Origin of the sequence: Pseudomonas syringae pv. cilantro, assembly GCF_001293775.1 — a bacterium.
GTDB classification, from domain to species: domain Bacteria; phylum Pseudomonadota; class Gammaproteobacteria; order Pseudomonadales; family Pseudomonadaceae; genus Aquipseudomonas; species Aquipseudomonas syringae_P.
In genome coordinates, this window is the sequence record NZ_LGLN01000074.1 from 1 (window position 1) to 57,671 (window position 57,671).

At 60.0% G+C, this 57,671-nt stretch carries 43 protein-coding genes and 3 pseudogenes (1 of these 46 running past the window's edge); 37 read left to right on the forward strand and 9 right to left on the reverse strand.

Going from position 1 to position 57,671, the window contains the following annotated elements:
* Positions 1-395 precede the first annotated feature (395 nt).
* From ABJ99_RS19780 to tadA, 3 genes are all read left to right on the forward strand, one after another.
* The gene (locus tag ABJ99_RS19780; RefSeq protein WP_054087251.1) at positions 396-881 is read left to right on the forward strand and encodes a hypothetical protein; all 486 of its coding nucleotides are present in this window, start codon (positions 396-398) and stop codon (positions 879-881) included.
* A 184-nt stretch (positions 882-1,065) separates the two neighbouring features.
* A complete protein-coding gene (locus tag ABJ99_RS19785; RefSeq protein WP_054087367.1) occupies positions 1,066-2,439 on the forward strand; it encodes a multicopper oxidase family protein in 1,374 nt (457 codons plus the stop codon).
* Positions 2,439-2,948, forward strand: coding sequence for a tRNA adenosine(34) deaminase TadA (gene tadA / locus ABJ99_RS19790; protein WP_054087252.1), 510 nt, complete (start codon positions 2,439-2,441; stop codon positions 2,946-2,948). The genes ABJ99_RS19785 and tadA overlap by 1 nt, the downstream gene beginning before the upstream one ends.
* Here the strand turns inward: tadA and mltF are convergent.
* Positions 2,945-4,435, reverse strand: coding sequence for a membrane-bound lytic murein transglycosylase MltF (mltF, locus tag ABJ99_RS19795; RefSeq protein WP_080378230.1), 1,491 nt, complete (start codon positions 4,433-4,435; stop codon positions 2,945-2,947). The two genes, tadA and mltF, sit on opposite strands and share 4 nt — an antisense overlap.
* A 212-nt stretch (positions 4,436-4,647) precedes the next feature.
* On the opposite strand from mltF, the gene purL reads away from it, so the two are divergent.
* A complete protein-coding gene (purL, locus tag ABJ99_RS19800; RefSeq protein ID WP_054087254.1) occupies positions 4,648-8,544 on the forward strand; it encodes a phosphoribosylformylglycinamidine synthase in 3,897 nt (1,298 codons plus the stop codon).
* 5 nt (positions 8,545-8,549) lie between these two features.
* Positions 8,550-8,861: a divalent cation tolerance protein CutA gene (gene cutA, locus ABJ99_RS19805; RefSeq protein WP_054087255.1), complete on the forward strand. Its 312-nt coding sequence runs from the start codon at positions 8,550-8,552 to the stop codon at positions 8,859-8,861.
* Between the two features lie 184 nt (positions 8,862-9,045).
* Here cutA and ABJ99_RS19810 read toward each other — a convergent pair.
* Together ABJ99_RS19810 and ABJ99_RS19815 are read right to left on the reverse strand one after the other, a co-directional pair.
* Positions 9,046-9,465: pseudogene (locus tag ABJ99_RS19810) on the reverse strand (L,D-transpeptidase family protein); the annotation flags it as partial.
* A 204-nt stretch (positions 9,466-9,669) separates the two neighbouring features.
* Complete coding sequence (locus ABJ99_RS19815) at positions 9,670-10,221, reverse strand: NUDIX hydrolase (protein ID WP_054087257.1); 552 nt, start codon at positions 10,219-10,221, stop codon at positions 9,670-9,672.
* Between the two features lie 152 nt (positions 10,222-10,373).
* On the opposite strand from ABJ99_RS19815, the gene ABJ99_RS19820 reads away from it, so the two are divergent.
* The 5 genes from ABJ99_RS19820 to purT all read left to right on the forward strand — a co-directional run bounded on the left by ABJ99_RS19820 (position 10,374) and on the right by purT (position 13,670).
* The gene (locus tag ABJ99_RS19820; protein WP_007250083.1) at positions 10,374-10,985 is read left to right on the forward strand and encodes a CoA pyrophosphatase; all 612 of its coding nucleotides are present in this window, start codon (positions 10,374-10,376) and stop codon (positions 10,983-10,985) included.
* A 40-nt stretch (positions 10,986-11,025) separates the two neighbouring features.
* A complete protein-coding gene (locus tag ABJ99_RS19825; RefSeq protein ID WP_054087258.1) occupies positions 11,026-11,550 on the forward strand; it encodes a gamma carbonic anhydrase family protein in 525 nt (174 codons plus the stop codon).
* The gene (locus tag ABJ99_RS19830) at positions 11,550-11,762 is read left to right on the forward strand and encodes a DUF1289 domain-containing protein (protein ID WP_054087259.1); all 213 of its coding nucleotides are present in this window, start codon (positions 11,550-11,552) and stop codon (positions 11,760-11,762) included. The genes ABJ99_RS19825 and ABJ99_RS19830 overlap by 1 nt, the downstream gene beginning before the upstream one ends.
* A gap of 156 nt (positions 11,763-11,918) precedes the next feature.
* Entirely contained in the window at positions 11,919-12,386 is a 468-nt protein-coding gene (locus ABJ99_RS19835) for a VUT family protein (RefSeq protein WP_054087260.1), read from the forward strand.
* Between the two features lie 102 nt (positions 12,387-12,488).
* Entirely contained in the window at positions 12,489-13,670 is a 1,182-nt protein-coding gene (purT, locus tag ABJ99_RS19840) for a formate-dependent phosphoribosylglycinamide formyltransferase (protein WP_054087261.1), read from the forward strand.
* Positions 13,671-13,758: 88 nt separating this feature from the next.
* Here purT and ABJ99_RS28400 read toward each other — a convergent pair.
* The 3 genes and pseudogenes from ABJ99_RS28400 to ABJ99_RS19850 form a co-directional block, all read right to left on the reverse strand.
* Positions 13,759-13,940: pseudogene (locus ABJ99_RS28400) on the reverse strand (MFS transporter); the annotation flags it as partial.
* Positions 13,941-14,106: 166 nt separating this feature from the next.
* Positions 14,107-15,354 (reverse strand): transporter associated domain-containing protein, encoded by a 1,248-nt coding sequence (locus ABJ99_RS19845; protein WP_054087262.1) that lies wholly within the window; start codon positions 15,352-15,354, stop codon positions 14,107-14,109.
* A 12-nt stretch (positions 15,355-15,366) separates the two neighbouring features.
* Positions 15,367-16,179, reverse strand: a complete 813-nt coding sequence (locus ABJ99_RS19850) for a cytochrome C assembly family protein (protein WP_054087263.1) — start codon at positions 16,177-16,179, stop codon at positions 15,367-15,369.
* A gap of 213 nt (positions 16,180-16,392) precedes the next feature.
* Between ABJ99_RS19850 and ffh the strand changes: the two genes are divergently transcribed.
* The 12 genes from ffh to ABJ99_RS19910 all read left to right on the forward strand — a co-directional run bounded on the left by ffh (position 16,393) and on the right by ABJ99_RS19910 (position 30,465).
* Complete coding sequence (ffh, locus tag ABJ99_RS19855; RefSeq protein WP_054087264.1) at positions 16,393-17,769, forward strand: signal recognition particle protein; 1,377 nt, start codon at positions 16,393-16,395, stop codon at positions 17,767-17,769.
* Between the two features lie 247 nt (positions 17,770-18,016).
* Positions 18,017-18,274 carry a 30S ribosomal protein S16 gene (rpsP, locus tag ABJ99_RS19860; protein ID WP_002552521.1) on the forward strand — a complete coding sequence of 86 codons (258 nt, stop codon included), beginning with the start codon at positions 18,017-18,019 and terminating at the stop codon, positions 18,272-18,274.
* A 5-nt stretch (positions 18,275-18,279) separates the two neighbouring features.
* Positions 18,280-18,819 carry a ribosome maturation factor RimM gene (gene rimM, locus ABJ99_RS19865; protein ID WP_054087265.1) on the forward strand — a complete coding sequence of 180 codons (540 nt, stop codon included), beginning with the start codon at positions 18,280-18,282 and terminating at the stop codon, positions 18,817-18,819.
* Between the two features lie 5 nt (positions 18,820-18,824).
* Positions 18,825-19,577, forward strand: a complete 753-nt coding sequence (gene trmD, locus ABJ99_RS19870; protein WP_002552523.1) for a tRNA (guanosine(37)-N1)-methyltransferase TrmD — start codon at positions 18,825-18,827, stop codon at positions 19,575-19,577.
* A gap of 44 nt (positions 19,578-19,621) precedes the next feature.
* Positions 19,622-19,972: a 50S ribosomal protein L19 gene (rplS, locus tag ABJ99_RS19875; protein ID WP_002552524.1), complete on the forward strand. Its 351-nt coding sequence runs from the start codon at positions 19,622-19,624 to the stop codon at positions 19,970-19,972.
* 103 nt (positions 19,973-20,075) lie between these two features.
* Entirely contained in the window at positions 20,076-20,972 is an 897-nt protein-coding gene (xerD, locus tag ABJ99_RS19880) for a site-specific tyrosine recombinase XerD (RefSeq protein ID WP_054087266.1), read from the forward strand.
* Positions 20,973-21,116: 144 nt separating this feature from the next.
* Complete coding sequence (dsbC, locus tag ABJ99_RS19885) at positions 21,117-21,857, forward strand: bifunctional protein-disulfide isomerase/oxidoreductase DsbC (protein ID WP_054087368.1); 741 nt, start codon at positions 21,117-21,119, stop codon at positions 21,855-21,857.
* Positions 21,858-21,993: 136 nt separating this feature from the next.
* Positions 21,994-23,298: a homoserine dehydrogenase gene (locus ABJ99_RS19890; RefSeq protein ID WP_054087267.1), complete on the forward strand. Its 1,305-nt coding sequence runs from the start codon at positions 21,994-21,996 to the stop codon at positions 23,296-23,298.
* Between the two features lie 116 nt (positions 23,299-23,414).
* The gene (gene thrC, locus ABJ99_RS19895; protein ID WP_054087268.1) at positions 23,415-24,824 is read left to right on the forward strand and encodes a threonine synthase; all 1,410 of its coding nucleotides are present in this window, start codon (positions 23,415-23,417) and stop codon (positions 24,822-24,824) included.
* 174 nt (positions 24,825-24,998) lie between these two features.
* Positions 24,999-28,574: an ATP-binding protein gene (locus ABJ99_RS19900; protein WP_054087269.1), complete on the forward strand. Its 3,576-nt coding sequence runs from the start codon at positions 24,999-25,001 to the stop codon at positions 28,572-28,574.
* Between the two features lie 124 nt (positions 28,575-28,698).
* Positions 28,699-29,982 carry an EAL domain-containing response regulator gene (locus ABJ99_RS19905; protein ID WP_080378238.1) on the forward strand — a complete coding sequence of 428 codons (1,284 nt, stop codon included), beginning with the start codon at positions 28,699-28,701 and terminating at the stop codon, positions 29,980-29,982.
* A gap of 186 nt (positions 29,983-30,168) precedes the next feature.
* The gene (locus ABJ99_RS19910) at positions 30,169-30,465 is read left to right on the forward strand and encodes a DUF3509 domain-containing protein (protein WP_054087271.1); all 297 of its coding nucleotides are present in this window, start codon (positions 30,169-30,171) and stop codon (positions 30,463-30,465) included.
* 125 nt (positions 30,466-30,590) lie between these two features.
* On the opposite strand, the pseudogene ABJ99_RS19915 reads toward ABJ99_RS19910, so the two are convergent.
* A pseudogene (locus ABJ99_RS19915) lies at positions 30,591-31,431 on the reverse strand (TIGR02285 family protein).
* A 349-nt stretch (positions 31,432-31,780) separates the two neighbouring features.
* Here ABJ99_RS19915 and ABJ99_RS19920 point away from each other — a divergent pair.
* The 3 genes from ABJ99_RS19920 to ABJ99_RS19930 all read left to right on the forward strand — a co-directional run bounded on the left by ABJ99_RS19920 (position 31,781) and on the right by ABJ99_RS19930 (position 35,318).
* Positions 31,781-32,323 carry a YaeQ family protein gene (locus tag ABJ99_RS19920; RefSeq protein WP_054087272.1) on the forward strand — a complete coding sequence of 181 codons (543 nt, stop codon included), beginning with the start codon at positions 31,781-31,783 and terminating at the stop codon, positions 32,321-32,323.
* Between the two features lie 58 nt (positions 32,324-32,381).
* Positions 32,382-34,097, forward strand: coding sequence for a single-stranded-DNA-specific exonuclease RecJ (recJ, locus tag ABJ99_RS19925; protein WP_054087273.1), 1,716 nt, complete (start codon positions 32,382-32,384; stop codon positions 34,095-34,097).
* Between the two features lie 114 nt (positions 34,098-34,211).
* Positions 34,212-35,318, forward strand: a complete 1,107-nt coding sequence (locus ABJ99_RS19930; protein WP_054087274.1) for an NADH:flavin oxidoreductase/NADH oxidase — start codon at positions 34,212-34,214, stop codon at positions 35,316-35,318.
* Between the two features lie 60 nt (positions 35,319-35,378).
* On the opposite strand, the gene ABJ99_RS19935 is transcribed toward ABJ99_RS19930, so the two are convergent.
* On the reverse strand, positions 35,379-37,466 hold the full coding sequence (locus tag ABJ99_RS19935; protein WP_054087275.1) for a hybrid sensor histidine kinase/response regulator: 2,088 nt from the start codon (positions 37,464-37,466) through the stop codon (positions 35,379-35,381).
* Positions 37,467-37,763: 297 nt separating this feature from the next.
* Between ABJ99_RS19935 and ABJ99_RS19940 the strand changes: the two genes are divergently transcribed.
* On the forward strand, positions 37,764-38,504 hold the full coding sequence (locus tag ABJ99_RS19940) for a tellurite resistance TerB family protein (RefSeq protein WP_054087276.1): 741 nt from the start codon (positions 37,764-37,766) through the stop codon (positions 38,502-38,504).
* A gap of 53 nt (positions 38,505-38,557) precedes the next feature.
* On the opposite strand, the gene ABJ99_RS19945 is transcribed toward ABJ99_RS19940, so the two are convergent.
* The gene (locus ABJ99_RS19945; RefSeq protein WP_054087277.1) at positions 38,558-44,527 is read right to left on the reverse strand and encodes an NEL-type E3 ubiquitin ligase domain-containing protein; all 5,970 of its coding nucleotides are present in this window, start codon (positions 44,525-44,527) and stop codon (positions 38,558-38,560) included.
* Between the two features lie 285 nt (positions 44,528-44,812).
* Here ABJ99_RS19945 and ABJ99_RS19950 point away from each other — a divergent pair, with 285 nt between their 5' ends.
* The 11 genes from ABJ99_RS19950 to ABJ99_RS20000 form a co-directional block, all read left to right on the forward strand.
* A complete protein-coding gene (locus ABJ99_RS19950) occupies positions 44,813-46,435 on the forward strand; it encodes a methyl-accepting chemotaxis protein (RefSeq protein ID WP_054087369.1) in 1,623 nt (540 codons plus the stop codon).
* Between the two features lie 9 nt (positions 46,436-46,444).
* Positions 46,445-46,981 carry a chemotaxis protein CheW gene (locus ABJ99_RS19955; protein ID WP_054087278.1) on the forward strand — a complete coding sequence of 179 codons (537 nt, stop codon included), beginning with the start codon at positions 46,445-46,447 and terminating at the stop codon, positions 46,979-46,981.
* Entirely contained in the window at positions 46,978-48,249 is a 1,272-nt protein-coding gene (locus tag ABJ99_RS19960) for a CheR family methyltransferase (protein ID WP_054087279.1), read from the forward strand. Before ABJ99_RS19955 ends, ABJ99_RS19960 begins: the two co-directional genes overlap by 4 nt.
* Positions 48,249-48,938 carry a chemotaxis protein CheW gene (locus ABJ99_RS19965; protein WP_054087280.1) on the forward strand — a complete coding sequence of 230 codons (690 nt, stop codon included), beginning with the start codon at positions 48,249-48,251 and terminating at the stop codon, positions 48,936-48,938. Before ABJ99_RS19960 ends, ABJ99_RS19965 begins: the two co-directional genes overlap by 1 nt.
* A complete protein-coding gene (locus tag ABJ99_RS19970) occupies positions 48,935-51,283 on the forward strand; it encodes a hybrid sensor histidine kinase/response regulator (RefSeq protein WP_054087281.1) in 2,349 nt (782 codons plus the stop codon). Before ABJ99_RS19965 ends, ABJ99_RS19970 begins: the two co-directional genes overlap by 4 nt.
* The gene (cheB, locus tag ABJ99_RS19975) at positions 51,280-52,290 is read left to right on the forward strand and encodes a chemotaxis response regulator protein-glutamate methylesterase (protein WP_054087282.1); all 1,011 of its coding nucleotides are present in this window, start codon (positions 51,280-51,282) and stop codon (positions 52,288-52,290) included. The genes ABJ99_RS19970 and cheB overlap by 4 nt, the downstream gene beginning before the upstream one ends.
* Before the next feature lie 45 nt (positions 52,291-52,335).
* Positions 52,336-53,340: a response regulator gene (locus ABJ99_RS19980; RefSeq protein ID WP_054087283.1), complete on the forward strand. Its 1,005-nt coding sequence runs from the start codon at positions 52,336-52,338 to the stop codon at positions 53,338-53,340.
* A gap of 117 nt (positions 53,341-53,457) precedes the next feature.
* Positions 53,458-54,553, forward strand: a protein-coding gene (gene prfB, locus ABJ99_RS19985; RefSeq protein ID WP_096059895.1) for a peptide chain release factor 2 whose coding sequence is annotated in 2 segments (ribosomal slippage) — positions 53,458-53,529 and positions 53,531-54,553 — 1,095 coding nt in all. Because the reading frame shifts where the segments join, the coding sequence is not laid out codon by codon here.
* 69 nt (positions 54,554-54,622) lie between these two features.
* Positions 54,623-56,125 (forward strand): lysine--tRNA ligase, encoded by a 1,503-nt coding sequence (lysS, locus tag ABJ99_RS19990; protein ID WP_054087284.1) that lies wholly within the window; start codon positions 54,623-54,625, stop codon positions 56,123-56,125.
* A 76-nt stretch (positions 56,126-56,201) separates the two neighbouring features.
* On the forward strand, positions 56,202-56,927 hold the full coding sequence (locus ABJ99_RS19995) for a TetR/AcrR family transcriptional regulator (RefSeq protein ID WP_054087285.1): 726 nt from the start codon (positions 56,202-56,204) through the stop codon (positions 56,925-56,927).
* A 189-nt stretch (positions 56,928-57,116) separates the two neighbouring features.
* Positions 57,117-57,671, forward strand: the beginning of a protein-coding gene (locus tag ABJ99_RS20000) for a flavohemoglobin expression-modulating QEGLA motif protein (RefSeq protein ID WP_054087286.1). It continues 723 nt past the right edge of the window; 555 of the gene's 1,278 nt are visible here — the first part of the coding sequence; its start codon is at positions 57,117-57,119; its stop codon lies off the right edge, out of view.

The window sequence follows — 57,671 nt, forward strand, 5'->3', positions numbered from 1 at the left end:
TGCGTCCTGCGCCTGGCCTGGCGAGATTTGGCCCGGCAACGCGGTTCGCGATGAAACGGGAACAGACCCTAGCGTAAAAGGGGTACACGAGTCTCGGAGTTGTGCGATGAATCCAACTACTGCATAAACGGACATCGTCAATTACAGCCGGAATCGCTGGGGCAGGTCGCAGCAGTATTGAGTGGGCTTGGCTATGATGCCGCGCAGATCGACGGCATTTTTGGCGACAATTTTCTGCGGGTCGCCCAGGCCACGTGGCCAAAGCGTGCATGCGATCCTTTGCAAACCTGTTAATAAGTTGTCACTTAAATGAACCACGGGCGCCGATTTCGACGCAGGAATAGCCCAGCAAAAGAGTCAATACTCGCATCCGCTAAAACCAAGGACCCCCGTTCATGAAATCCCGATTTTCTCTCAGTTCATCTTTCCTGATTATGTTGTCGCTGACAGGATGCGCAGCGACTATGAATACTCAAAAGCACGATCAGCCTGGAGAAAGCGTGTTTTACGGCAGTTGGCATGTTGCAGGTGTAGCGGTATCAGACTCTGGCGTGCAGGCACTGGGGGATGATGATCCGAGCTTTATGGATCGACGTCTCAGTTTCAATCACGACCAACTTGCATGGAAAGCGTCAGCAGGCTCGACGGAAGATATGTGCAAGGGGCCGGTCTTTCACAAGCTTCCGGCGATGAGTGGGGCTGAACTGGAGCCACAGCTCCGCAAGCTTGGCATGGAAAAAGCCGTACGCTATGGCGTTGAATGCAAATCTGGAAGCTGGGGTCCTCTTAATAAAGAACGCCCGACATTTTTTCTAGCACAGGATGGGTCTTTAGCTCTTTCCTGGTATGACGGCGGACTGCTGAAGCTCGTGCGAGACTGATCACGTAAAGGCTTTTGGCACAGCGCTGTGAGGGGCCTCACCACCGCCTCGCCCGGCTTTTTTACGCCTCGACTTCAGTTCGTTGTATCCACTCTTATCTTTACGCAAATGCAGGTGTATCGTATTCGCCCCTCGCATTTGCTCGCAGATGCGCCCAGTCGTCGTTTTCGAGGTCCCGCCGTTCATGTCCTTTACCCGTCGTCAAATCCTTACAGGCATCGCCGGTCTGGCTGTAGTAGGCCTTGGCGCGGGTGGTGCTTCGCGTTACTGGATGGGGCGTCGCGAGTCGGAGGCCGGTTCGGACTTCGTGCTGATTGCCGCGCCGCTGGACGTCGAACTGGTACCTGGCCACAAGACGCCTGCCTGGGCCTTCGGCGGTTCTGCGCCGGGCACGGAGTTGCGGGTGCGGCAGGGTGAGTGGCTGCGGCTGCGCTTCATCAATCAGTTGCCGGTCGAGACGACCATTCACTGGCATGGCATCCGCTTGCCGCTGGAGATGGACGGCGTGCCTTACGTGTCGCAGTTGCCGGTCAAGCCGGGCGAGTATTTCGACTACAAATTCCGTGTGCCGGATGCCGGTAGCTACTGGTATCACCCGCACGTCAGCAGCAGCGAGGAGCTGGGGCGCGGGCTGGTCGGGCCGTTGATTGTCGAAGAGCGCGAGCCGACCGGGTTTGCCCATGAGCGCACGGTCAGTCTGAAAAGCTGGCATGTGGACGAAGTGGGTGCGTTCACCGAGTTCAGTGTGCTGCGTGAAGCGGCGCGCGAGGGCACGGCGGGGCGGCTGTCGACGTTGAACGGCATTCCGCAGGCGGTGATTGAGTTGCCAGCCGGGCAGATTACCCGGGTGCGCTTGCTCAATCTCGACAATACCGTGACCTATCGACTCAACCTGCCGGACGCTGAGGCGCAGATTTATGCGCTGGATGGCAACCCGGTCAAACCGCGTCCCTTCGGCGACGAATACTGGCTGGGGCCGGGCATGCGCATCTGTCTGGCGATCAAGGCCCCGCCGGCGGGTGAGGAAATTTCGTTGCGTAACGGCCCGGTACGTCTGGGGACCTTCCGTTCGGTCGCCAATAACGATGCGCCGGGGCAGTGGCCGCCCGAGTTGCCTGCCAATCCGGTCGCCGAGCCGGACCTGGATAACGCCGAGAAGATCAATTTCAACGTCGAGTGGGTTGGCTCGGTATCGACCAATACCGACAACGGCAAGCCGCCGAGTCTGTGGCAGATCAATGGTGTGGCTTGGGACATTACCGACAAGACGTGTGCGGATCGCCCGATCGCCAGGCTGACGCTGGGCAAGAGCTATATCTTCGAATTGAAGAACATGACCCAGTATCAGCACCCGATTCATTTGCACGGCATGAGTTTCAAGGTGATCGCCTCCAATCGGCGCAAGATCATCCCGTACTTTACCGACACCTTTTTGCTGGGGCGCAATGAGCGCGCTCGTGTGGCACTGGTTGCGGATAATCCGGGTGTGTGGATGTTTCACTGCCACGTGATCGATCACATGGAAACCGGCCTCATGGCGGCCATCGAGGTGTCGTGATGAGGCAGCCGCAGATCATCGACCGCAGCAAGGATCAGCATTTCATGCGTGAAGCGCTGGCGCTCGCGGCTCAAGGCGCGTTGCTGGGTGAAGTTCCGGTCGGCGCGGTGGTGGTGCAGAACGGCAAGATCGTCGGTCGTGGCTACAATTGCCCGATCAGCGGCAGCGACCCCAGCGCGCATGCCGAGATGGTGGCGATTCGCGATGCCGCCAAGGCGCTGGATAATTACCGGCTGCCGGGCAGTACGCTGTATGTGACGCTGGAACCGTGCAGCATGTGCGCCGGTTTGATCGTGCATTCGCGGGTCGCTCGCGTAGTGTACGGCGCACCGGAGCCCAAGGCCGGGATTGTTGAAAGCCAGGGGCAGTTTTTCAGCCAGGGCTTTCTCAATCATCGCGTGTTGTTTGAGGGCGGGGTATTGGGCGAGGAGTGCGGGGCGATGCTGAGTGAGTTTTTCAGAATGCGCCGGGCGGCCAAAGACGCAAACAAAGCCAAAGCCGACGACTAGAGCGCTGGTTTTTCCGGGCTGCTGGCAGGTTCGGGAGTCGGCGCGGGCGTGGGCTGCGTTTTATCGACGCCCGGCACGTGCAGATTGCCATCGGCGACCTGGCTGCCTTCAAGCTGCGGCTGTGTAACCCAGGTCAGAATGTCGTAGTAGCGGCGAATGTTGGCGACGAAATGCACCGGTTCGCCGCCTCGGGCATAGCCGTAGCGTGTTTTGCTGTACCACTTCTTCTGCGCCAGACGCGGCAGCATTTTTTTCACGTCGAGCCATTTATTGGGGTTCAGCCCCTCGTTTTCAGCCAGTTTGCGTGCATCTTCAAGATGACCGCCACCAATGTTGTAGGACGCGAGAGCGAGCCATGTACGATCCGGCTCTTGAATCTTGTCGTCTAGCTGATCCTTTACGTAGGCAAAATACTTGGCCCCACCCTGAATGCTCTGTCGGGCATCCAGCCGGTTAGTGACGCCCATTGCCTGAGCGGTGTTCTGGGTCAGCATCATCAGGCCGCGTACACCGGTTTTCGACGTCACGGCCGGTTGCCACATCGATTCCTGATAACCGATAGCGGCCAGCAGTCTCCAGTCGACCTTTTCGGTCTTGGCCGATGTCTGGAAATGCTTCTCGTATTTGGGCAGGCGTTCCTGCAAATGCTGGGCGAAGGTGTAGGCGCCGACGTAGCCGAGCACGTCGACATGGCCGTAGTAGCGGTCTTTCAGGCGTTGCAGCGTGCCGTTTTTCTCGACCTTGTCGAGATAGGCGTTGATTTCGTTAAGCAGGCTGTTGTCTTCGCCCGGTGCGACCGCCCAGCGCTGCTCGCGCGCTTCACCCAGGTCGAAGGCCACGCGCACATTGGGGAAGTACACCTGGTTCATCGCCAGCTCGTTGGAGTCGACCAGGGTCAGATCGATCTGGCCTTCATCGACCATGCGCAGGAGATCGACGACCTCGACCGCGTCAGACTCTTCGTACTCGATACGCGGGTTCTGCAGTTTGAGCGCTGCCAGCTGTTCGGCATGGCTGCTGCCCTTGAGCACCACGATGCGCTTGCCCACCAGATCGCCCGGGTCGGTGGGGCGCGACTGGCCGTTGCGGTACACGACCTGCGGCGTAACTTGCAGATAAGAATGCGAAAAACGCGCCTGTTGCCTGCGGTTTGGCGTGTCGATCAAGCCTGCGGCGCCGAGTACCGGGCCTCCCGGCTTGTTCATTTGATCGAAAAGGTCGTCCAGGTTGTCGGCGGTTTCGATCTTCAGTTCGATGCCCAGGTCATCGGCGAAACGCTTGACCAGTTCGTATTCGAAGCCGGTTTCACCGTTGCGATCCTGAAAATACGTCGCCGGGCTGTTACGGGTGATCACGCGCAGAACGCCGTCCTCCTTGACTCGCTCCAGTGTGTTGGGTTTCTCAACACAGGCACCGAGCATCAGGAAGAGTCCGGTTGCGATGAGCCACTTGGCGCAACGTGGGCGGAAGTCTGGTCTGAAGAACATCGGTGCAGTATACGCAAAGCGCACCGGGCGCCATATCTCGACAGTGACGCTTGCGTCTGATAGGCGAAGGCTTTTTGGTGACATTTGTCGCATTTTTTGACGTGGAGCGACATTCGGGCGCACGAGAGGCTGCCGTTTTGGGTGATCCAGGTCACGCTTTAGGCTAGAATACGCGGCCTCAAAGCACACCCCTTCTCGAGGCTGTCCCGAAGATGTTGATCCTGCGCGGTGCTCCTGCCCTTTCTGCCTTCCGCCACAGCAAATTACTAGAACAACTGAAACAAAAAGTTTCAGCTGTCAGTGGCTTGTACGCCGAATTCGCCCACTTTGCGGACGTTACCGACGTTCTGACCCGCGAAGAACAGCAGGTTCTCGACCGCCTCCTGAAATACGGCCCGAGTGTGCCGGTTCAAGAGCCGAGCGGCCGACTGTTTCTGGTGTTGCCGCGGTTTGGCACCATTTCGCCATGGTCGAGCAAAGCCAGCGATATCGCTCGCAACTGCGGTCTGAGCAAAGTCCAGCGCATCGAACGCGGGATTGCCTTCTATGTAGAAGGGCAGTTCAGCGACGTCGAAGCGCAGGCCATTGCCGACAGCCTGCATGACCGGATGACCCAGCTGGTATTGGGTGATCACGATCAGGCCGCTGGTCTGTTCAGCCACGCTCAGCCCAAGCCGCTGACGGCGGTGGACATTCTGGGCGGCGGTCGCGCAGCGCTGGAAAAAGCCAACGTCGAGCTGGGCCTGGCGCTCGCTGAAGACGAAATCGATTACCTGATCACCAGTTTCAATGGTCTGGGGCGCAACCCGCATGACATCGAGCTGATGATGTTTGCCCAGGCGAACTCCGAGCACTGCCGTCACAAGATCTTCAACGCCAGTTGGGACATCGACGGCCAGAGCCAGGAAAAAAGCCTGTTCGGCATGATCAAGAACACGTATCAGATGCACAGTGAAGGCGTGCTGTCCGCTTACAAGGACAACGCTTCGGTGATCGTCGGCAGCGTTGCCGGCCGCTTCTTCCCGGACCCTGAAACCCGCCAGTATGGTGCGGTGCAGGAGCCGGTGCACATTCTGATGAAGGTCGAGACCCACAACCACCCGACCGCCATTGCGCCGTTTCCTGGTGCGGCGACCGGTTCCGGTGGCGAGATTCGCGACGAAGGTGCGACCGGTCGCGGCGCCAAACCGAAAGCGGGCCTGACCGGTTTCACCGTGTCCAACCTGCAGATTCCCGGTTTTGTGCAACCCTGGGAAGTGCCGTACGGCAAGCCCGAGCGCATCGTGACTGCGCTGGACATCATGATCGAAGGCCCGCTGGGTGGCGCGGCGTTCAACAACGAGTTCGGCCGCCCGGCGCTGACTGGCTACTTCCGTACCTTCGAGCAGTCCATCACTACCAGGCACGGCGATGAGGTACGTGGTTACCACAAGCCGATCATGCTGGCGGGCGGTATGGGCAACATTCGCGAAGATCACGTCCAGAAGGGCGAAGTCACTGTAGGTTCCAAGCTGATCGTGCTGGGTGGCCCGGCCATGCTGATCGGTCTGGGCGGCGGCGCGGCGTCTTCGATGGCGACCGGCACCAGCTCGGCAGACCTTGATTTCGCTTCGGTTCAGCGTGAAAACCCTGAGATGGAGCGTCGTTGTCAGGAAGTGATCGACCGCTGCTGGCAGCTGGGCGACCGCAACCCGATCAGCTTCATCCATGACGTCGGCGCCGGTGGTCTGTCCAACGCCTTCCCCGAGCTGGTCAACGATGGCAATCGGGGTGGTCGTTTCGAACTGCGTAACGTGCCGAATGACGAGCCGGGCATGGCCCCGCTGGAAATCTGGAGCAACGAATCCCAAGAGCGTTACGTTCTGGCCGTTGGCGTCGAGGACTATGAGCGCTTCAAGGCCATCTGCGAGCGCGAGCGCTGCCCGTTTGCGGTCGTCGGTGAAGCCACTGCCGAACCGCAACTGACCGTGACCGACAGCCACTTCGGCAACAGCCCTGTGGACATGCCGCTGGAAGTCCTGCTCGGCAAGGCGCCGCGCATGCACCGTTCGGTCGAGCGCGAAGAAGAAATCGGTGATGATTTCGATCCGGGCACGCTGGATATCGAAGAAAGCGTACAGCGTGTACTGCGTCACCCGGCGGTCGCCAGCAAGAGCTTCCTGATCACCATTGGTGACCGCAGCATTACCGGCCTGGTCGCCCGCGATCAGATGGTCGGTCCGTGGCAGGTGCCGGTTGCAGACTGCGCCGTGACCGCGACCAGCTTCGATGTCAATACCGGTGAAGCCATGGCGATGGGCGAGCGCACCCCGCTGGCGTTGCTGGATGCTCCGGCGTCGGGCCGCATGGCAATCGGCGAGACCCTGACCAACATCGCGGCCTCGCGCATCGGCAAGCTGTCTGATATCAAACTGTCGGCCAACTGGATGTCGGCGGCTGGTCATCCCGGCGAAGATGCACGCTTGTATGACACCGTGAAAGCGGTGGGCATGGAGCTGTGTCCAGAGCTGGGCATCACGATTCCGGTGGGCAAGGACTCGATGTCCATGAAGACCCGCTGGAGCGATGAAGGCATCGAAAAAAGCGTGACTTCGCCACTGTCGCTGATCGTCACCGGCTTCGCACCCGTGCTCGACATTCGTCAGACCCTGACTCCAGAGCTGCGCATGGACAAGGGCATCACTGACCTGATCCTGATCGATCTGGGTCGTGGTCAGAACCGCATGGGCGCCTCCATCCTGGCCCAGACCCACGGCAAGCTGGGCCGCGTGGCGCCGGATGTCGACGACGCTGAAGACCTCAAGGCCTTCTTCGCCGTGATTCAGGGCCTCAACGCCGATGGTCATATTCTGTCCTATCACGACCGTTCCGACGGTGGTTTGCTGGTCAGCGCGCTGGAAATGGCCTTCGCCGGTCATTGCGGGCTGAACCTGCACCTCGACGGTCTGGCTGATAACGCCTCCGAGCTGAGCGCGATTCTGTTCAACGAAGAGCTGGGTGCCGTTATCCAGGTTCGTCAGGACGCCACGCCGCTGGTGCTGTCGCAGTTCAGCGCTGCCGGCCTGGCAGATTGCGTCGCTGTCATCGGTCAGCCGATCAACAACGATGAAGTCTCGATCAGCTTCCTGGGCGAGCCCGTATTCAGCGGTCAGCGCCGTCTGCTGCAGCGTCAATGGGCCGAGACCAGCTACCAGATCCAGCGCTTGCGTGATAACGCCGAGTGCGCGGATCAGGAATTCGATGCCTTGCTGGAGGAAGACAATCCAGGTCTGACCGTCAAGCTGGGCTTTGACGTCAACGACGATATTGCTGCGCCGTACATCAAGACCGGCGTTCGTCCTCAGGTGGCTGTGCTGCGCGAGCAGGGCGTCAATGGTCAGGTCGAGATGGCTGCTGCCTTTGACCGCGCCGGTTTCAACGCGATTGACGTGCATATGAGCGACATCCTGGCCGGTCGTGTCGACCTGAACGACTTCAAGGGCATGGTTGCCTGTGGCGGCTTCTCTTATGGCGACGTGCTGGGTGCCGGTGAGGGCTGGGCCAAGTCGGCCTTGTTCAACAGTCGCGCTCGCGATGCGTTCCAGGGCTTCTTCGAGCGTTCCGACAGCTTCACGCTGGGTGTGTGCAACGGATGCCAGATGTTGTCCAACCTGCACGAGCTGATTCCGGGCAGCGAGTTCTGGCCGCACTTCGTGCGTAACCGTTCCGAGCAGTTCGAAGCCCGCGTGGCGATGGTTCAGGTTCAGGAGTCGGCATCGATCTTCCTGCAAGGCATGGCCGGTTCGCGCATGCCGATCGCTATCGCGCACGGCGAAGGCCATGCAGAGTTCCGCAACGACGACGCGCTGCTTGAGGCGGACGTGTCCGGGACTGTGGCTCTGCGTTTCGTCGACAACCACGGCAAGGTCACTGAAAGCTACCCGGCCAACCCGAACGGCTCGCCGCGCGGTATCGGCGGCATGACCACCCTTGACGGTCGCGTGACCATCATGATGCCGCACCCGGAGCGCGTATTCCGCGCCGTGCAGAACTCGTGGCGTCCTGAGGACTGGAACGAAGACGGTGCCTGGATGCGCATGTTCCGCAACGCGCGGGCCTGGGTTAACTAAGGCACATGTACAAGCTCGCGTTCTTTGTTCCGCCGAGCCATGTGGACGGGGTCAAGAGCGCTTTATTCGCCGCTGGGGCAGGGCGAATCGGTGCTTATGATCAGTGCGCATGGCAAGTGCTCGGCCATGGCCAGTTCCGCCCGCTGGATGGCAGTCAGCCATTTATCGGGCAGAGTGGCGAGGTCGAGCGGGTAGAAGAATGGAAGGTCGAGCTGGTCGTGGCCGATGATCTGATCCAGCAGGTGGTGGCGGCTCTCAAACAGAGCCATCCTTACGAAATGCCCGCTTATGAAGTGTGGCGGCTGGAAGATTTCTGAGGCCTGCCCCTGCGCAACACCGCAACTCAGGGCGGACGCAGAGCGTTCAGAACTGCATGTCGACGCAGAGCGTCGCACGACAGTTGATACTATCGTTCCCTACGCTCCAGCGTGGAAATGCAGTTCTGGACGCTCCGCATCCGATCTTGACCTTGCGCCGCCGCGCGCCAATTCCCTGCCATGCTCAAGGTCGAATCTCGATCATCGTCCCGTCTTTCACCAGATCCCAAACCTCGCGCATGTCGTTGTTCTTCAGGGCGATGCAGCCGTTCGTCCAGTCCAGCGTATGGAAATACCATTCCGGGTATTCCTCGTCCACCGGGGTGCCGTGGATCATGATCATGCTGCCAGGTTTGACGCCTTCGCTGCGCGCACGCGCCGCGTCGGTGATGTTCGGGTAGGAAATGTGCATCGACAAGTTGTAGTTGTTACTGGGCTTGCGCCAGTCAAGCCAGTAAAAACCTTCCGGTGTGCGCTGGTCGCCTTCCTGCAGTTTGGTGCCTTTAGGGTTTTTGCCCAGCGAGATGCGATAAGTCTTCAGCGCTTCGCCGCCACTGATCAATTGCAACTGACGGGCTGACTTGAGCACCAGCACCTTGTCGACCTTCTTGCTGGCAATGCTCTCGGTATTGATGACTTTGTTATTGATGATTTTCTGTTCGCTGCCTTTGGGCACGATGGTCTGCGTGAACGCAGCCTGCGACAGCGGTACACATGACAGGCAGAAGAGGGCGAGCAACCAGCGCATTACGATTTTCCTGACGGCCCTTGTTGTAAAAAGCGCCGATGTTGTGTGCGTCTCTGAAATTCAGGTGTCCAGCAGCGGCCTTGACGGGGGCAGGGCGCTGGTGCGAACCGGGTAGTTCTGCCGACGCCGGTCGGCAAAAAAGCACTCCAGCGTATGCCTGACCGTCATGAAGGCCAGGTCGGACCACGGAATGTCAGCTTCGTCGAACAGTTGCACTTCCAGACTCTCGACACCTGCGGCGAACTCGCCTGAGGCCATTTCCGCCCTGTAGAACACATGCACCTGGTTGATGTGCGGCACGTCGATCATTGTATACAAGTGCAGGTCGCTGAGCATCGCGCAGGCCTCTTCAATGGTCTCGCGGCGTGCGGCCTGTTCGATGGTCTCGCCGTTCTCCATGAAACCGGCCGGCAGTGTCCAGAAACCCAGGCGCGGCTCGATGGCCCGCCGACACAGCAGAATTTTGTCGCCAAGTGTCACCAGGCAGCCCGCAACAATGTTCGGGTTCTGGTAATGAATGGTGTGGCAATGCTCGCAGACGTACCGCAGGCGACTGTCGCCTTCGGGAATGCGCTGGATAACCGGGTTGCCGCACTGGCTGCAAAATTTCATGGTTTCAGTCAATAGTGAACGCAGGCGCTATCTTGGCCTGTCGCGCGGCGGCTCGGCAACCCTTCGGATGGTATGAGTTGTCCTCGCAAGGGGTTGGGCGCGACGTTGCTTTTGGTGCATGATGCCAGGCACGCAACAGATCGAGATTTCCCATGCTGGATGAGCTACTTCGCCGTGTAGTCAGTCATACGCCAGAGCCCTTCGACTCGGATCGACAATTCCCCGAGGCTGCCGTGCTGGTGCCTGTCACGCGCAGCGAGCAACCCGAGCTGATCCTCACCCTGCGTGCCAGCGGGTTGTCCACGCATGGCGGTGAAGTGGCGTTCCCTGGTGGTCGCCGCGACCCTGGCGACCCTGATCTGATTTTCACCGCCCTGCGCGAAGCCGAAGAGGAAATCGGCCTGCCGCCGGGGCTGGTCGAAATTATTGGTCCGCTGAGCCCGTTGATTTCCAAGCACGGTATCAAGGTCACGCCTTATGTGGGGGTTATTCCGGATTTCGTCGAATATCGGCCCAATGATGGCGAGATTGCAGCCGTGTTCAGCGTTCCGCTGGAGTTCTTTCGCCAGGACACTCGTGAACACACCCACCGCATCGATTACGAAGGGCGCAGTTGGTACGTGCCCAGCTACCGTTATGGCGAATACAAAATCTGGGGATTGACTGCGATCATGATCGTCGAGCTGGTCAACGTGCTGTACGACACCCGCATCAGCTTGCATCATCCGCCGGAGCGTTCGACGATCCGAGCGGTCCGTCCATGACTTTTCGCACCAACGAGCACGGCCAGCCTGAGGAATCTGCATGAAATACCGCCTGGGGGATTCCCGCGTCCACACCGACCCGCAGAGCTGGGTCGCGCCCAACGCGTTGCTGATCGGCAAGGTCAGGCTGGAGGCGGGTGCCAGTGTCTGGTTCAACGCCGTGTTGCGTGGCGATAACGAACTGATCCATATCGGTGAAAACAGCAACGTGCAGGACGGCACGGTGATGCATACCGACATGGGCTCACCGCTGGAAATCGGTCGGGGCGTAACCATTGGGCACAACGCCATGTTGCACGGTTGCAGCGTCGATGATTACAGCCTGATCGGTATCAATGCGGTCATTCTCAATGGTGCGAAGATCGGGAAATACTGCATCATTGGCGCCAATTCGCTGATCGGCGAGGGCAAGGTCATTCCCGACGGCTCGCTGGTGATGGGCTCGCCTGGCAAGGTGGTTCGCGAACTGACTGACGCGCAGAAGAAAATGCTCGAAGCCAGCGCTGCCCATTACGTACACAACGCCCAGCGTTACGCCCGCGAGCTGGCCGTACAGGAAGATTGATGAGCACTGATTCCGTAGTTGAAAAGCCGGTCCGTTCGCCATGCGTCAGTATCTGCGCGCTGGATGAGCAGGACGTCTGCACCGGGTGCCAGCGCACCGTGAGCGAAATCACCCGGTGGGGCCGGATGAGCAACGACGAGCGCCGTGCTGTGCTGGTGCTGTGCGACGAGCGCGCGAGGGACAGTGGTCTGATGTGGACGATGGGCGGTTGACGCAGATAGTTGAGGCTTGAGTTATCGTTCCTCACGCTCCAGCGTGGGAGAACATTTCTCGACGCTCTGCGTCGCAAAAAGGGCGCGAAGCGTCGCACGATAGTTGAGACGCGTTGAGCTATCATTGCCACCCTTTTCCCAAGCGCGTAACCCGTCATGCTTTTTCTGATCGCCTACATCGGCAGCGTCGTGCTGATCAATTTCGCGTTTTCCAGTGCGCCGCATCTGGACGTCATCTGGTCGGCGTGGGGCGGGTTGGTGTTCGTGTTGCGCGATATGGTGCAGACCCGTTTCGGGCATGGCGCAATTCTCGCCATGCTGATGGCGCTGGTCCTGTCCTATGTCACCAGCGACCCCACCATTGCATTGGCCAGCGCCACGGCGTTCGCGGTGTCCGAGTGCATAGACTGGCTGGTCTTCAGCATCACCAGGCGGCCGCTGCGCGACCGCTTGTGGATCAGCTCGGCGCTGAGCATTCCGCTGGACACCTTTATCTTTTTCGGCGTGATCGACGCCCTGACGGCACCGGTCGTGCTGACCGCGCTGGCCTCCAAGTTCGCCGGGGTCACCATGGTCTGGATGATCATGGCCTGGCGTGCCCGCAACAGTGCCTGCCCCGGCTGAGCCCCGTTTGCCCGGTCTTCGTGGTAAATTGCGCGCCTTTCTCCACAGTGGTTGCTCGCACGACGCGAGCGGCGCTTGATATCTGCCTCACGAGGACCTGAGATGACTCAAATCGGAACTCCACTGTCGCCTACCGCGACGCGCGTACTGTTCTGCGGCAGCGGCGAATTGGGCAAGGAAGTCGTGATAGAGCTGCAGCGCCTTGGTGTTGAAGTGATTGCTGTTGACCGTTATGAAAACGCACCCGCCATGCAGGTCGCGCATCGTAGCCATGTCATCAACATGCTCGACGGTGCCGCACTGCGCGCCGTGATCGAGGCCGAAAAGCCGCACTTCATCGTTCCGGAAATCGAAGCCATCGCCACCGCGACGCTGGTGGAACTCGAGGCCGAGGGTTTTACGGTGATCCCGACTGCGCGCGCTGCGCAGTTGACCATGAACCGCGAAGGGATCCGCCGTCTGGCGGCTGAAGAGCTGAAGCTACCGACTTCGCCGTACCACTTTGCCGACACCTTCGAGGCCTACAGCAAAGCGGTCGAAGACCTCGGTTTTCCGTGCGTGGTGAAACCGGTCATGAGCTCTTCGGGTAAAGGCCAGAGCCTGCTCAAGAGCAGCGACGACGTCCAGAAAGCCTGGGATTACGCTCAGGAAGGCGGGCGTGCCGGCAAGGGCCGTGTGATCGTCGAGGGTTTCATCGACTTCGATTACGAGATTACCCTGCTGACCGTGCGACATATCGGCGGCACTACCTTTTGCGCGCCGGTCGGTCATCGTCAGGAGAAGGGCGATTATCAGGAATCCTGGCAGCCACAGGCCATGAGTCCGGCCGCCCTGGCCGAGTCCGAGCGTGTCGCCAAGGCGGTAACCGAGGCGCTGGGTGGTCGCGGAATGTTTGGCGTCGAGCTGTTCATCAAGGGCGATCAAGTGTGGTTCAGCGAAGTTTCACCACGCCCGCACGACACTGGTCTGGTCACCCTGATTTCTCAGGACCTGTCGCAGTTCGCCCTGCATGCGCGTGCGATTCTGGGCCTGCCGATCCCGTTGATTCGCCAGTTCGGCCCGTCTGCATCGGCTGTGATTCTGGTCGAAGGCCAGTCTAAACAGACCGCGTTTGCCAACCTCGGCGCTGCATTGGCCGAGCCTGACACCGCACTGCGCCTGTTCGGCAAGCCTGAAGTCAACGGCCAGCGCCGCATGGGCGTTGCGCTGGCTCGCGACGAATCCATCGAAGCTGCGCGGGCCAAGGCGACTCGGGCATCGCGGGCAGTTAACGTCGAACTGTAGGCTCAAGTTACAAGCCTCAAGCTGCGGGCTTCAAGAAAGAGCGTCATGCTTCTTCTTGCAGCTTGCAGCTTGCAGCTTGCAGCTCAGTTCATAGCTCCTTGCCTTTCGTCTCCTTCAGGCTCAACACCGCCAGCACGTTGATCAGCGCCGCTACTGATACATACCCGCCTGCCCAGCTCAGTCCGCCCATCGCCACCAGTTTCTGCGCGAAGAAGGGTGCCACCGAAGCGCCGGTATAGCGTACCTGCATGGGAGCAGCTCTGGCAGCAGCATCTACAGCAGAGAGGGGGGCTGGTCATGCGGATTCCCTGACAGTCATTTCGCCGGTCAGCCCTATGCGCGCCCCGGCGAGCGATCACAATTGTGATTGTGGGTGCTGCGCCGAGAAGAGTAACCCGAATGGGCGGACAGGCAATTGAAACGAAGGGGATTGGATTTATTTGAATGTCTGGACCAGTGTGTGATGCCACATGGCTACACGGGTGACGCGGTTTTCTTCGGTCTCCAGAATCTCCAGCCGATAGGGTCCGATCTTCAGGCAAACCGCAGCTTCCGGGATGGTTTCCAGAGCTTCGGTGACCAGGCCATTGAGGGTCTTCGGCCCGTCGCAGGGCAAGTGCCAGCCCAGGCTCTTGTTCAGTTCGCGGATAGAGGCAGCCCCTTCCACTTCAAGGCGGCCGTCTTCCTGGCGTTTGATGTGAGGATTATCCAGTTTCTGCTCGTGTTCGAACTCACCGACGATTTCTTCGAGGATGTCTTCCAGGGTCACGATACCCAGCACTTCGCCATATTCATCGACCACCACGCCCAAGCGCCGCTGCTGCTTGTGAAAATTCAGCAGTTGCAACTGCAACGGAGTGCTTTCCGGGACGAAATAAGGCTCATAGCAAACCGCCAGTAACTGCTCCTTGGTCAGGGTTGCCTTAGGCAGCAGGTGGCTGATATCGCGGGTGTTGATGATGCCTTGCACCTGATTGATATCGTTGTGATAGACCGGCAGGCGCGTGTGACGGGAAATGATCAGACGCTCGATGATCAGCTCGATGGAGTCGTCGAGGTTGACGCCATCCACTTCATTGCGCGGGATCAGGATGTCATTGACGGTGATGCTGTCCAGCGCACGTATGCCCGACAGCACATTGGTGCGCGGGTTGTGTTCCTGAACGATTTCATTTCTGGCAGGCTTCTGCGTGTCGTCTTCGAAGTTCTGATCCTGCTGCGGCACGTGGTGCGACAGGAAAGGTCGCAGCAGGGCCTTGGCGATCAGGTTGAAGATATAGGCCAATGGCCAGACGAGCTTCATTGGAATGCGCAACACCCCGTTACCCAGCATCAGCGTCGAGACAGGATGGCGGTTTGCCAGGCGACGCGGGACGTATTCGGCGAACACCAGCATGACGCTGACAGTGCCCAGCCAGGCCACGGTCGGGCCGTCATAGAGCCAGTAACTGGCGGCGATCAGGGTGGTGATGACTGTGATCAGCACCCTGATCAGCGTATTGACGAGGATCAGGCTGTTCAGGTTGAACGCCAGATCAGGCAGCGCTGCGGTATTTTCGGGGCGGCTGGCGGCGCGCATCGTTTTGAGCTGGTGGTGCGCGGCCTCGACGGCGGTCAGCAGGCTGGCCCAGAGAATCAGCAGGGTCAGGACACCAAGCAGCGGGCCAATGGGCAGATTATCCATGATCAGAGCCCGTCAGATGTGCAGAATGAATTCACGGACCAGCTTGCTGCCGAAGTAGGCCAGCATCAGCAGGCAGAAACCGCCCAGCGTCCAGCGAATGGCCTTGTGCCCGCGCCAGCCGAGACGATTGCGTCCCCACAGCAACACGCTGAACACCACCCACGCCAGACAGGCCAGCAAGGTCTTGTGCGCCAGATGTTGAGCGAACAGGTTTTCAACGAACAACCAGCCGGAAATCAGTGACAGCGACAGCAGTATCCAGCCCGCCCAGAGGAAGCCGAACAGCAGGCTCTCCATGGTTTGCAGTGGCGGAAAGTTCTTGATCAGCCCGGAAGGGTGCTTGTGCTTGAGCCGGTAGTCCTGCAACAGCAGCAGCAAGGCCTGAAACGCGGCGATGGTGAACATGCCGTAAGCCAGCAGCGACAGCAGAATGTGGCTGAGGATGCCCGGCTCTTCCTGAATCGGCTGCACCGTGCCACTGGGCGCGAACTGCGCCAGCAGCACGGTGACCATGCCGAGCGGGAACAGCAGCACCAGCAGGTTTTCTACCGGAATACGCGAGATAGCGATCAGGGTCACGGCAATCACCGACGCGGCGATCAGGCTGGCCGAGTTGAAAAAGTCCAGGCCAAGGCCGGCAGGGCGCGCCAGCTGGGAGTAAAGACCGATGGCGTGCGCGATTACGGCCAGCGCGCCGAGCAGGCAAAGCAGCCGTTTGTCGGGCCTGGCGGTCTGGCTCAGGCGCAAGCCCTGATAGACGGTCGCAGCGGCGTAAATGATGGCGGCGGCGAGGCTGGGAAGCAGGCTGGGTGGCAAAGGGGACATAGATCCTGATGGACGGGCCTGAAAAGACGCTGAGTTTCGCATAGAACCGGCGAATCACGAAAGACCATAGAAGCAGTATGCGTGGTGTCCGTGCGGCAGAGTCTTCGCTATAATCCGCGACCTGCTCACGCCGCAGGCTCGCCGAGCACTATTTCTGCATTACGGGCCGGGCCGCATCAACCGGGGTTCGACGAGAGCCTGAAAGGATCGCGCATGTTTGAAAATCTGACTGACCGCCTCTCGCAGACGCTGCGCCATGTTACCGGCAAGGCCAAGCTGAACGAGGACAACATCAAGGATACCCTGCGCGAAGTGCGTATGGCGCTGCTTGAAGCCGACGTCGCTTTGCCGGTGGTGAAGGACTTCGTCAACAGCGTCAAGGAACGTGCGGTCGGCACCGAGGTGTCGCGCAGTCTGACGCCGGGCCAGGCGTTCGTGAAGATCGTCCAGGCCGAACTCGAAAGCCTGATGGGCGCCGCCAACGAAGATCTGGTGCTCAACGTCACGCCGCCGGCCGTCATCCTCATGGCAGGTCTGCAGGGTGCGGGCAAGACCACCACGGCAGGCAAGCTGGCGCGCTTCCTCAAAGAGCGCAAAAAGAAAACCGTGATGGTGGTGTCGGTCGACGTATACCGTCCCGCCGCTATCAAGCAGCTCGAAACGCTGGCCAACGACATCGGTGTCACCTTCTTTGCCTCCGATATCAGCCAGAAGCCGGTCGAGATCGCTCAGGCTGCTATTAAAGAAGCGAAACTCAAGTTCATTGACGTCGTCATCGTCGATACCGCCGGTCGTCTGCACATCGATGTCGAGATGATGGGCGAGATCCAGGCGCTGCACGCTGCGGTCAAGCCGGCTGAAACGTTGTTCGTGGTCGATGCCATGACCGGCCAGGATGCCGCCAACACCGCCAAGGCCTTTGGTGACGCGTTGCCACTGACCGGCGTGATTCTCACCAAGGTCGACGGTGATGCGCGAGGGGGTGCGGCCCTGTCGGTGCGCGCAATCACCGGCAAGCCGATCAAGTTCATCGGTATGGGCGAGAAGAGCGAGGCGCTGGAGCCGTTCCACCCGGACCGTATCGCCTCGCGAATTCTAGGCATGGGCGACGTGCTCAGCCTGATCGAGCAGGCCGAACAGACCCTCGACAAGGACAAGGCCGACAAACTCGCGAAAAAGCTCAAGAAGGGCAAGGGCTTCGACCTCGAAGACTTCCGCGATCAACTGCAGCAGATGAAGAATATGGGCGGCCTTGGCGGCCTGATGGACAAACTGCCGAGCATCGGTGGCGTCAATCTGTCGCAAATGGGCAATGCTCAGGGCGCTGCCGAGAAACAGTTCAAGCAGATGGAAGCCATCATCAACTCGATGACGCCGGCCGAGCGTCGCGATCCGGATCTGGTCAGTGGCTCGCGCAAGCGCCGTATCGCCATGGGCTCGGGTACGCAGGTTCAGGATATCGGGCGTCTGATCAAGCAGCACAAACAGATGCAGAAGATGATGAAGAAGTTCTCCGCCAAGGGCGGAATGGCGAAAATGATGCGTGGCATGGGTGGAATGTTCCCCGGCGGCGGCATGCCGAAAATGTAATTGAGTCGCGTGCAAAGCACTTTGCACGCGTTCATATCGGGGGGTGACCCCCGGCCAGCCCGCGTTATGCGGGCTTTTACCTGCTGTCACACCGACAGCTTCTTGGCAAATCTGGATGGCATGTCGATAGGCGCCGGAAAAAGACATTTGCAAAAGTCGGGATATTCCTTAGAATATGCGGCCTTTCGGGCACCTATGCCCGCTGTGCATCTTAGATTTGCAGCACCGACTACAGGAACGATGTTCAATGCTAACCATCCGTCTTGCCCTTGGCGGCTCCAAAAAGCGCCCGTTTTACCACCTGACCGTAACCGACAGCCGCAATGCTCGTGACGGTTCCCACAAGGAACAGGTTGGTTTCTTCAACCCGGTTGCCCGTGGTCAGGAAATCCGTTTGTCCGTTAACGAAGAACGCGTCAACTACTGGTTGAGCGTTGGTGCACAAACTTCCGAGCGCGTTGCCCAGCTGCTCAAAGAGCACAACAAGACCAAGGCCGCGGCCTGAGTCTTATGAACGCGACGCCTGCATCTGCCGACGATCTGATCGTCATTGGCAAGATTTACTCGGTTCATGGCGTTCGCGGCGAAGTGAAGGTTTATTCCTTTACTGATCCGATTGGAAACCTGTTGGACTACAAAACCTGGACGCTTCGGCGCGAAGGCAGCGTTGAGAAACAGGTGGAGCTGGTCAGTGGACGCTTGCAGAGCAAGTTCCTGGTCACAAAGCTCAAAGGTCTCGATGATCGTGAGGAAGCCCGTCTTCTATCCGGCTACGAAATCTGTGTGCCGCGTAACCTGTTCCCTGATCTGGACGATGGCGAGTACTACTGGTACCAGCTTGAAGGCCTCAAGGTCATTGATCAACTCGGGCAACTGCTCGGGAAAATCGATCACCTGCTCGAAACCGGTTCGAACGATGTAATGGTTGTAAAGCCCTGCGCGGGCAGCCTTGATGATCGCGAACGCCTGTTGCCCTATACGGAGCAATGCGTGTTGGCAGTCGACATGGGTGCTGGCGAGATGAAGGTGGATTGGGACGCGGACTTCTGAATGCCATGGCCAGCCTGCGCATAGAAGTCATCAGTCTGTTTCCCGAGATGTTTTCCGCCATCAGCGAATACGGCATAACCAGCCGTGCGGTGAAACAAGGGCTGTTACAGCTGACTTGTTGGAATCCGCGGGATTACACCACTGATCGCCATCACACTGTGGATGATCGCCCATTTGGCGGTGGTCCGGGCATGGTGATGAAGATCAAGCCTCTCGAAGATGCTCTGGTTCAGGCCAGGCAAGCGGCAGGGGATGCGGCGAAGGTGATTTACCTGTCGCCACAAGGCCGCCAGCTGAATCAGTCTGCGGTACGCGAACTGGCGCAGGAGGAAGCGATTATCCTCATCGCCGGTCGTTATGAAGGCATTGACGAGCGTTTTATTGATGCTCATGTCGATGAAGAGTGGTCGATTGGTGACTATGTTCTTTCCGGTGGCGAGCTGCCGGCGATGGTCCTGATTGACGCGGTTACGCGGCTGCTGCCTGGAGCTTTAGGGCATGTGGACTCCGCGGAGGAAGATTCCTTCACGGACGGTCTGCTGGATTGCCCGCATTACACCCGACCTGAGGTGTATGCGGATCAGCGTGTTCCCGACGTGTTGCTTAGTGGCAATCACGCGCACATCCGGCGTTGGCGTTTACAGCAGTCCCTTGGGCGGACCTATGAACGACGCGCTGATCTTCTGGAAAGCCGCTCGCTTTCTGGAGAAGAGAAGAAGCTGCTGGCGGAATACATCCGCGAGCGGGACGATAGTTAACGTATCGATGGTCGATCCAGACGGATTACCTTAGGAGCACCAGCATGACTAACAAAATCATTCTTGCCCTCGAAGCAGAGCAGATGACCAAAGAGATCCCTACCTTTGCACCGGGCGACACCATTGTCGTTCAGGTAAAAGTGAAGGAAGGCGACCGCGCTCGTCTGCAAGCATTCGAAGGCGTTGTCATTGCCAAGCGTAACCGTGGCGTGAACAGTGCTTTCACTGTTCGTAAAATCTCCAACGGTGTTGGCGTTGAGCGTACTTTCCAGACTTACAGCCCGCAAATCGACAGCATGGCTGTGAAACGTCGCGGTGACGTTCGCAAGGCCAAACTGTACTACCTGCGTGACCTGTCCGGTAAAGCAGCTCGCATCAAGGAAAAACTGTCCTGATACAGTTTTTCGATGCATAAAAAAGGCAGCCTCAGGGCTGCCTTTTTGCTGTCTGCTGTTTGATGATTCGCTCCTGCCGTATCTCCACACGTAAAGAGTAAAAATGGCTGCCATCGACCACCCGCTGATTGACCAGTTTCTCGACGCGCTCTGGCTCGAAAAGGGCCTGTCCGATAACACCCGTGATTCATATCGCAGCGATCTGGCGCTGTTCAACGGCTGGTTGCAGGAGCGCAACGTTGATCTGCCCAGCGCCGGGCGCGAGGTGATCCTCGATCATCTTGCGTGGCGCGTGGACAACGCCTACAAGCCGCGTTCCACCGCGCGCTTTCTGTCCGGTGCGCGTGGCTTCTACCGCTACCTGCTGCGCGAAAAGCTGATTGCTGTCGACCCTACCTTGCAGATCGACATGCCCCAGTTGGGCAAGCCGCTGCCCAAATCCTTGTCCGAAGCCGATGTCGAAGCGCTGTTGGCTGCTCCCGACCTGAGCGAACCCATCGGCCAGCGCGACCGTGCGATGCTGGAAGTGCTGTACGCCTGCGGATTGCGCGTGACCGAACTGATCAGCCTGACACTGGAACAGGTCAACCTGCGCCAGGGCGTACTGCGAGTGATGGGCAAGGGCAGCAAAGAACGGCTGGTGCCCATGGGTGAAGAGGCCATCGTCTGGGTCGAACGCTACCTGCGCGGGGCCCGCGACGAGTTGCTGGGCGCAAAGCCCAGCGACGTGCTGTTCCCCAGCACCCGCGGCGATCAGATGACCCGGCAGACCTTCTGGCATCGTATCAAGCACCAGGCGACGGTTGCCGGTATCGGCAAGTCCCTGTCACCGCATACCTTACGTCATGCTTTCGCCACCCATTTGCTCAATCATGGCGCCGATTTACGTGTGGTGCAGATGCTGCTGGGGCACAGCGACCTGTCGACGACCCAGATCTACACCCATGTGGCGCGCGCACGGTTGCAGGAAATCCATGCGAAGCACCACCCGCGCGGCTGATTTCGCGCTTGACTGGCGAAAAGTCTTACGTCTGTGCAGGACGGTCTTTAAGCCCTTATGTGATAGGCTTTGCCGGTTTCGCAGATCAAGGCTGGCACCCTGTTTTTCGCAGTCGTCCGTCTGTCCGCCGTCATAGGAGTTTTCATGCGTTTGTCTCAGATTTTTGCCGCCGCCGCTGTCATGCTGGCCGGCACCTTCAGTATGTTTGCCGCGGCGGATGCCGCTCCCGATCAGGCCATTCGCAAGACGCTGGAATCGCTCGAGCTGGAACTGCCGGTCGAAAGCATTTCGCCGAGCCCGATGAATGGCCTTTACGAGGTCAAGCTCAAGGGCGGCCGCGTGCTGTACGCCAGCGCTGATGGCCAGTTCGTGGTGCAGGGTTACCTGTTTCAGGTGCAGAACGGCAAGCCGGTCAACCTGACCGAGAAGACCGAGCGTCTGGCCATTTCCAAGACCATCAATGCCATCCCGTTGACCGATATGGTGGTGTATCCGGCGGTCGGTGAAACCAAGTCGCACATCACAGTGTTCACCGATACCACCTGCCCGTACTGCCATAAGCTGCATGAAGAAGTCGCTCAGCTGAACAAAATGGGGGTCGAGGTTCGTTACATGGCCTTCCCGCGTCAGGGGCTCGGTTCTCCGGGTGACGAGCAGTTGCAGGCCGTCTGGTGTTCCAAAGACCGCAAAAGTGCCATGGATCGCATGGTCGATGGCAAGGACATCAAGGCTGCCAAATGCGACAATCCGGTCAGCAAGCAATATGAAATCGGCCAGTCGATCGGCGTGAACGGTACGCCGGCGATCGTTCTGGCCGATGGTCAGGTGATTCCGGGCTACCAGCCTGCTGCTCAGGTTGCCAAACTGGCAATGGGCGCCAAATAACCCTGCGTCGTCAAGGCCGCCTCATGAGCATGAGGCGCACGCTTTTCGGCGCTTCGTCAGATTTGTAGTCGTATGGCGACATGCGGCGGTTTTTCACAGTCGACTCAGGTTCGGCTGTTTTTCGGGGAGTTCATCAGTGAAACCGGTCAAAGTAGGCATATGTGGGCTGGGTACTGTCGGTGGCGGTACTTTCAACGTACTTCAACGTAACGCCGAGGAGATTGCCCGCCGCGCCGGGCGTGGAATCGAAGTTGCGCAAATTGCAGTTCGTACACCAAACCCCAACTGCCAGATTGCCGGTACGCCTACGACCAGCGATGTGTTCGCCGTTGCGAGCAACCCTGAAATCGATATCGTGGTCGAACTGATCGGCGGCTACACCCTTGCCCGTGAACTGGTCCTCAAGGCCATCGAAAACGGCAAGCACGTGGTCACCGCCAACAAGGCGCTGATCGCGGTGCACGGCAACGAAATTTTCGCCAAAGCGCGTGAGAAGGGCGTGATCGTGGCGTTCGAAGCTGCGGTTGCGGGCGGTATTCCGGTCATCAAGGCCATCCGTGAAGGCCTGTCGGCAAACCGCATCAACTGGGTTGCCGGCATCATCAACGGCACTGGCAACTTCATCCTCACCGAAATGCGCGAGAAGGGCCGCACGTTCCCGGATGTGCTGGCTGAAGCCCAGGCGCTGGGTTATGCCGAGGCCGATCCGACGTTCGACGTCGAAGGTATCGACGCGGCGCACAAGCTGACCATTCTGGCCTCCATCGCCTTCGGCATTCCGTTGCAGTTCGACAAGGCCTACACCGAAGGCATCACCAAACTGACCACCGCAGACGTGAACTACGCCGAAGCGCTGGGTTACCGCATCAAGCATCTGGGTGTGGCGCGCAGCACGGCTCAAGGTATTGAACTGCGTGTGCACCCGACGCTGATCCCGGCCGACCGCCTGATCGCCAACGTCAACGGCGTGATGAACGCGGTCATGGTCAACGGTGATGCCTCCGGTTCGACATTGTTCTACGGGGCTGGCGCAGGTATGGAGCCGACTGCGTCGTCGGTCGTGGCCGATCTGGTGGATGTGGTGCGTGCGATGACCTCCGACCCGGAAAATCGCGTGCCTCATCTGGCCTTCCAGCCCGATTCTCTGTCTGCGCATCCGATCCTGCCGATCGAGGCGTGCGAAAGCGCCTATTACCTGCGGATTCAGGCCAAGGATCATCCGGGCGTGCTGGCTCAGGTGGCGAGCATCCTGTCCGAGCGCGGCATAAACATCGAATCGATCATGCAAAAGGAAGTCGAAGAACACGACGGCCTGGTGCCGATGATTCTGCTGACGCACCGTGTCGTGGAACAACGCATCAACGATGCCATCCAGGCGCTGGAAGCGTTGCAGGATGTGGTTGGCCCGGTAGTCCGTATTCGCGTCGAACATCTTAATTAAGGCAGCGGCAAGCGGTCAGCTACAAGTTACAAGCTACAAGCTACACGCCAGTCGTGCAGCTTTCATCTTGCAGCTTGCAGCTTGTACCTTGCAGCTCAAACCGAAGGTTTGATCCCATGCGCTATATCAGTACTCGCGGGCAAGCGCCTGCATTGAATTTCGAAGACGTGCTGTTGACTGGTCTGGCCAGCGATGGTGGCCTCTACGTGCCGGAAAACCTGCCGCGTTTCACTCAGGAAGAAATTGCCTCCTGGGCCGGCTTGCCTTACCACGAACTGGCGTTCCGGGTGATGCGCCCGTTCGTGACCGGCAGCATCCCGGATGCCGATTTCAAGAAGATTCTCGAAGAAACCTACGGCGTGTTTGCCCACAGCGCTGTTGCGCCACTGCGTCAGCTCAACGGCAACGAGTGGGTGCTTGAACTGTTCCACGGCCCGACCCTGGCATTCAAGGATTTCGCACTGCAATTGCTCGGTCGCCTGCTGGACTACGTGCTGGCCAAGCGTGGCGAGCGCGTGGTGATCATCGGCGCCACCTCGGGTGACACCGGTTCTGCGGCTATCGAAGGCTGCCGCCGTTGCGACAACGTCGACATCTTCATCCTGCACCCGAACAATCGCGTGTCGGATGTTCAGCGTCGGCAGATGACCACCATCTTCGGCGATAACATTCACAACATCGCAGTAGAAGGCAACTTCGACGATTGCCAGGAGATGGTCAAGGCCAGCTTCGCCGACCAGAGCTTTCTCAAGGGTACGCGTCTGGTCGCTGTCAACTCGATCAACTGGGCGCGAATCATGGCCCAGATCGTCTACTACTTCCATGCATCGCTGCAGCTGGGCGGTCCGGCGCGTTCGGTGTCGTTCTCGGTGCCCACCGGTAACTTTGGCGATATCTTCGCCGGTTACCTGGCGCGCAACATGGGCTTGCCGATCAATCAGTTGATCGTCGCCACCAACCGCAACGATATCCTGCACCGCTTCATGAGCGGCAATCAGTACGTCAAGGAAACCCTGCACGCCACGCTGTCGCCGTCCATGGACATCATGGTGTCGTCTAATTTCGAGCGACTGTTGTTCGATATGCACGGGCGCAATGGCGCGGCGATTGCCGAGCTGATGAGCAACTTCAGGCAGGGTGGCGGTTTCAGTGTCGAGGAAGAGCGCTGGACCGAAGTCCGCAAGCTGTTCGACTCGCTGGCGGTCAGCGATGAGCAGACCTGCGAAACCATCATTGACGTGTTCACCAGGACCGGCGAGTTGCTGGACCCGCACACCGCGATCGGCGTCAAGGCTGCGCGTGAGTGCCGTCGTAGCCTGGATACGCCCATGGTGATTCTGGGAACGGCACACCCGGTCAAGTTTCCCGAGGCAGTCGAGAAAGCTGGTGTAGGAAAAGCGCTAGAGCTACCTGCACATCTGTCTGATTTGTTCGAGCGCGACGAACGCTGCACCGTACTGCCAAATGACCTGAAAGCCATACAGGCCTTTGTCAGCCAGCATGGAAACCGCGGCAAACCGCTCTGATAGAAGCGTTGTGTAACAACTTAAGGCCCGCCATATGGCGGGTCTTTCTGTTTCTACGTGCCAAACTTCTCGGGTTTTTCGGCCCACAGAGAAGAGTCAGTCGTTGTGAAGCAAGCACGTATACAAAGCGTTGTCAGGAAGACAGGCAAAACAGCAAGGGACCGCGCCTGTCGCATGGTATGGGTGCTGCTGGCCCTGTTTTTCGCTCACACCGTCAATGCCGCGCAAAGTTTACCGTTTACCCTGGCCGCGCCTTTTGTGGCGTCTGACGATCTCGTCATCGAGTCGCAGGACCGGCAATGGCTCGATCAGCGCAAGGTCATTCGGGTCGGTATTGCCATCGCTGATTACGAACCGATCGACATCACCAGTGACCGCAACCGTTATCAAGGCATCAGCGCCGATTATCTGGGGCTGGTCAGTGACCAGTTGAATATCCCGATGCAGGTCACCGGTTTTGCCAAGCGTGAAGAGGCCATTGAGGCGTTGCGCACCGGCAAGCTCGATCTGCTGACCAGTGCCAACGGCTTTGAGCGAGGCGTGAAGGGGCTGGCGTTCTCTTCCGAGTACATGCCTGACCGTTCGGTGGTGGTCGGGCGTGGCAACGATCTCAGTCCGTCGGCAAGCCTGGCCGGCAAGAAAGTGGTCCTGCTGGACGGTTATGCCGATTCGGAGGTTGCTCACCGCACGTACCCGGACAGCGAGATCATCATTGCGCCGAACCTTTACAGCGCACTGGAGGCCTTGAGTCAGGGCGAAGTGGACGTCTTTATCGGTAACGAAGTGATTGTGCGGTCGTACATGGCCCTGCGGCCGTATCTGGGTTTGCAGATCAAGTTCGAAAGCCGCTTGCCGCCCGCAGGATTCGCGTTTGCTGTACGTCAGGACGAGCAGCGCCTGCTTGCGTTGATCGACCGTGCGCTGGGCAGCATCGCGCCATCGGTCGGCCGTGAAGTGCTGGGCCGCTGGACGCTGGGGCTGGGTGCGGATGTCGAGGGGCAACGGATTCGCTTGACCGGCGCGGAGCGGCTCTGGTTGCTCAAACATCCCAGCGTGATCGTTTCCACCACGCAGCATCCGCCGTACATCTACAAGGACAAGAACGGTCATTGGGTGGGCCTCAACGTTGATGTGCTGGCGCGTATCTCGCGCATGACCGGCTTGCAGTTCATCCATCGGGAAGTGCCTTCCACGCAGCAGAGCATCGAGGTGCTTCGCGCGGGGCAGGCGGACATGAATACCACGCTGGCGGAGAATGCAGAGCGCCGACGGTTTCTGGACTTTACCTATTCGTTCGGCGGCAACAGTTGGGTGTTCGTGGTGCGCTCTGACGACTCGTCGCAGATATCTCTCGACAGCCTGGCCGGTAAGGTCCTGGCGCTGCCTGCCCGGCATGCGCTCGAAGACCTGATCAAGTTTGAGCACCCATTGATTCAACTGCGCTCGGTGGACACCTATGATCAGGGGCGTGCATTGGTCGAAAGCGGCGTTGCCGATGCGACCATTCAGAATGAGGCAGGCGCCTACCTGTACCCGTCGGGGCAGCTGAAAGTGGCGCGCAGTGTCGATGGCAAGTGGTCACCGGACCGCTTTTCGGTGACCAAGACCCAGCCCGAGCTGCTGGGTATTCTCAACAAGGCGCTGGAAGAGTTTCCGGTCGCCGAATTGCGCTCGATCCGTTTGAAATGGCTGGGTTCGTCGCTGCCTCAACCTTCACTCTGGGGACGGATTCCGCAGTGGGTGTTCTGGGTCGTGGCGCTGGCGTTGCTGACCGGGCTGGTATCGCTGGCCTGGAGCAGCCGCCTCAAGGTGCAGATTCTTCAGCGGCGCAAGGCAGAACGGCTGCTCAACGATCAACTGGCTTTCAAGCGCGCGCTGCTCGATGGCATCCCCAACCCCATCTACGTGCGCGATCTCAAGGGCCGAATGATTTCCTGCAACAGTGCTTACGAGCAGAGCCTGGGCATCAGTTTCGAGCAGATGAACGGCCGACGCCTGACGGATGTTGATCTCATTCCGCGTCAACTGGCCGAGCAGATGCATGCCGACTACCTCAAGTTGCTGGAAAGCCACCAACCGGCCTTTAGCGATCGCTCGATTCAACTGTCCGGCAAGCGCATGGAGGTCTGGCAGTGGACGGTTCCGTTCTTCGGTGCCGATGGGCAATTGCAGGGCTTGCTGGGCGGCTGGATAGACATCACCGAGCGCAAGCTGCTGGAACGGCAACTCGAGGCCGCCCGGCATCAGGCCGACCAGGCCAGTCAGGCAAAAAGCGCTTTTCTGGCCAGCATGAGCCACGAAATCCGCACGCCGATGGGGGCGATCATCGGGCTGCTGGAGCTGGAATGCGCGCAGGCGGCGCGCCAGGGCCATACGCCTTCCGAAGGCTTGCAGGTGGCGCACCGCTCGGCCCGCGAGCTGGTTGCGCTGATCGGTGAAAGCCTCGATCTGGCCAGAATCGAAGCGGGCGGCTTGCAATTGTCACTGGCTGCGACGTCACTTCGCGAGCTTGCCGAGGAGGTTATTGAGCTGTTCTCGGCTCAGGCGCAGGAGAAGGGCCTGGAACTGCGTCTTGAAGTTACCGAACAGGTGGAAGGTCACTACTGGCTGGACCCGCTGAGGTTGCGCCAGGTCCTGCATAACCTGCTCGGCAACGCTTTGAAGTTCACCCGCCAGGGAGGGGTTGTCCTCAGAGTGGAGGTGGCTGATGAGCCCGTCGATGCATCGCGCGTGCGGATCAGTGTCGAAGACAGCGGGGCTGGCATCAAGCCGGAGCGGCAGCAACAGATATTTCAACCTTTCACCCAGGCCAGCGACGACACGGCCGCGCGCTATGGCGGCAGTGGGCTCGGGCTCAGTATCACGCGGCAACTGGTCGAACTGATGCAGGGAGACATCAGCCTGCACAGCGAGCCGGGCAAGGGCACGCGGATCACCCTCGATTTGTCGCTGACCAGGGTCAGCGAGCCGCTGCTGCCCGTCGATGAAACCCCGCCGCCTGCACTCGACACACGCAGCCTGCACCTGCTGGTGGTCGATGACATGTCGGCCAATCGGTTGGTGTTGAGTCGGCAACTCGGGTTTCTGGGCCATCGGGTCGAGTCTGTGGACGGTGGTGAGGAAGCACTGGCGATCTGGCACGAGGCGAAGTTTGATGCGGTCATTACCGATTGCAATATGCCTGGCATCAGCGGCTATGCGTTGACCGAGGCGATACGCCAGATCGAGGCGAAAGAGCTGCGTCAGCGGTGCCCGGTGATTGGCTGTACCGCCAACGCGATGACTGACGAAGCTGCGCGCTGCGAGCAGTCAGGCATGGACGGACTGCTGATCAAGCCGCTGTCGCTGGCGCGTCTGGCACAGGAACTGGCGGACGTGGTGCGCGAGCAGACGTTCGACATGGGCGCACTGCACCGTATGACCCGCGCCAGCCCCGAGCAGATGCAGCGATTGCTGAGCGAGCTGTGGAAAAACCTGTTGCATGAGCATTCGCTGCTTGAGCCTGCGGTGGCGGCGCTGGACTGGACCACCCTGAGCGCGTCGCTGCATCGTCTCAAGGGCGCGGGCAGTCTGGTTGACGCAGTGCCGCTGGCCAGCGCCTGTGCCGCGCTTGACCGGCATGTCAGGCAAAAAAGCGAGGCCGGCGTGCCGGAGTGCTGGTCAGCGCTTGAAAAAGCGATCACCTGTCTGCGCGCTGACATCGAGGCGCAGTTGCTTGAAGTGCCCGATGTCGCGGTAACAAAGAGTTGAGCGGTAGGCCACAAGTCCTGCAATCGCCGTCGTGTTCACCACGTGTCCTGCGGGGCGCTGCCGCTGGATTGACTAGACTAAGGGTTCCTCCGGGCAAGACGGCCGGATTTCGGCAGGCATGACAGTGCATTCACTCAAGGTTCTGATTCTCGAAGACCATCCCTTTCAGTTGATGGCGCTGCACCAGATGCTCAATGCCAATCAGGTGTTCGACGTGCTGGCGGCCGAAAGCGTGGCGGTGGCGAAACAGTCGTTGGAGAGCCGGGGACCGGTCGATATCGCGATCTGCGATTTGCAGATGGACGGCCCGGATGGCCTCGAAATGATTCGCTTCCTGGCCGAAAACGCGCAGGCGAAAGCGCTGATCATCCTCAGCAGTTCCGCCACCTGTGTGCTGGAGGGCGTCGCGCAATTGGCGCTCGCTCGGGGGCTGCAAGTGCTGGGGTATTTGCAGAAACCTGCTTCGGCCGCGGCGTTGTGCGAGCTGCTTGAGACTTACATCCCCGGTGAATCCGATCCGGCGCAGCAGTCCTCGGGTCCTCATCTGTTCAGCGCGCTGTCGGCCTCGGAGCTTTTTCACCCGACAGGCAGCAGACCTGCCGATATCGCGTCAGTGGCCGAGCAGTGGGTGGCGCACTTTCAGCCCAAGGTCAGCCTGCGTGGCAAGGTGCTGGGAGTCGAGGCGCTGGTTCGCTGGCAACACCCGTTGCATGGTCTGCTGGCCCCCGGGCGCTTCATCGCGACCATTGAAGCGCAAGGCTTGACGGTCCCGCTGACCTGGCGTGTGCTTGACCAGGCATTACAGCTGTCTGCGCAGGTCCTGCGCGAGCAGGGCGAGGCGCTTTCGGTCGCGGTCAATATCGACCCGCAGGTGCTGCAACAGGCAGATTTTTTCGAACAGATCACGCAGGCGCTGGCGCGACATGGCGTACCGGCACATGCACTGACGCTGGAAGTGCTCGAGCAGGATGCCGCCCGGCCTGAAACCTGGCAACTGGAGGGACTTCTGAGGTTGTGCATGCTGGGCTGCAAGTTGTCGATCGATGACTTCGGCATGGGCGCATCGAATGTCGACCGACTGCTGCAGCTCCCTTTCAGCGAACTGAAAATACCCACCGAGTTTGTGCGTGGCATGGCCGAGGATGCGCGCAAGTCAGCAGTGGTGGCCGGTGCGATGCTGATGGCACAGCGGTTGTCCATGTCGGTGGTGGTTGAAGGTGTGGAAACCGCCGACGATTTTCGTTGCCTGCTGGCGTTGGGCGATCCTGCCATTCAGGGCTATTTCATTGCCCGGCCAATGGCTGCAGCAGACCTGTTGCACTGGATTGCAGAGCGGGACGACAGCTACCTGCAAGATGTACTGGCCGAGGCCAGGGCTCAGGGCCGCTCGTTTCCTGAAAATCAATAAACCACGCAGCGTCGTCTGCCGGCGACTGACCTCGACAGGCTGTGGTTTTTTCCCTGTCACATTCAGCAGGCATGCTCGAATTCACAGACCGGTGTTGCTTCCCGGCGGGAATAGAAAGAACTTTCTGCTCGTGCCGATGGTCACTGGTAAGCACCTTTGCATTCAAACTGTTGAGTGGTGATCCGGATGGAAAATGTCAGCTTACTGCTAAGCGAAGCGCTGGCTCCTTATCAGGCCAGTATTGGCCCGGCGGGGTCCCGAGGCGAGCGTCTGGTTACCCTTAAAGACACTACCGGTGCCCGTGTGATCGAGCGTACGTTTTGCGCCGATCAATTGAACGACAAGCGTCAGCTCACGGACGTTGTTGATGGCCTGCGACGTGATTTGATGGTGGCAGAAGGGCGAATAGAGCCTTGTGTCATTGCTGCGATGCGTAATGCCGCGAGCAGTCGCGCGTTCGTGAGTGCCCCTGCTTTTTCCTGATGTCGCCTGGCGGCTGCGCCACGCTCGATCATTGCGTGTCGGTGATCATGGGCTGGCGTAGCGATCACAACGGTCATGCCGTACCCCGAGCAGGCACCTCTGCACGGGGTTTCCATTGCGTATTATCAGTCCTTCTGGAACAGCGCCCTGACTTCTTCCAGATAGCCCGCTCGTTGTGACGGATCAAGCCATTGCGCGTAAAAGCCCATCAGGCTGTCGACCCGCAGCACGCGCATTTCCTGATCGATCTTCGTAATGGCCTGCTCGCCTGCCGGGGATTTGCTGCAACTGATGTAGATGAATTGGTACGTAGGGTTGCCCTTGATGGGCAGAAAGCTCAATTCTTCGGGGGCAATACCTTGCTGCATCGCCTGGTAACGAGCTTCTGGCCAGAAGCCGATGAAGGCTTGCAAGCGTCCCAGACGCTCCATCTGCAGCAGGCTGCCAACGGCGTCGTTACCGTAATGCTCTACGAGCGAACCTTCATCCACACTTTTCAGAATCTCATCGATCAGCACGCCGTAGCTGCGTTCGGCAACCACACCTAGCTTGATGGTGTGGCTGGCCATCAGCGCCGCGAAGTCTATTTTTTCCGTCCTCGATAAAGGTGGAAAACCTGGCCAGATCTTCCTTGCGCACGACCAGACCGCTGCTCAGGATGGCAACGATAGGGATGGAGAACAGGATGGTTTTGGCACGTTCGGCAGTCCACAACATAGTCGGGTCACAACTGAGTTCCGTGCTGTCGTTGAGCATTTGCAGCCCTCTGGCACGATTCACCCGCACCAGCACGTGATTGTATTCAGGCATGCGCGCCGTCAGCAGAGGCATCAACTGATCGATCGCGCCTTGCCCGCGCAGGTTTCCCGAGAAAATCGTCGAAGGCGGTATGTCGCGCAGCAGCCAGGTCAGCGTCTCTCTGGCTTCGCTGAAACAGGACATGGCGACCAGCGACGAGGCGAGCAGCAGCCGAATCGTCACGCAGTACGAGGCAGGAAAGGACATTCGCTGGTGTCATCCTCGAAAAGGGGTTGCACAATCAGGAGTGATGGGTCGCAGGTCTTGGAGTGAGGCAGCATCTGCCGCGTCACATACAGACTGCCCACGGCGATCGTAAACCGACATCCTGTGGCGCTGCGTAGCAGTCTTGAAAAAATAATCTGTATCAGGGTTTTGTTTCAGACTATCGATTTTTTCGTCTCCCGCAAATCACCGCAAGCCTGTGCCGGGCAGATCACATTCGCGAGCAAGTTAGTTCGCAGCCTCGGCATCGGTTAGACTTGCCGTCTTCCCTTCAGACTCTAGAAGCCCGTTCATGGCCCAGCCGTCCACGACCTACAAATTCGAACTCAACCTCACCGACCTCGATCGCGGGGTTTACGAGAGCGTCAAGCAGACCATCGCCCGGCATCCGTCCGAAACCGAAGAGCGCATGACCGTGCGTCTGCTGGCCTATGCCTTCTGGTACAACGAGCAGCTGGCGTTCGGCCGAGGCCTGTCTGATGTGGACGAGCCGGCGCTATGGGAAAAAAGTCTGGATGATCGTGTGCTGCACTGGATCGAAGTCGGTCAGCCGGACGCGGATCGTCTGACCTGGTGCTCGCGGCGTACCGAGCGCACCAGTCTGCTCGCCTACGGCAGCTTGCGCGTCTGGGAAGGCAAAGTCATCCCGGCGATCAAGAATCTGAAAAACGTCAACATTGCTGCGGTGCCGCAGGAAATACTGGAAGTGCTGGCTAAAGACATGCCGCGCGTCATCAAATGGGACGTGATGATCAGCGAAGGCACAATCTTCGTTACCGACGACCGCGGCCAGCACGAAGTGCAGTTGCATTGGCTGGCGGGTGAACGCGGCTGACATCGGCCTGCATTGAGTATTCTTCTGAAAAACACGCCAAAGAGATCAGCTGACCCGCATGCGCATTGAACCCCGTCCGTTGCCTGACACCCTGCCTTTCCTCGGCGACCTGCCGCCCTTGCTCACTCGCCTGTACGCAGCCAGGGGCGTGGCCAGTGAGGTGGAACTGGACAAGAGTCTGGCGCGCCTGATCCCGTATCAGCAGCTCAAGGGTATCGATGCTGCTGTGGAGCTGCTGGTAACGGCTTTGCGTGAAGATCAGCGCATGCTGATCGTCGGTGACTTCGATGCCGACGGCGCGACCGCCAGCACGGTCGGCGTGCTGGGCCTGCGCCTGATGGGCGCGTCGCATGTCGATTATCTGGTGCCCAATCGCTTCGAGTACGGCTACGGCCTGACCCCGGAAATCGTCGAAGTGGCGTTGCAACGCGAACCGCAGTTGCTGATCACCGTGGACAACGGCATTTCCAGCGTCGAGGGCGTGGCGGCGGCTAAGGCGGCGGGCCTGCAAGTGCTGGTGACCGACCACCACTTGCCCGGTTCAGAGCTTCCGGCAGCGGATGCCATCGTCAATCCCAACCAGCCCGGTTGCAGCTTTCCGAGCAAATCGCTGGCCGGTGTCGGGGTGATCTTTTACGTGCTGATGGCCTTGCGTGCCCGGCTGCGCGAAGTCGGCTGGTTCGACAATAGTCAGCGCGTTCAGCCCAATCTGGGCGAGCTGCTGGATCTGGTCGCGCTGGGCAGCGTGGCCGACGTCGTGCCGCTGGACGCCAACAATCGAATTCTGGTGCATCAGGGCCTGATGCGTATTCGCGCCGGTCGAGCCCGGCCGGGCTTGCGTGCGATTCTCGAGGTCGCCCGTCGCGAACCGGCGCGCATCACCTCCACTGACCTGGGGTTCATTCTCGGCCCGCGTCTGAACGCGGCGGGGCGTCTGGATGACATGAGCCTGGGCATCGAATGCCTGCTTTGCGACGATCCTGTGCTGGCGCGGGAAATGGCCGTGCAGCTCGACGAGCTGAATCAGGACCGCAAATCCATCGAGCAGGGTATGCAGCGTGAGGCGCTGGCCCAGCTCAAGGATCTGCCGCTGGAGTCCATGCCGTTTGGCCTGTGCCTGTTCGATGCCGAGTGGCATCAGGGCGTGATCGGCATTCTGGCATCGCGTCTCAAGGAACGTTACCACCGCCCGACCATCGCTTTCGCCAGCGCCGGGGAGGGCGTGCTCAAAGGCTCGGCCCGCTCGGTGCCGGGGTTTCATATCCGTGATGCACTGGACGCTGTGGCGGCACGCCATCCGCAGTTGATCAGCAAGTTCGGCGGCCACGCCATGGCTGCCGGCCTGTCGCTGCCGGAAGAAAACTACCCGGCCTTTGCCGACGCGTTCGATCTGGAAGTACGCCGGCAGCTCGACGAGCAGGATTTGACCGGGCGCCTGCTCTCGGATGGCTCGCTGGCCGTCGAAGAATTTCATCTTGAACTGGCTCGCGCCTTGCGCAATGCCGGTCCGTGGGGCCAGCATTTTCCGGAGCCGCTGTTTCATGGCGTGTTCCAGCTGGTTGAGCAACGTGTGGTGGGCGAGCGCCATTTGAAGATGGTACTCAAGACCGAATGCGGCAGCGTCAAACTGGATGGCATCGCCTTCAGCGTCGACCGCGACGTCTGGCCCAACCCCAACATCCGTTGGGTCGAGCTGGCGTACAAGCTGGATCTGAACGAGTTTCGCGGTAACGAAACCGTACAGTTGATGGTGGTCCACCTCGCGCCACGCTGAAAATCAGCAGGAACCCCTCTCGCCGCCGGGTTGTCGACACTTTACGGTCCACTGGAATCGGTTCTGTGAATGAACCGGGTCCGGACAACTGAATTGTCACTACGAGAGGTTGCCATGAGTCTGCTGCTTGAACCCTATACACTGCGCCAATTGACCCTTCGCAATCGCATCGCTGTTTCGCCGATGTGCCAGTATTCCAGTGTCGACGGCCTGGCCAACGACTGGCACCTGGTGCACTTGGGCAGCCGCGCCGTCGGCGGTGCCGGGCTTGTCATCAGCGAAGCGATGGCGGTCACCCCGGACGGGCGCATCACACCCGAAGACCTTGGTCTCTGGAGCGACGAACAGATCGAGCCGCTGCAACGCATCACGCGCTTCATCAATGCGCAAGGTGCGGTGGCGGGCATTCAGCTGGCCCACGCCGGTCGCAAGGCCAGCACCTGGCGACCATGGCTGGGCAAGCATGGCAGTGTGCCTTTGACTGAAGGCGGCTGGACCCCGGTCGGGCCTTCGGCGATCGCTTTCGATCCGCAGCACACAGCGCCAGTGCAACTTAACGAAACGCAGATTCAGGAACTGATCAAGGCCTTCGTCGACTCCGCGCGACGCGCATTGACCGCAGGTTTCAAAGTGGTCGAAATCCACGCAGCGCATGGTTACCTGCTGCACCAATTTCTGTCGCCATTGAGCAATCAGCGTACCGACCAGTACGGCGGATCGTTCGAAAACCGGATTCGCCTGACCCTGCAAGTGACCGAAGCGGTCCGTGCTGTATGGCCGCAAGAGCTGCCGTTGTTCGTTCGCGTGTCGGCCACCGACTGGGTGGAAGACGGCTGGAATGCCGAGGAAACGGTCGAACTGGCCCGTCGCCTGAAAGCATTGGGCACCGACCTGATTGATGTGTCTTCCGGTGGCACGTCAGCGAACGCTGAAATTCCGGTCGGCCCGGGCTATCAGACGCGTTTCGCCGAACAGGTGCGCAAAGAGGCGGATATTGCCACCGGTACGGTGGGCATGATAACCGATCCGGCGCAGGCAGAGCACATTCTGCGTACCGGTCAGGCCGACATCATTCTGCTCGCCCGCGAGCTGCTGCGTGATCCGTACTGGCCACTGCGTGCCGATGAAGATCTGGGCGGCCGCCAGGCGACCTGGCCGGCACAGTACCAACGGGCTACGCATCGGGATCAGCCGATTCACGAGTCGGATCTGCGCGACTGACCGTTGGTTTCGGGGCGGGTCGAAGCATCCTGAACCGGGCGCCGCCAAGCGCCCGGTTTTTTATTCGCCTTCCAGCAACTCCGTCACGCGGCTGATCAGCTCGGCAATGGCAAACGGCTTTGGCAGTACATGCATGCCCGGTTCCAGCGTGTCGTGAGCCAGCACCGCGTTTTCAGCGTAGCCAGTCACAAACAGGACTTTCAGATCCGGGCGCACGTCCCGTGCCGCATCGGCCACCTGCCGCCCGTTCATGCCGCCGGGCAAACCGACATCGGTAATCAGCAGATCGATGGCGGCCTTGGATTGCAGGATGACCAGTGCATCACTGCCTTTTTCCGCCTGCAGCACGACATGGCCCAGGTCTTCAAGCAATTCGGCAATCAGCAGCCGCACAGCAGGTTCGTCATCGACGACCAGGATGGTCTCATCGCCGGTGCCTGGTGCTGGCACCTGGAGTTCGCCGCTGTCTAGCGCCAAGGTTTCAGCCTCACCCTTATGCATTGGCAATAGAATGCAGATTTTTGCGCCTTCTCCGACGTTCGAGACGATGTTTACGGCGCCGCCCGACTGGCGTGCAAAACCGTAGATCATCGAAAGGCCCAGGCCGGTGCCCATGCCGGTGGGTTTGGTGGTGAAGAACGGATCGAAGACGCGACCAATGATGTCCTTGCCCATGCCTGCGCCGGTGTCACTGACAGACAGTTCCACGTAGCGCCCGGCAGGCAAGCCAAGTCGGGCGGCCGCCGTGGCGGTCAGCGTGCGATTGGCCGTCTGAATCAACAAGCGACCGCCGTCCGGCATGGCGTCCTTGGCATTGAGACACAGGTTGAGCAGCGAGTTTTCCAGTTGATGCGGGTCAACCAGCGTCGACCACAAGCCGTGCGACGTCACCACCTGCATGTCGATGGCGGGGCCGACGGTGCGCCTTATCAGCTCGTCCATGCCCGCCACCAGATGATCGATGTCGGTCGCTTTGGGGGCCAGCGTCTGGCGTCGCGAGAAGGCCAGCAGCCGGTGCGTCAGCGAAGCCGCGCGCCGTGAGCCTTCCAGCGCTGCGTTGATATAGCGATCCAGTTCGGTGAAGCGCTCCTGCCTGATTCGTGACAGCAGCAGCTCCATGTTGCCGGTGATGCCCATCAGCAGGTTATTGAAGTCATGTGCCAGGCCACCCGTCAGTTGCCCGACCGCTTCCATTTTCTGTGACTGAATCAATGTCTCCTCGGCGACGCGCAAGGCCTCGATGCGCTGCTTTTCATGGTTGAGGTGCTTGCCCAGCGCGAAGATGATTCCGTTGCCGGGCGCTGCGGTCCAGCCGAACCATTGATACGTCCCGTCGACATGCTGGTAGCGGTTTTCAAACAGTGGCAGAACGTGGCTGGCCGCGTGTTTCAAAGCGCTCTGGGTGTTATCGACGTCATCCGGATGCAGCAGGGTCATGATCGAGCTGCCCAGCAACTCCTCCTGCGTGCGGCCGAGGATGGCCGTCCAGGCCGGGTTGACCCGCAAGAACATACCGTTGAAATCAAGTATTGCCAGCGGGTCGGGAGACAGTTCCCAGAAAGTGTCCAGTTCGTGGGTGCGTTGCTCCAGTGTGGCCGTCTGGCGTTTTTCCAGACTGACCAGCCTGTCGATCAGTTCCAGACGTTGCCGCTCATTGTCCAGCAGCGCTTGCTGGTTGAGGACGTGTTGAGTGGTTTCGTTGGTGATGCAGAACATGCCGACGGTCGCGCCGTGTTCATCGATCACTGGGGAGAACGAGAAAGACCACCAGGTCTGCTCGGTTTCGCCATAACGCGCCATGCGCAGCGGCATGTTCTGGAAATGACACGCTTTGCCGGCGAGGGCGTCGATGACCAGCGGGGCGACCTGATCCCAGACGTCCGCCCAAAGGTCGGTGACCAGCGCGCCGATTGCCTCATTCTTGCGCGGGCCGAGAATGGGGGTGTAGGCATCGTTGTGAAAAAAAATCAGGTCCGGTCCCCAGAGCAGGTACATCGACTCCGGTGAGTTCAGGATCAGATTGAGGGTGTTTTTCAGCGACGCCGGCCAACGCTCGATCGATCCGAGCGATGTTCGATTCCAGTCCTTTGATCGAATAGTCTCTGCCGCCTTGCTGTCGCCTGCCGGAAAACCATTAGGGGATATCACTTAAGGCACGCTCCTCGCGGACTGTATCTTGATGCAAGGCATTCAAATGAAGATGCTTACGCTTAAAATCGATTCGAATGCGTGTAGGTGCGCATTTTTGTTATGTGGGTCTTCCTTCATTGACCGTTCATGACCGGCAGGGGTTGCAAGCGATTCAGTCGATATCAGGCACGAGTGGATGAATGGCGGTCCGTTGCATCCGTAACATCCCGAAGCACACCACTGACCGGCGGCAGGTGATTTCTCTGCAAACTGCTGGTCAATGAATCATCTGACAACCGCAATCGGAGGTTTCCTGTGAATACGCGTGGTTTACTCGATCAACTGCTCAAGTCCGGGCAAAGCCTGTTACAGGACAAGGCTCACGGTAAGTCCGGCAAGTCCTCGAGCGGCGAGTCGCTGATCAACGGCCTGGGCAGCCTGCTGGGCGGTAAAGGTAATGGGGCCAGTCAGAGTGGCCTGGGCAGCCTGATATCCGGCGCGGGCGGAGGTGCATTGGCCGCTGGAGCCATGGGGCTGCTCAAGGGCAAGCGCTCCCGGGGTATGGGCGGCAAGGTTCTGACCTACGGCGGTCTGGCCGCGTTGGGGGTGCTGGCTTACAAGGCTTACAACAATTGGCAGGCCAGTCAGGGCGTAACCGGCCAGCGCGAACCGCAGACTATCGACCGTTTGCCTGAGGCCGAAGCCGAGCAGCACAGCCAGGCGATCCTGCGGGCACTGGTTGCTGCGGCGAAAGCGGATGGTCACGTTGATGAGCGCGAGCGTGAGTTGATCGAGGGCGAGTTCAGCAAGTTGAGCGCCGATCAGGAACTGCAGCACTGGCTACAGGCCGAGCTGAATAAACCGCTGGACCCCGCCGAAGTGGCCCGGACTGCGACCACCCCGGAAATGGCTGCCGAAATGTATATCGCCAGCGTGATGCTGGTGGATCAGGAGCACTTCATGGAGCGTGCCTACCTGGATGAACTGGCCCGTCAGTTGAAACTCGACCCTGGCCTCAAGGCCGAGCTGGAAGGGCAGGTCAAGGACGCTCAGTAAGCTTTCACTGCGGGTCGCCTGATGCCGACACAGGTGTCAGACGACCCGCTTTATCAACGGTGTTCCAGCCCCTCGGCGTTGGTCAGTTCTCTGATCAGCGTTGCTTGCTGATCCTTGAAGCGCGCTTCGAACTCCCGGATCCGGGCTTCGTACTCCGGGCTGTCCAGATTGATATTGCGTTGCTCGAACTCATCGGTCAGGTGTGTCAGATCGGTTCGGTAGAGACGCTCAAGTGCGTCAAACCGGCCTGGATGGGCTTCTCGCAGATAGCTGACCCAATAATCCTGCTGTGCAGCAAAGCTCAGGAACGGGTCACCCTGCTCGCCGGTCTGCACGCGCAAAAGGGCGGTGTCCAGCTCTCCTGGCCGAAGCGCGGCATGGGCTTCGAACAGCATTCCCCCAGGTGGTACTGGCAACTCCAGTGCGCTTGCCCAGTGCGTGCGGTACGCCAGACGGACTTCGGCTTCGTCTCTTGTTCCGGCCTGTTCGCGGGCTGCAGCGTCCAGTTCGGACAAGCGATAAAGCTGCACAGTCATCTGATAAAGCGCTGCACCGCGTCGCTCGGATACCACGTCCTGCACGGTCTTACGGGTGAACACCAGCACTTCTATCTGGTTGAACTCCAGAAGAACACCGTCCGAACAGGTGTTGTTATCGCGGAGCAGCCTGACCGGTTCCTCGGCAATCGCGTTCAGTGTCATGCGTAACTGCGGATCCTGATTCACCGCTGCCAGCACGCGCCAGACACGCTCCTGAAAAGCTGCTCGATGGGCGGTATTGCGATAATCAGAGCTTTGGCGCAGCGAACTGATCAGCTCCAGCAGGTGGTCGGCATGCTCGCCGGCTTCCAGTTGCTCCCATATCTGTCGGCGCTCGCCGCTCAATGGGTTGGCATCGTCCAGCCAAGGCTCGACAGTGATCGAATCCGGCGTGGGAGTACGACTTCCTTCGGATATGTAGTCCGAGATCGAGTCGTTGGAGTTATTAGCGTCGGCGTTTTCCCTCCATTCCCACGCGAGCTCCTGCGGCACGTCCATGTCAAAGGTGTAAGCACGCCCGTAACGTTCTGACATCTGTGCACGGCGCATGGTCTCTTCGGAGAGCGGATTGTTCATCAGGCTGATTTCCGTGTGTGACTGACTGTGCGGATTGGCAAGAATGTTTTCCGGCAGTTCGTGGATCAGATTACTTTCAAGCAGCAGCGTCGTGAGTTGCCCTGGAACAAGGTCATCCAGCCAGGCTGGCCATTCGCTCATCTCGACATTGTTCAGCGATAACCAGGTCAGTCCAGTGTTCCGCAGGCCTGACAGGCTGTTGATGGCGCCCAGCCGGTTGTTTTCCAGTTCCAGTCGCTCCAGCCTCGGCAGACGGCTGAAGAAATCGATGTGCTGCTGATCGAGCACCAGCCCTTGGTCGTTGAGGCTAAGCGAGCGCAATGCTCGGAGCTCCAGCAAGGCTGGTGGCAGTTGGCCCAGCGGTGTGACATGCCCCGTTATTTCCAGCGAACTGAGTTCAGTCATGGGGCGCAGTAGCTGATCGAGATCCGCTGCCGTTCCGGTGATTCGGTTCAGGTGCAAGTGGCGCACCTGGCGATAGAAAAACTCCGGCAGGTGGCGGGGGAAGTCGACCAGCGCGATGTCGGCAAAACGCAGCGGGTTGTAAATCTGCCCCAGGCTGAAGGTTCGCCAGTGATTGATCAGCACCGCGCCGATCTGGCGGCGTGCTGCGAGTGTGTGCTCGCTCGGAATGGACAGCGAACTGGAGGCATTGCTCCATTCATCGAGCGCTGCAATCAGTTCGGCCCCTTGCTGCAGTTGCATGTTCACGGCGGCCTGCACAGCAAGCGGAGTATCCATGACAAACCGGAACGAGCGACTGGATACGGACTCGTTGATGCGTGCCTGTATCGCGGTGTGCCGGGAAAGGCTGTTGCCGCGCAAATCGATCAGGGTCTGATTGCCTGCGCTGGGCGGGTTGTCGAGAATCCAGCCCGGCAGCTCCGTCAGGTTGTTGTGTGCCACCGAGAGTTCGCGGATGTTGTTCGGGATCAAATCGGTCAGCCAGTTAGGCCAGCGGTGCAGGCCTACGCGCTCCAGCACCAGTCGGTCCAGATGCAGCCAGTCCAGATCCATAGGCATCATGCTGACCACTCGATTGCCGCTGAGGTCCAGCGTCCGGAGGTTGGGCATGCTGCGAAAGTGGTTCATCTGCATCTGGTCCAGAAAGATGCCTTGGTTGATCAGCCCCAGTTCGTCGAGCTGGGGCAGCATGCTGGACACCCACTGCGGCAGGTTGAGAAACACTGACGACTGTGGATCGAGTCCGGCGCTGGGCTCGCTGATCAGGTGCAGTGATCGTGCATTGGGGAAACGTTGCAGGAAGTGCCCCAGCTCGAATGTGTTGGTTAACTGACGAGGCAGATTCACGTCAACCGGCTGTGCAACCGCAGCATTGGTGTGCAGCCGGGGTTCGATCGAGATGTTTTCCAGATGCAGTCCGGTCACCCGGGCATAGACAAAGTCCGGCAGGTAGCGAGGGAAATCGGTCAGGGACACATACTGCAGGCGCAGCGGTTCGACGGTGCGTCCGATCTCAGGCAGATTGTTGAGACGCCAGTGGCTCCAGATCGCCTCACTGATGCGCTCCCGGCTGTCGATATGCGCCTGACTCATGGGCGGCATTGCGATGATTTCATCGGTCCAGGCAGTCAGGCTCGCCCGCAGATCCAGTTGTTCTCCCAACAGTGTGTTGAGGCGCTGATCGATTTCCCGGTTGTTCCAACCGGTCTGCCGCAGGCGGCTGAGAATGTCCTCCGGGAACGCGTCCTCCAGTTCCAGTATGCGGATCTTGTCCAGCAGGCTTTCGTCGGTCATGTGCCAGTCGACCTCGCCGCGACCGCTCAGCGGGTAACCCAGGCGGCCGTCGGCCAGACGCATGGGCGATCGGGAACCAGGCTTGATGGCCTGCATGTTCAGCAAGGGCGCAAGATCCTGGCGCGGCAGGGGATTGTTCTGGACCAGCGCCGCCAGCGCTTGGCCCTGACCGGTATGAGGAAAGCCCAGCTGGTTGCGCTCGGCATCCGGCAACGCGTGGAGTACGGACGAATACAGATCATCCAGGCCATGCAGATGGCGGTCGTCGGCGTCACGGGCCTCGTAACGGTTGCCGTCTTTGATCAGCACCTTGCGAATCGGCGCATCCTGCGGCCCGATGCTGTCGATCAGCGGGCCACCGAAAAAGCGATTGTGCACTTCGAGCCTGACCCGCGATGGCCATTGCGGCAACGCTTCAAGGCTGTGCAGCGCAAGGCAATCGGTATCGGCGCTGGATACCGATGTCAGATAAAGCCCTTCATAGGCCCGCGCCAATCGTATGTGCTGCATATACACGCTGGCCTCTTCGGCGATGCGTAACGGTACGCGGCGCTCCGTGATCAGTTGCGCTCGTTCTACTGGCGTTGCGTGGCCGACCAGTTCCTGCACAACCGCAGGTGGCAGCCCGGAAAAGGTGTTCTGAAGGGTCTGGGCTCCGTCTGCATCGGCAACGTTCAAAGCGCGGTAACGTGACTCGAACAACCAGGCCCGGGTCTCCTTGGCACGCGCCGTCAATGTCGCCCGCAGCGTGTTCAGCCGCGCCGAAACACTCGGCTGGCCTGCACCGAACTCTTCGTCGAGCAGGGTGCGGATCTCGAGATTGCTCAGTTTCTCCAGCGCCTGGCGCAGGGCATCAGGCTGGTCGACACGAATCGTGATGAGGCTGTCACGGGTTACCGCCTCGTGCGGCGGGGGGAAGGTCTGAAGTGTGTTGCCTTCGGCATCCACCAGCGTCAGCGCCCGGTTGTTCGGCCAGCGATGATACTGGCTCAACAGTTCGAGTTGCAGTGCGGCTGAGGCTGTCGGGTCGTTGGCTGCCATCTGCTCGATAAACCGGTCGATTGCCTGGTCCAGCCGGAACCGCCGGGCGCTGTCTTCGAGCAGCGCGGGCGGGCGTACCTGATCTGCCAGCGCCTGACGCATCGCCGCTTCAGAGGTGTTGCTGATGTTCAGCAGGTGCCGGGCTGTGGTGTCGGAAAACGCCTCGCTGGAGTAGCCCAGGCGGCGGAACAGCGTCAGGCCCTCCATGTCCAGCGGCTGATCCAGCTCGTGCAGCCACGCACCGGCACCATTGTGCCGCAAGGCGGGCTGGTAGCTGTCCGCCCGGGTCGGGTGTTGCATCCGGTAGCCATCGCCGGTTTTGCCGGGTTTGACGGAATAGGTGCGTCCTTCAAGGGGCAGCCATTGCTTGCCCTGCCATGTGTACAGGCCTGCGGCGTCGGGCTGCAGACTGGCGGGCAGCACGATGTCATGCGCGAAAGGCGTGAGGTCGGGCTTCCACAAACGTGTCGTGCCGTCCGGCAACTCGACGAGTTTCAGATCGCGGGCGAACTCGGGCACGTGCAGGGCAGGAATGCCTGCGCCTCCGGCCGTCGCAGCGCCGAGGGCCGCCATCAGGGCAATGTTTTCCACGACATCGAACAGATAGTCGAGCGCTTGCTGTTTCTCGTCTTTCGCCCAGCTTTCCACGCCTTCGTAAACTTCGTGAATCAGCTGCGCGGCAGTCACAGCCAGCATCAGTTCACCCAATACCGGGACGACGAAGCTCGCAATGTTCAAGACGTCGAGGGCTTTGCTCTTGAAATATTGCACGCGCTCGTCGAACGTCTTTTGATCCTCATCCGCCGTCGGCACCCCCTGAAACAAGGCGTCGTCGCGCAGTACGGCTTGTTTGCGATCGTACAGTTCTTCCAGCAACGGGCCGCTCAGCGGGGTTTCTCGCAGGTGCAGGCGGGCGTTGCGATCTTCTTCGCGCTCCAGCCACTGACGCTCGAAAATACCGCCTTTCCTGACCTTGGGATGCAGACGTTCGAACAGTTGCTCCAGCACTGCATTTCGGTGCCGCGCCGGGATGAAGCGCTTGAAGAAGTTCAGATACCCTTTGACGAACATGCGGTCGCGCAGCGAGTTTATGAAGACCGGGACCGAGGCGTACTCCTTCAGCGGCGCGATGGGATCGTCGGGTATGTAGACGACAATCGTTTCCAGCGCGGTTGCCGTGTCCCGATCCTTGCCGATCACAAACAGGCCATTCAACTCGACATCGCCCAGACACAGTACGCTGCAGTTGACCGGCCTGTCATCGAGCCGCACGTCTTGTCGGCCATCGAGAATCTGCAGCAGCGCACTCTGTAGCGGCTCGCTGACCAGCCCTTGAAGCGCGGCGATCTGCAATTGCAGCCTGATAGCGGAGGACTCCAGTTGCATGAAGTCATTGCGCAGTCTCGATGCTGCGGCGGCGGATGTTTCTTCGGGCGTTGAAGGTGCGCTGAAGACGGATTTGAGATGCGCCTGGTACTTGCCGCCCAGGTCCAGTTCGCGGCACAGCGCCGCGAACGCCATGGGGGAAATCGGTACGGATTTGCCGCCAATGTAGTTGCCAATGACTTCGAACGACGAAAACACTTCGGCCTTGGTGCCCGCGTCCGAGTCCATGGCGCCCGGGGCGGTTTCCCAGGCCTCGAAGTTCTGTAGCGCTGCGGCGAGCAAGGTCTGGTTGGCGGCTTTCAGCGCCGCATTCGCTTGCGTTATCGGGTCCCTGGAGGCTGTCACGAACGACGAGTCGACCGTGGCGCGACTGGCGTGAAACAGCCAGGTATTGGCGACGTCGATGTCCAGCCCGAAGCGCTCTTTGATGGCCGCTGTCAGCAAGGGTTTTGCGAAGTCTTCCAGCGTCGACAGGCGATCCAGTGTCGGGCCGACTGTTTGCTCGTTGCGGCGGTGCTCGGCGTACAGCCGTTGCAGCTCGTCGAGCTGCGCGGGGCTGGATGTACGGGCGTCCTTCAGCCAGCGCGGCGCATGCCGGGAGGATTTGCGCAGGGTCGCATGAACGGTCGGTCCGGCCTGAAGCAGCCAATCGGGAGTCTTGTTTTTTATAGTGTGCACATGAGAGTTTGTCGGAGCGCTGTCCGACTGTAATGAATCGAGCATCAGAAGTGCCTTGTCGTTAGTGAAGAGGCGACGAAGCTTACGTCCGAGATTCACCCGGCAAGCGCTAACTATTTATGTACCTGCTTATTCGTTACACATGGCGCTCAAGTAGTACGGGCTGTGGCCGAAAATAATTGAAGGGTGCGATTAAAAGGCCTGACGAGCTGATTCTCGTCTTGCCCGCCCGGCCTCTGCAGGCTGGGCTATACTCACGCCGCCTGGACCGTTCGTCGGTCTGCATCTTGAACACGGCTGACGCCGTCGTTGAATTCTTGAGGGATGACTGTGAAGAACTGGACCTTGCGCCAACGGATTCTGGCGAGCTTTGCCGTCATCATTGCCATCATGCTGTTGATGGTGGTTGTGTCTTACTCGCGGCTGCTGTCAATCGAGTCCAGTGAAGAGCAAGTCCGCTTCGATGCGCTACCCGGCGTTTACTACAGTACGCTGGTGCGCAGCGCATGGGGCGAAAGCTATATCCGCACGCTGGAATTGATCGCCGAAGGCGCGGCACGTCCGCTGACCAAGCAGGAAAAAGACCAGTACCAGGGGTTTGACGAGAACCTTCAAGCGCAGATGGATGGCTACAAGAAATCCATTTTCGACAAGCAAGACGCGGACAGCTTTGCAGTCTTCGAAAAGCGCCGCGAAGCCTATTCCCGCATGCTCAATGAAGTGCTTGCCCAATACGATCGCGGCGACTATGCGAACGCACGGGCCGAGTTCTTTGGCGAGGTCAACCCTGTATGGCTTGCGGGCCGCAAGCAGCTCAACGACGTCATTGTCATGAATAAAAAGCTGGCCGATGAGGCGACCAACAATATCGTCAATGCGGTACTGGCCGCCAAAATCAGCATGATCGTGTCCTTGCTGGTCGCGATCATGGCCTCCACCGCCTGCGGTCTGCTTATGATGCGCTCGATCATGTCGCCGATGCAGCTCATCGTGCGCATTCTCGACACCATGCGCACCGGCGATCTGAGCACGCGCCTTAACCTGGCCCGCAAGGATGAGTTCAACACGGTTGAAACCGGCTTCAACGACATGATGACCGAACTGGTCGCGTTGGTGGCACAGGCCCAGCGGTCTTCGGTGCAGGTCACCACCTCGGTCACGGAAATCGCGGCCACCTCGCGCCAGCAACAGGCCACCGCCACCGAGACCGCTGCGACCACCACCGAAATCGGTGCGACGTCACGGGAAATTGCTGCGACCTCGCGTGATCTGGTGCGCACCATGACCGAGGTCACTTCGGCGGCCGATCAGGCGTCGATTCTTGCGGGCTCCGGTCAACAGGGGCTGGCGCGCATGGAAGACACCATGCATCAGGTGATGGGCGCGGCCAATCTGGTCAACGCCAAACTGGCGATCCTCAATGAGAAGGCCGGCAACATCAATCAGGTGGTGGTGACCATCGTCAAGGTGGCCGACCAGACCAATCTGCTGTCGTTGAACGCTGCCATCGAGGCGGAAAAGGCCGGCGAGTACGGACGCGGGTTCGCGGTGGTGGCGACCGAGGTGCGGCGCCTGGCCGACCAGACGGCGGTTGCCACGTACGACATTGAACAGATGGTGCGCGAGATCCAGTCGGCGGTTTCGGCGGGTGTCATGGGCATGGACAAGTTTTCCGAAGAAGTTCGCCGAGGCATGTTCGAAGTCACTCAGGTCGGTGAGCAGCTGTCGCAGATCATTCATCAGGTTCAGGCCCTGGCTCCACGCGTGCTGATGGTCAACGAAGGCATGCAGGCGCAGGCCACCGGTGCCGAGCAGATCAATCAGGCGCTGGTGCAACTGGCCGATGCCAGCAGCCAGACCGTCGACTCACTGCGTCAAGCCAGTTTCGCCATCGACGAGTTGAGTCAGGTAGCGGTCGGCTTGCGCAGTGGCGTATCGCGCTTCAAAGTCTGAGTCCGGACCATGAAGGAGCCATCGCCACGGCGCGTCGATTCGTCAGTCATCGCCAACAAGCTTTTCCTGCTGTTTTGCATCGGTGAAGATCGCTATGCCCTGGAAGCGACCGAGATTGCCGAGATCCTGCCACGGGTGAAGCTCAAGACCATCGCCCGGGCGCCGCATTGGGTGGCGGGTATTTTTTCGCACCGTGGCGAAATCGTGCCGGTGATCGATATCAGTGCCTTGAATTCCGGCCAGCCAGCGCGGGCACGAACCAGCACGCGCATGGTGCTGGTGCATTATCGGCACGACGACCTGCATCCGGCGCCGCTGCTGGGGCTGATTCTGGAGCAGGCAACCGAAACCCTGCGTTGCCCGGCGTCCGAGTTCAAGGAATATGGTCTGGATAATCGCCTGGCCCCTTACCTCGGTCCTGTCCGCGAGGATGAGCAGGGGCTGCTGCAATGGATTCACGTTCGCGAACTGCTGAGCGAGCCGGTCCGCGAACTGCTGTTTCCAGCGACGCCGATCAGCCTTGAGCTGCTCGAGGACGCGCCATGAGCGATGACGCGCGCTTTTTCAGCTTTCTCAAGGACCGTATCGGGCTCGATGTGACTTCTGTCGGCGAAGCGATCATCGAACGCGCCCTGCGTCAGCGTGCTGCCACGGTCGGTTGTGCGGACCGCGACGGCTATTGGCAACTGCTGGTGACATCACCCCAGGAACAGCAGGCGCTGATCGAGGCGGTGATTGTTCCGGAAACCTCTTTTTTCCGCTACCCGGAGTCGTTCGCGACGCTGGGCAAGCTGGCCCGTGAGCGCGTGGCCAATCTTGCCGGTGTGCGCCCACTGCGGATTCTCAGCCTGCCGTGCTCGACCGGCGAAGAACCCTACTCGATGGTCATGGCGTTGTTCGATGCTGGCGTCGATGCCCGACAGTTCAAGGTCGAAGCCATCGATATCAGCCCGGTGTCGATTGCCAAAGCCGAGCGTGGCATTTATGGCAAGAACTCGTTCAGGGGCGACGAACTGGGGTTTCGCGAGCGCTATTTCAGCCCTGTGCCGGAAGGCTTTGAAGTATCCGAGCGAATACGCGCCTGCGTGAACTTTCAGTCCGGCAACCTGCTTGATCCAAAACTGGCCGCTGAGGTGGCCTACGACATCGTTTTTTGTCGCAATCTGGTGATCTATTTCGATCAGCAGACCCAGCAGCGGGTGTTTCGGGTTCTCAAGCAACTGACCCGGCAAGACGGCCTGCTGTTCATCGGTCCGGCCGAGGGCAATCTGCTGGCGGGCATCGGCATGCGCCCGATTGGTATCGCACAGTCGTTCGCCTTCAGCCACGCACCGCAGGAGCAGACCGCCCCGGCACCGGCCCGCGCGTCCGAGGCCGCCAAGGCTGCACGTCCGACGCCCGACGTCCCGGCACGGGCACCCGCGCCGCGACCCGCCGGACGCACCTCCGCCGCGTTCGCCCCCAGCGTCAAACCGGCCGGGGTCGGCAACGATGCAGCAGCGGCGCTGCTCGACAGCATCGCGAACCTTGCCAACGAGGGCAACAGCGCTGCAGCGCGGGCTGCGTGCGAGCGCTATCTGCAACAGCATGAGCCCGTTGCCCAAGTGTTCTACTGGCTGGGCCTGCTCAGTGAAGTGGCGGGCAGTGTCGCTCAGGCCCAGGGTTTTTATCGCAAGGCGTTGTACCTGCAACCGCAGCACCGCGAATCGCTGGCGCAACTGGCGGCGTTGCTGGCTGCGCAGGGCGACACTGCCGGGGCCCGGCGTTTGCAGGACCGGGCCGCGCGCGGCACGAATAAACAAGGAAACCATTGATGACGGGCCCGTCCGGTTTTTCCAGCCTTACCCATGATCAAGCTCAGGACATCGACGACTGCTGGAACCGTATCGGCATTCACGGCGACCGTTCCTGTCCCTTGCTGGCAGACCACATCCACTGCCGCAACTGTGCTGTGTATTCCGCTGCGGCCACGCGCCTGCTGGATCGCTACGCGCTGGCTCAGGAACATCACGAGCAGTTTCAGGGCTCGGCGTTGCAACGCGATATCAAGATCCGTTCGATTCTGGTGTTTCGTCTCGGTGATGAGTGGCTGGGGCTGGTTTCCCGCTGCCTTTCGGAAGTCGCACTGCACCAGACTATCCACTCGCTGCCCCATCAGCGCTCGCGTGCCATGCTCGGTGTCGCTAACGTGCGCGGCGCGCTGGTGGCGTGCATCTCGCTGGTCGAATTGCTGGGCCTCGACAGCCATGCTGCGCCTTCCCCGTCTTCGCGGGTTGTACCGCGCATGCTGATCGTCGCGGCCGAAGGCGGACCGGTGGTGGTGCCGGTCGATGAAGTCGATGGCATCCATGCCATCGACGAACGTGAGCTGGAGGCAGCTTCGGCTTCCGGTACGCACGCCAATGCGCGCTTCACACGCGGCGTTCTGCAATGGCAGGGTCGCAGCCTGCGCTGGCTGGACGAAGATCAGTTGTTGTCGGCGGTTCACCGGAGCCTTACATGACACCCGATCAGATGCGTGATGCCTCGCTGTTCGAACTGTTCACGCTGGAGGCCGATGCGCAGACTCAGGTGCTGAGTGCCGGTCTGCTGGCGCTGGAGCGCAACCCGACTCAGGCGGATCAACTGGAAGCCTGCATGCGTGCGGCGCACTCGCTCAAGGGCGCGGCGCGAATTGTTGGCGTCGATTTCGGCGTCAGCGTGGCGCATGTCATGGAAGATTGCCTGGTCAGCGCTCAGGAAGGGCGTCTGTTGTTGCAGCCCGAGCACATCGATGCGCTGCTGTCCGGCACAGACCTGTTGATGCGCATTGCCACGCCGGGTGGTGCCAGCGTGACTCAGGCCGACATCGACGCTTACGTTGAAAGGCTCAACGCGTTGCTGGCCTCCGGTGCCGGTGCTGCGCGCACGGTGGTTACGCCGTTGGCAGAGCCACCAATGGACCCGTTACTGGCCATTGCGATGCAGCAGCTCGGCTCGTCGCCCGCTGCGCCGCCGCTTGCCGATCCCGCGCCGTCGCCCGCCGCTCCGGCAACCGCCGCTGCACCCGAGCCGGAAGCACCGTTCTCGCCGCTGCGTGAACGTCGAGTCAGCGAAGGCGGCGAACGCGTGCTGCGGGTCACCGCCGAGCGTTTGAACGGTCTGCTCGACATGTCCAGCAAATCACTGGTCGAGACGCAGCGGCTCAAGCCGCTGCTGGCCGGCATGCAACGGCTCAAGCGTTTGCAGAGCAGCAGCGACCGCGCGCTGGAGGTGCTGGGTGCGAGTTTCGGCGAGGCAGGTCCGCCAACCGATGTGCAGAAAGCCCTGGAAGACGCGCGCAATCTGTTGTTCCAGGCGCAGCAGGTGCTGGTGCAGCAGACTGCCGAGCTGGATGAATTTGGCTGGCAGTCGGCGCAACGCGCGCAATTGCTATATGACACGGCGCTGGCTTGCCGCATGCGGCCTTTCGCAGACGTGTTGAACGGTCAGGCGCGGATGGTGCGCGATCTGGGGCGCGAACTGGGCAAACAGGTCCGGTTGCAGATCGAAGGCGAGAAGACCCAGGTCGACCGCGATGTGCTGGAAAAGCTCGAAGCGCCGTTGACCCATCTGCTGCGTAATGCCGTCGATCACGGTATCGAATCGCCGGAGCGGCGAATCGCGGCGGGCAAGGCCCCCGAAGGCTTGATTCGCTTGCAGGCCTCGCATCAGGCCGGCTTGCTGGTGGTCGAGCTGAGCGATGACGGCGGCGGCGTGGACCTGGATCGTCTGCGGCAAAACATAGTGGAGCGCAAGCTCTCCCCGGTGGAAACGGCCGAGCAGTTGAGCGAAGAAGAGCTGCTGAGCTTTCTGTTCCTGCCGGGCTTCAGCATGCGTGACAAGGTCACGCAGATTTCCGGGCGTGGCGTTGGTCTGGACGCCGTGCAGCATATGGTTCGCCAGATGCACGGTGGCGTTGAATTGCAGCAATGGGCGGGCGAGGGCAGTCGTTTCAGGATTGAAATGCCCTTGACGCTTTCCGTGGTGCGCAGCCTGGTCGTCGAGGTCGGCGGCGAAGCCTACGCTTTCCCGTTGGCCCACATTGAACGCATGCGCGACTTGCAGCCCGATGAAATCGTGCAGCTTGAAGGGCGTCAGCATTTCTGGGACGAAGAACGTCATGTCGGCCTGGTTTCGGCCAGCCAGTTATTGAATCGTCCGCCTGCGCAGAATGCCGGAGAAGCGCTCAAGGTGGTGGTGATCCGCGAACGCGACGCTGTTTACGGGGTCGCCGTCGAGCGCTTCATCGGTGAGCGCACGCTGGTGGTCATGCCGCTGGATGCGCGTTTGGGCAAGGTTCAGGATGTCTCGGCGGGCGCGCTGCTCGATGACGGGTCGGTGGTACTGATCATCGACGTCGAAGACATGCTGCGCTCGGTGGAAAAACTGCTCAACACCGGGCGCCTCGAACGCATCGACCGGCGTCACCGCCAAGTGGATCAAGTGACGCGCAAACGCGTCCTGGTGGTCGATGACTCGCTGACCGTGCGCGAGCTCGAACGCAAGTTGCTGGTGGGTCGTGGCTATGAAGTGGCGGTGGCCGTGGACGGTATGGATGGCTGGAATGCCTTGCGTGCCGAAGACTTCGACCTGCTGATCACCGACATCGACATGCCGCGCATGGACGGTATCGAACTGGTGACGCTGTTACGCCGCGATACACGTTTGCAGTCGTTGCCGGTGATGGTCGTTTCCTACAAGGATCGCGAAGAAGACAGACGTCGTGGCCTGGACGCCGGAGCCGACTATTATCTGGCCAAGGCCAGTTTTCATGATGATGCCTTGCTCGACGCGGTCGTCGAACTCATTGGAGACGCGCAAGGATGAAGATTGCCATCGTCAACGATATGCCCATGGCGATCGAGGCCTTGCGTCGGGCGCTGGCCTTCGAGCCTGCACACAAGATCATCTGGGTGGCGGCCAACGGTGCCGAAGCGGTACAGCGCTGCATGGAGCAGACGCCGGACCTGATCCTCATGGACCTGATCATGCCGGTGATGGACGGCGTGGAAGCCACGCGCCGGATCATGGCCGAAACGCCCTGCGCCATCGTCATCGTCACGGTTGACCGCGAGCAGAACATGCGCCGCGTTTTCGAGGCCATGGGTCACGGCGCCCTGGACGTGGTGGATACGCCGGCCATCGGCGGTCCCAACCCGAAAGAGGCTGCCATGCCGCTGCTGCGCAAGGTGCTCAATATCGAATGGCTGATGGACCAGCGCGGCAACCGCGAGCAGGTTGTGGCGGCGCCGATGCGTCAGACCGCCAGACGCGACAGTCTGGTGGCCATCGGTTCTTCTGCGGGCGGTCCGGCGGCGCTGGAGATCCTGCTCAAAGGCTTGCCGGCGAGTTTTTCGCCAGCCATCGTGCTGGTCCAGCATGTCGATCAGGTGTTCGCCGCGGGCATGGCCGATTGGCTGTGCTCGGTTTCCGGCGTGCCGGTCCGGCTGGCCCGCGAGGGCGAAACGCCACAGCCTGGAGTCGTGCTGCTGGCGGGCACCAATCACCATATTCGCTTATTGAAAGACGGTACGCTGGCTTATACGGCGGAACCGGTGAATGAAATATACAGGCCCTCGATTGACGTGTTTTTCGAGAGCGTGACTCGTTATTGGAGCGGCGACGCGGTAGGTGTGCTATTGACCGGCATGGGCCGCGATGGTGCGCAGGGGCTCAAGGCCATGCGAGAGCGGGGGTTTCTGACCATCGCTCAGGATCAGGCCAGCTCTGCGGTGTACGGCATGCCCAAGGCCGCCGCCGACATCGATGCCGCGGTTGAAATTCGCACGCTGTCCGCCATTGCACCTCGCTTGATCGAGGTATTTATTCAATGACTGCCGAGATGATCCAGCGGGCAGTCGGAGACCAGGAGAAATTTCATGCATGATGTGCCAATGGACGACATCAAAGCCTCGGATGAAAACAATGCGATGGTGCTGCTGGTTGACGATCAGGCGATGATTGGCGAGGCAGTCCGGCGCGGTCTGGCAGGGCACGAGTCGATCGACTTCCATTTCTGCGCCGATCCGTATCAGGCGATTGCCCAGGCGGTGCAGATCAAGCCGACGGTCATTCTCCAGGATCTGGTGATGCCGGGCCTGGACGGCCTGACCCTGGTGCGTGAATACCGCAGCAACCCGCTGACCCGAGACATCCCGATCATCGTGCTCTCCACCAAGGAAGATCCGCTGATCAAGAGCGCGGCGTTCACGGCCGGTGCCAATGACTATCTGGTCAAGCTGCCGGATAACATCGAACTGGTCGCGCGCATTCGCTACCACTCGCGCTCTTACATGACGCTATTGCAGCGTGATGAGGCCTACCGCGCGTTACGGGTCAGTCAGCAACAGTTGCTCGACACCAATCTGGTCTTGCAGCGCCTGATGAACTCCGACGGCCTGACCGGGCTGTCGAACCGTCGTCATTTCGACGAGTATCTGGAACTGGAATGGCGCAGGGCGGTGCGTGATCAGACTCAGCTGTCGATGCTGATGATCGACGTGGACTACTTCAAGGCCTACAACGATAACTTCGGCCATCTGGAGGGCGACGAAGCATTGCGCCAGGTGGCCAAGGCGATTCGCAACAGTTGCAGCCGTCCGTCTGATCTGCCGGCGCGCTACGGAGGGGAAGAGTTCGCCATGGTGCTGCCCAATACTTCTCCGGGCGGCGCACGCCTGCTGGCGGAAAAGCTGCGCCAGAGTGTGGCGGGCATGAAGATTCCGCATATTGCTCCGGCTGCCGGGTCAAGCCTGACCGTCAGCATCGGCGTTGCCACCGTGACACCGCAGCTGGAAATGTCCAGTCGCGAGTTGATTCTTGACGCCGACAAAGGGCTCTATCTGGCCAAGAACAACGGGCGCAATCAGGTAGCCGTCGGCTGATGCAATGCGCCACCGATAAAATAGGCTGCACAAGGCCCGTTCGACAGGCTGCTTTCGTTGTCGCGCCTGGGGTATACTCGTCGGCTTTGAAAATTTCGCCTGCGAGTGCTGCCTACCATGGAAATCAACCCGATCCTAAACAGCATCAAGGATTTGTCCGAACGCTCCGAAACCATTCGGGGGTATCTTTGACTACGATCACAAACATGATCGTCTGACCGAAGTAAACCGCGAGCTCGAAGACCCGAACGTCTGGAACAACCCGGCCTACGCCCAGGAGCTGGGGCGCGAGCGTTCCCTGCTGGCGCAGATCGTCGAAACCCTGGACGAAATGTCCTCCGGGCTGGTCGATGCCAAAGACCTGCTGCTGATGTCCGCCGAAGAAGAAGACCAGGCTGCCGTCGATGACGTCGCCGCCGAAGTCGAGCGCCTGCGTGCATCGCTGGAAAAACTCGAGTTTCGCCGCATGTTCAGCGGCGAAATGGACCCCAACAACGCCTATCTGGACATCCAGGCCGGTTCCGGCGGCACCGAAGCGCAGGACTGGGCCAACATCCTGCTGCGCATGTACCTGCGCTGGGCTGACAAGCGCGGTTTCGACGCCACCATCATGGAACTGTCTGCCGGTGAAGTGGCCGGTATCAAAGGCGCGACCGTGCACATCAAGGGCGAATACGCCTTTGGCTGGTTGCGTACCGAGATCGGCGTGCACCGCCTGGTGCGCAAGAGCCCGTTCGACTCCGGCAACCGTCGCCATACGTCGTTCTCGGCCGTGTTCGTGTCGCCTGAAATCGATGACAACATCGAAATCGACATCAACCCGTCGGACCTGCGCATCGACACCTACCGCTCCTCCGGGGCCGGTGGTCAGCACGTAAACACCACCGACTCGGCGGTACGTATCACCCACGTTCCGACCAACACCGTGGTCAGTTGCCAGAACGAGCGTTCCCAGCATGCGAACAAGGACACCGCCATGAAAATGCTGCGGGCCCGTTTGTATGAGCAGGAAGTGCAGAAGCGCAACGCAGCGTCCCAGGCGCTTGAAGACACCAAGTCCGACATTGGCTGGGGTCACCAGATTCGCTCCTACGTACTGGACGCCTCGCGTATCAAGGACCTGCGCACCAACATCGAACGCAGCGACTGCGACAAGGTGCTGGATGGCGATATCGACGAATACCTGATCGCAAGTCTCAAGCAAGGGCTGTAAACCGTCAGCCGACACCTCAAGCCCCTCGCCGCGAAGCGAGGGCGAACCTGTGATGGAATATCTAAAGACATGAGCGACCAACAACTCGACCCGCAAGCCCTGCAACAGGAAGAAAACACCCTGATCGCCCTGCGCAAGGAAAAGCTTGCTGCCGGCCGTGCCAAGGGTCAGGCCTTCCCCAACGACTTCCGCCGCGACAGCTACTGCAACGACTTGCAGAAACAGTACGTCGACAAGACCAAGGAAGAACTGGCAGAAGCAGCGATTCCGGTCAAGGTTGCCGGTCGTATCATGCTCAACCGCGGCTCGTTCATGGTCATTCAGGACATGACCGGGCGCATCCAGGTGTACGTCAACCGCAAGACCCTGCCTGAAGAAACCCTGGCCGAGGTAAAAACCTGGGACCTGGGTGACATCATTGCTGCCGAAGGTACGCTAGCGCGTTCCGGCAAGGGCGACCTGTACGTCGAAATGACCAGCGTGCGCCTGCTGACCAAATCGCTGCGCCCGCTGCCGGACAAGCATCACGGCCTGACCGACACCGAACAGCGCTACCGTCAGCGTTATGTCGACCTGATTGTCAACGAAGACGTGCGTGAAACCTTCCGCGTGCGCTCGCAGGTCATTGCTCACATCCGCAGCTTTCTGATGAAGCGCGACTTCCTTGAAGTCGAAACGCCGATGTTGCAGACCATTCCCGGCGGCGCAGCGGCCAAACCGTTCGAAACCCACCACAACGCGCTGGACATGGAAATGTTCCTGCGTATTGCGCCGGAGCTGTACCTCAAGCGCCTGGTGGTCGGCGGCTTCGAAAAGGTTTTCGAGATCAACCGCAACTTCCGTAACGAAGGCGTTTCGACCCGGCACAACCCCGAGTTCACCATGCTCGAGTTTTACCAGGCTTACGCAGATTACGAAGACAACATGGACCTCACCGAGGAACTGTTCCGTGAGCTGGCGCAGCTGGTTCTGGGCAGCACCGACGTGCCTTACGGCGACAAGGTGTTCCACTTCGGCGAGCCGTTCGTGCGCCTCTCGGTGTTCGATTCGATCCTCAAGTACAACCCCGAGCTGACCGCTGCCGATCTGCAGGATGTCGACAAGGCTCGCGCCATCGCCAAAAAAGCCGGCGCGAAAGTGCTGGGCTTCGAAGGTCTGGGCAAGCTGCAGGTGATGATTTTCGAAGAGCTGGTCGAGCACAAGCTGGAGCAGCCGCACTTCATCACTCAGTACCCGTTCGAAGTGTCGCCGCTGGCACGTCGCAACGATGACAACCCGAGTGTTACCGACCGTTTCGAGTTGTTCATCGGCGGCCGCGAAATTGCCAACGCCTATTCCGAGCTCAATGACGCTGAAGACCAGGCCGAACGCTTCCAGGCACAAGTGGCCGACAAGGATGCCGGTGATGACGAAGCCATGCACTACGACGCCGATTTCGTGCGTGCGCTGGAATACGGCATGCCGCCAACGGCGGGTGAGGGGATCGGTATCGATCGCCTGGTGATGCTGCTCACCAACTCACCGTCGATCCGGGATGTGATTCTCTTCCCGCACATGCGCCCACAAGCGTAATCAGTACCAAAACAGCCGCCTTCGATGGGCGGCTTTTTTTTAAGGTTTTTTCAAGACGACTCAAAAGGAAGCTGTTTTGACGATTGCCAGAGAAGGCGCTGCCAGCGTAGCAAGCGCCGTAGCCAAAAGTATCAAGTACCAGGGGCGCAAGACCGCCCGCCAGGGCAGTGAGCAGCGCAGGCAAGTGATTCTGGATGCCGCCATGCGCATCGTGGTGCGTGACGGTGTACGGGCTGTGCGCCACCGTGCAGTGGCCACCGAAGCGGGGGTGCCGCTGTCGGCGACCACCTACTATTTCAAGGACATCAATGACCTGCTGACCGATGCCTTCGCCCAGTACGTGCAGCGCAGTGCCGATTACCTGTCCACGCTCTGGCAGAACACCGAAGTCATCCTGCGCGACATGATGAGCCGCAGTTCCGGCAGTCCGACTGACCGCTTTCGACTGGCCGACGACATCGCGCGTATGGTGATGGAGTATCTTCGGCACCAGTTGCTGACCCGCCGTGACTACCTGATTGCCGAACAGGCGTTCTACCACGAGGCGTTGATCAACCCGCGTCTGACGCCACTGGTGATGGCCCATCAGGAAATTCTGTTGCAGGGCAGTTGTCAGTTTTTCCAGGTGATCGGCTCGCTGCAGCCACATCAGGATGCTCAAGTGTTGACCGGGCTCATCCGCCGCATGGAGTACCAAGGCCTGCTGCGTGGGCCCGAGCGTCAGGCAGACGAGGAAATGCTCTGTATTCTCATGCGTCAGTTGCGCCTGGTGCTGGGCACTCCTCAGCCGTTACGAGAGTAGGATGCTACTCTCGCGATTGCAGGAGATAAGGCGCTGATTACCTTGACGATCCGGCCGATTCCGATACTTTCATAGGGTCTGTTCCCGTTTCATCGCGGCTCGCGATGAAACGGGAGCAGACCCTAGTGGTGGCGCATTTTCTGCGCGACCCGCATCAGGGGCGACAGCCCGTCAGCCAAGGAGTACCCGGTGGACGAGTATCAACAGACTATTCGTGCTTTATCGGATCGGATCGTCGTTGCACAGACACCGATTCGCATTCTGGATGCAGTGAAGTGGGATGACACGATTCGCCAGGAGTTTCTGGCCGCCAAAGGCAAGGCACTGCCTGCCGTGGACCGCGCGTATTACGAGACTCGTCCGCTGGGGTTCGATTCGGCGGCCTTGAAGCAGGAATTTCAGAACATCGAGCGCGACGTCACGCGTCAACTGGGCCAGTTCAACCCGGTCGGGCAGATCATGCGTCGCATGTGTCGCGAATACCGCATGGTGGTGCGCATGCTGGAAGCGCGTGGCACGTCGGATTTCGGCCTTATCTCTCAGGAACTCTATGGCGCGGCGTCCGACGCCTTTCACGCCGGAGACCCGACCCTCGCGGACCTGGGGCTGATGCTGTCGGATTACCTCAACAACATTGCCGGGCGCGGGGACCTGAAAGACGAACCGAAAATTCTCACCGCCAAAGACGCTGTCGGGCTGTTGCAGACACGCCTGAACCGGGTGTTTGGTGAAGCCGAGGAGACC

Excerpts from the sequence above, each read along its gene's own strand:
- lysS (WP_054087284.1), top strand. The coding sequence starts at position 54,623 with ATGAGCGACCAACAACTCGACCCGCAAGCCCTGCAACAGGAAGAAAAC.
- ABJ99_RS19970 (WP_054087281.1), top strand. The coding sequence starts at position 48,935 with ATGACACCCGATCAGATGCGTGATGCCTCGCTGTTCGAACTGTTCACG.
- ABJ99_RS19830 (WP_054087259.1), top strand. The coding sequence starts at position 11,550 with ATGAGCACTGATTCCGTAGTTGAAAAGCCGGTCCGTTCGCCATGCGTC.
- ABJ99_RS19930 (WP_054087274.1), top strand. The coding sequence starts at position 34,212 with ATGAGTCTGCTGCTTGAACCCTATACACTGCGCCAATTGACCCTTCGC.
- ABJ99_RS19785 (WP_054087367.1), top strand. The coding sequence starts at position 1,066 with ATGTCCTTTACCCGTCGTCAAATCCTTACAGGCATCGCCGGTCTGGCT.
- dsbC (WP_054087368.1), top strand. The coding sequence starts at position 21,117 with ATGCGTTTGTCTCAGATTTTTGCCGCCGCCGCTGTCATGCTGGCCGGC.
- cutA (WP_054087255.1), top strand. The coding sequence starts at position 8,550 with ATGTACAAGCTCGCGTTCTTTGTTCCGCCGAGCCATGTGGACGGGGTC.
- ABJ99_RS19945 (WP_054087277.1), bottom strand. The coding sequence starts at position 44,527 with ATGCTCGATTCATTACAGTCGGACAGCGCTCCGACAAACTCTCATGTG.
- ABJ99_RS19825 (WP_054087258.1), top strand. The coding sequence starts at position 11,026 with ATGAAATACCGCCTGGGGGATTCCCGCGTCCACACCGACCCGCAGAGC.
- purT (WP_054087261.1), top strand. The coding sequence starts at position 12,489 with ATGACTCAAATCGGAACTCCACTGTCGCCTACCGCGACGCGCGTACTG.
- rimM (WP_054087265.1), top strand. The coding sequence starts at position 18,280 with ATGAACGCGACGCCTGCATCTGCCGACGATCTGATCGTCATTGGCAAG.
- rpsP (WP_002552521.1), top strand. The coding sequence starts at position 18,017 with ATGCTAACCATCCGTCTTGCCCTTGGCGGCTCCAAAAAGCGCCCGTTT.
- rplS (WP_002552524.1), top strand. The coding sequence starts at position 19,622 with ATGACTAACAAAATCATTCTTGCCCTCGAAGCAGAGCAGATGACCAAA.
- tadA (WP_054087252.1), top strand. The coding sequence starts at position 2,439 with ATGAGGCAGCCGCAGATCATCGACCGCAGCAAGGATCAGCATTTCATG.
- ABJ99_RS19920 (WP_054087272.1), top strand. The coding sequence starts at position 31,781 with ATGGCCCAGCCGTCCACGACCTACAAATTCGAACTCAACCTCACCGAC.
- ABJ99_RS19815 (WP_054087257.1), bottom strand. The coding sequence starts at position 10,221 with ATGAAATTTTGCAGCCAGTGCGGCAACCCGGTTATCCAGCGCATTCCC.
- recJ (WP_054087273.1), top strand. The coding sequence starts at position 32,382 with ATGCGCATTGAACCCCGTCCGTTGCCTGACACCCTGCCTTTCCTCGGC.
- ABJ99_RS19820 (WP_007250083.1), top strand. The coding sequence starts at position 10,374 with ATGCTGGATGAGCTACTTCGCCGTGTAGTCAGTCATACGCCAGAGCCC.
- ffh (WP_054087264.1), top strand. The coding sequence starts at position 16,393 with ATGTTTGAAAATCTGACTGACCGCCTCTCGCAGACGCTGCGCCATGTT.
- xerD (WP_054087266.1), top strand. The coding sequence starts at position 20,076 with ATGGCTGCCATCGACCACCCGCTGATTGACCAGTTTCTCGACGCGCTC.
- thrC (WP_054087268.1), top strand. The coding sequence starts at position 23,415 with ATGCGCTATATCAGTACTCGCGGGCAAGCGCCTGCATTGAATTTCGAA.
- ABJ99_RS19960 (WP_054087279.1), top strand. The coding sequence starts at position 46,978 with ATGAGCGATGACGCGCGCTTTTTCAGCTTTCTCAAGGACCGTATCGGG.
- purL (WP_054087254.1), top strand. The coding sequence starts at position 4,648 with ATGTTGATCCTGCGCGGTGCTCCTGCCCTTTCTGCCTTCCGCCACAGC.
- ABJ99_RS19980 (WP_054087283.1), top strand. The coding sequence starts at position 52,336 with ATGCATGATGTGCCAATGGACGACATCAAAGCCTCGGATGAAAACAAT.
- mltF (WP_080378230.1), bottom strand. The coding sequence starts at position 4,435 with ATGTTCTTCAGACCAGACTTCCGCCCACGTTGCGCCAAGTGGCTCATC.
- ABJ99_RS19965 (WP_054087280.1), top strand. The coding sequence starts at position 48,249 with ATGACGGGCCCGTCCGGTTTTTCCAGCCTTACCCATGATCAAGCTCAG.
- trmD (WP_002552523.1), top strand. The coding sequence starts at position 18,825 with ATGGCCAGCCTGCGCATAGAAGTCATCAGTCTGTTTCCCGAGATGTTT.
- ABJ99_RS19845 (WP_054087262.1), bottom strand. The coding sequence starts at position 15,354 with ATGGATAATCTGCCCATTGGCCCGCTGCTTGGTGTCCTGACCCTGCTG.
- ABJ99_RS19780 (WP_054087251.1), top strand. The coding sequence starts at position 396 with ATGAAATCCCGATTTTCTCTCAGTTCATCTTTCCTGATTATGTTGTCG.
- ABJ99_RS19835 (WP_054087260.1), top strand. The coding sequence starts at position 11,919 with ATGCTTTTTCTGATCGCCTACATCGGCAGCGTCGTGCTGATCAATTTC.
- ABJ99_RS19955 (WP_054087278.1), top strand. The coding sequence starts at position 46,445 with ATGAAGGAGCCATCGCCACGGCGCGTCGATTCGTCAGTCATCGCCAAC.
- cheB (WP_054087282.1), top strand. The coding sequence starts at position 51,280 with ATGAAGATTGCCATCGTCAACGATATGCCCATGGCGATCGAGGCCTTG.
- ABJ99_RS19900 (WP_054087269.1), top strand. The coding sequence starts at position 24,999 with ATGGTATGGGTGCTGCTGGCCCTGTTTTTCGCTCACACCGTCAATGCC.
- ABJ99_RS19850 (WP_054087263.1), bottom strand. The coding sequence starts at position 16,179 with ATGTCCCCTTTGCCACCCAGCCTGCTTCCCAGCCTCGCCGCCGCCATC.
- ABJ99_RS19910 (WP_054087271.1), top strand. The coding sequence starts at position 30,169 with ATGGAAAATGTCAGCTTACTGCTAAGCGAAGCGCTGGCTCCTTATCAG.